This window comes from Gordonia jacobaea, from assembly GCF_001186365.1.
Lineage (GTDB): Bacteria > Actinomycetota > Actinomycetes > Mycobacteriales > Mycobacteriaceae > Gordonia > Gordonia jacobaea.
Window position 1 is genome coordinate 115343 of record NZ_LDTZ01000015.1, and the last position, 57671, is coordinate 173013.

A 57671-nucleotide genomic window follows, 5' to 3' on the forward strand; every position below is an offset into this window, starting at 1 on the left:
TCGATTCCGGTCCGGTCGGTGAGTTGCTGTCGAATGCGCTGTTCGAGGTCGAGATCGACCTGGGTAGCGAAGTCTGTCGCACCCTTCACGACGGCGCTCGGCGCGCCGAGCCCGGCGACGAACTCCCCGGAGACACCGTCGAGAATGCTGCCCGCAACCTCGAGGAGTGCGGGCAGATCCAGGCCGGAACCGGTTGTCACAGGTTACCGACCGCCGCCAAAGCGTCGGGCAGGGTGAATCGCCCCGCGTAGAGAGCCTTACCGACGATCGCACCCTCGACACCCTGGTCGGTGAGGCTCGCGATGGCGATGAGATCACCGAGAGCCGACACGCCACCCGATGCGACGACGGGCGCGTCGGTCGCCTTGGTGACCTCGGACAGCAGCTCGAGATTCGGCCCGCCGAGCGTGCCGTCCTTGCTGACGTCGGTGACGACATAACGGGCGCAGCCGTCGCCGTCGAGTCGGGCGAGGACCTCCCACAGGTCGCCGCCGTCGGTGACCCATCCCCGACCACGCAGTCGATACGAGTCACCGTCTGCGACGACGTCGAGTCCGACAGCGATGCGGTCGCCGTAGTTGGCGATCGCACGTCTGCACCACTCGGGGTTTTCGAGTGCGGCCGTACCGAGATTGACGCGGGTACAGCCCGTGGCGAGTGCGGCCTCGAGGGACTCGTCGTCGCGGATTCCGCCTGACAACTCGACCTTCACGTCGAGCTCGCCCACCACACCTGCGAGCAGTTCACGGTTGTTGCCCCGACCGAAAGCGGCGTCGAGGTCGACGAGGTGAATCCACTCGGCACCGTCGCGTTGCCATGCCAGCGCGGCGTCGCGGGGCGAGCCGTAGGCGGTTTCGGTGCCTGCCGCACCCCGGACGAGCCGAACGGCCTGTCCATCGGCAACATCGACAGCTGGTAGGAGTTCGAGGGTCTTCCCCATGACGTGAGGTCTTTCCTGTCTGTTGTTCTCGTACGGGTCTGTGTGTCTCGTACGGTCTGTTGTTCTCGGACTGGTCTTGCGGTGTTCGCGGCCGTGCGTCAGGTCAGGGGCTTGCGTTTCCCTCGTCGAGGGCGCGAACCTTGCGCTCGTAGTTACCGATGATCCGACGCGACATCCAGCCGATCGTCCCGATCATCGCGAGCACCACGAGCAGCGCAGCGACCAAGCCTGCGATCGGTGACCAGTGTGCCAGCGCCAGGATGATCGGAATGCCGATCACCAGCACGAGGACCCCGGAACCCAAGACGAGTGTCACGAACCGCCCGTAGGAGAAGTGCGGGCGCTCGGGCACACCGTCGGACCCGCTCATGCGATGCTCCCGACCCAGTTGCGCAGCAGTTCGGCGCCCGCGTCCCCCGACTTCTCCGGGTGGAACTGTGTGGCACTCAGTGCGCCGTTCTCGACCGCCGCAAGAAAGCGGCTGCCGTGCTCGGCCCACGTCAGGGCCGGTGCGGCGAGTGGCGATCCGACGTTGTCCATCTCCCACGTCTGCGCCGCGTACGAGTGCACGAAGTAGAAGCGGGTTGCCGGGTCGATTCCCTTGAACAGCGTCGAGTCGGTCGGGGCGTCGACGGTGTTCCACCCCATGTGCGGCAGCACGGGAGCGTCGAGCCGCGAGACCGTTCCCGGCCATTCGCCGCATCCGTCGGCCTCGACACCGAATTCGACGCCGCGCTCGAACAGGATCTGCATGCCGACACAGATGCCGAGCACCGGGCGTCCGCCGGCGAGGCGTCGGCCGATGATCCGGTCGCCGTGGACCGCGCGCAACCCGTCCATGCAGGCCGCGAACGCGCCGACACCCGGCACGACCAGCCCGTCGGCTTCAAGCGCAGCGGTGAAGTCGCTGGTCACGGTGACGTCGGCGCCGGTGCGCTCCAGTGCGCGCTGGGCTGAGCGCAGATTGCCCGAGCCGTAGTCGAGGACGACGATGTTCGTCGCACTCATAGAGCGCCCTTGGTGGATGGCACTCCACTGACTCTCGGATCGGCCTCGGTCGCCGCACGCAACGCGCGGGCGACCGCCTTGAATTCGGCCTCGGTGATGTGGTGCTGGTCGCGGCCGTAGAGCACGCGCACGTGCAGGGCGATACGCGCGTTGAGCGCGATGGACTCGAAGACGTGCCGGTTGATCACCGTGGAGTAGGGCACGCCGGGGTAGCCGCCGATCACCGCGGTCAACATGTGCTCGGGCTCGCCGGTGTGAACACAGTACGGTCGGCCCGACACGTCGACGACGGCGTGTGCGAGCGTCTCGTCCATCGGGATGTACGAGTCGCCGAAGCGGCGAATTCCCTTCTTGTCGCCGAGAGCCTGACCAAGTGCCTGACCGAGCACGATCGCGGTGTCTTCGATGGTGTGGTGTCCCTCGACCTCGACGTCGCCCTTCGCCTCGACGGTCAGATCGAAGCTGCCGTGTGCGCCGAAGGCGGTCAACATGTGGTCGAAGAACGGGATGCCCGTCGAGATCGCTGTGACGCCGGTGCCGTCGAGGTTGAGTTCGACGACGATCGACGACTCCTTGGTCGTCCGTTCGACGCGTGCGATACGCGGTGCCGGGGTGGTCACTGTGACTTCTCCAGATCTGTGGTGGCGAGCTTCCGGCTGACGTCGAGGAACGCGTCGTTCTCGTCAACCAATCCGATCGTGACACGGAGATGCGCGGGAATTCCTACGTCGCGGATCAACACGCCGTTGTCGAGGTAGCGCTGCCACGATGCCGGAGCGTCGGCGAAGCGTCCGAACAACACGAAGTTGGCGTCGGAATCGACAACGTCGAATCCCGCCTTCTCGAGCTCTGCGACGACGCGTTTGCGCTCGGCGATGATCTTCGCGACTCCGCCGAGCGTCTCGTCGGCGTGGCGCAGCGCCGCTCGCGCAGCGGCCTGCGTGAGCACGGACAGGTGATACGGCAGCCGCACCAGTTGCAGGGCGTCGACGATCGCGGGCGACGCCGCAAGGTAACCGAGCCGACCGCCTGCGAAGGCGAACGCCTTGCTCATCGTCCGGCTGACGACGACCTTCGTCGGGAACTCGTCGATCAACTCGACGGCGCTGCGCTGCTCGGAGAACTCCGCATACGCCTCGTCGACGATCACTATGCCCGGTGCGGCGTCGACGATCGCCCGCAACCCGTCATTCGAGATCGACGCGCCCGTCGGGTTGTTGGGAGAGGTCACGAACACGATGTCGGGGCGTCGCGCGGAGATCTCACCGACCGCATAGTCGATGTCGAGGGAGAAGTCGGCGCTGCGCTTGGCTTCGAGCCACGTGGTGTCGGTGCCGTCCGAGATGATCGGATGCATCGAGTAGCTGGGCACGAAGCCCAGCGCCGCACGGCCGAGCCCGCCGAACGCCTGCAGGAGTTGCTGCAGAATCTCGTTGGAACCGTTTGCCGCCCAGACGTTTTCGACGCCGAGGTGGGTTCCGGTGGCGGCGCTGAGGTAGGCGGCGAGGTCGCTACGCAGCGCGACAGCGTCACGGTCCGGGTAACGGTGCAGCTCGGCCGCAGCGGCGCCGACCGATTCAGCGACGTCGGCGATCAGCTCCGGAGACGGCGGGTGCGGGTTCTCGTTGGTGTTGAGAACGACAGGAACCTTCAATTGCGGTGCGCCATAAGCGCTTTTGCCGCGCAGGTTGTCGCGGAGCGGAAGATCGTCGACGGTGATCCGAGCTCCGGGAATCTGGACTCCGGGTACTTGAGCGCCTGTAGCTGCGGGCGTCACTTTGCTGCCTCGGCGACAGCCCCCGAGAACCTGCGGGTGATCGCATTGCCGTGTGCCGGAAGGTCTTCGGCCTGCGCCAAGGTGACCACCTGGGCGGAGACGTCGCGCAGCGCCGCCTCGTCGTAGTCGATGACGTGCACGCCACGCAGGAAGGTCTGTACCGAGAGACCCGACGCGAACCGAGCCGAACCCGACGTCGGCAGAACGTGATTCGATCCCGCGCAATAGTCTCCGAGGCTGACCGGCGCGAAGTCGCCGACGAAGATCGCGCCGGCGTTGTGCACGCGATCGGCGACCTGCGCGGCGTCGCGCGTCTGGATCTCGAGGTGCTCTGCCGCGTAGGCGTCGACCACGGCAAGACCGGCCTCGACGTCGTCGACGAGCACGACACCCGACTGCTTGCCGCTGAGCGCCGTGGTGACCCGTTCACGGTGTTTGGTCTCGGCGATCTGGCGGTCGAGTTCTGCGTCGACGGCGTCGGCCAGGGCGACGCTGTCGGTCACGAGCACCGACGCCGCGAGGACGTCGTGCTCGGCCTGGCTGATGAGGTCTGCGGCGACGAAGGCCGGGTTTGCCGAATCGTCGGCGAGGATGGCGATCTCGGTGGGACCGGCCTCGGCATCGATGCCGACGAGTCCGCGACACAGGCGCTTGGCTGCCGTGACGTAGATGTTGCCGGGACCGGTGATGAGGTCGACCGGGTCGAGGACCGCACCGTCGGTATCCGTACCGCCATAGGTAAGGAGCGCGACGCCTTGCGCGCCACCGACGGCCCAGACCTCGTCGACGCCGAGAAGAGCGCACGCGGCGAGGATGGTCGGGTGTGGCCAACCGCCGAAGTCCTTCTGCGGGGGCGACGCAACGACGAGCGACCCGACGCCCGCCTCCTGCGCGGGAACGACGTTCATGATGACCGACGACGGGTAGACAGCATTGCCGCCGGGTACGTACAGGCCAACACGCCTGACGGGAATCCACTTTTCGCTGACGGCTCCCCCGTCGACGACCTGTGTGCGCGACGTCGTACGACGCTGATCGGCATGGACGAGCCGAGCGCGAGTGATCGACTCACGCAGCGCATCAGCGACGGCCGGATCGAGTTTCGCCAGGGCATCCGCGATCACATCGGCGGGAACCCGAACACTCGACGGACGAACGCCGTCGAACTTCTCGCCGTACTCGAGTGCTGCCTCGACGCCGCGATCGGCGATCGCATGCACCACCGGCGTCACCGTATCCAGCACGGCGTTGACGTCGGTGCCCCCACGGGGCAACGCGCGACGCAGCTCAGCGAGCGTCGGCGAGCTACCGCGCAGGTCGGTTCGGGCGAGCATGGGTGTCTCCTGATCGGTCGGGTTGATGTGTCCAGGATATGTGGCGGCACCACCGGTTTCCGAATGCGGTCTGTCAGGACCAACGCGGCAGTAAGGCGCGGAGGCAGTCGCATAGTCATCCAGCCTCGGTGACCCGATCACGATCCGTCGAAAGTTTCTTCGATTATTCCTGGACGGTGTCGGTATTGTCGGGTAATGTAGAACACATATTCGACACGACGCGGGGCGGGGGTGGCGGCACGTGAACAGCAACAGCAATCGCAACAACAGCGAGAATGGCCGTGCACCTTTGGCTTTGGCGACTGCTGCGGTGGGATCGGCGGATGCGGTGGTGGCGGAAAAGCTGTCACGGCTTGCCGCGGTGCTGGATGAGTTGGCTGCCGTCGATGTGTCGCTGGTATCCGATGCCGCGCTGGTCGAAGCCACCGTTGAGGCAGAACGGTTGGCGTTGCGGACCGCGGGTGCGGTCACCGATCGCTTGATTGTGGAGGCCTCCGACCGCGACCTACCCCGCGCGTCGGGTTTCCGCGACATCCGCAATTTCATTGGGCAGGGTCTGCACATCGGTGACCCCGCCGCGCGGCATCGGGTGATCGCGGCGACCGGCTCGTTCACCACGATCTGCGGCGACCGACTACCACCCGCATGCCCAACGTTGGCCGGCTATGTGGCGGAGGGTCGGGTCGCGGGCGCGCACGTGCGGGCGGTGTTGGAGGTTTTGGAGGCGATCCCCGGTGAGGTGTCGGCCGAGACGAAAGCGGCGGCCGAAGCACAGATGGCCGGCTACGCGGTCCAATTCACCCCTGCCGAGATCACCAATTTGGGTTCACGATTGTTGGCGCACCTGGATCCGGATGGGACGCTGACCACCTCGAAGGACCGTAAACGTCGACGTCGCCTGTGGGTGAACCGGCAGAACGCTCAGTTGATGTCGCGGTTGACTGCCGATTTGGATCCGATCGCCCGCGCCCGGCTCGACACGGTGCTCGATGCGTGGGCTAAACCGGGCATGAACAACCCGGACGACCCGGAGTCGCCGGTCGGGCCGATCACCATGGCGAATGCTGAACAGGTCGCGGCCGCGGCGCTACGTGATGAACGCTCACCCGCGCAACGCAACCACGACGCGTTCTCCGCACTCCTGCAGCAAGTACTTGAATCAGGGATGCTCGGCAACACCCATCGCGGATTACCGATCCAGGTGATCGTCACCACCAGCCTGCAGGAACTCGAAGAGCAGGCAGGGATCGCACAGACCACGTCCGGAACACTGCTCCCGATCAGCGATGTGATCGAAATGGCCGCCTCCACCGGGGCGAGCCAGTATTTGGCGGTGTTCGGTGAGCACACCAGCATCCCGCTGTATTTGGGTCGGTCGAAGCGGATCGCGTCACTCGGACAACGACTCGCCTCCTTTGCTTCGGCGGGCGGGAAGATGTGTTCGGCACCCGGCTGCAACCAGCCCGCATCACGGGTGCAGATGCATCACGCCGCCAAAGACTGGGCCGACGGTGGGTTGACCGATATCGACCAACTCGTCCCGGCGTGCGATGTGCACAACCGGAGAGTCGGCACAAAACCCGGGCAGTTCACCACCCGCATGATCACCGAAGGCCCCGACACCGGACGTGTCGCGTGGCGGCTCAACGCCAAGCCGGGTATGCCGGAGAATCCGGAACGCATCAACCGCATCGCCGACGTCAAAGCCGACTTCCACGACTACCTCGCCGCCGAACACACCAGCAACCAAGCCGCAGCGGCGGCACGAGCAACCGGGACAAGCACAGACGCGACGGTCACCGAGATCGGCGCGCGAGCCTCCAGCAGAGTGGGCGCCGAGAACGTCACAGACACGGCCAGCGACCAGATGGTGGTCGCGGACGCAGTGGGCGCCTGGATGGTGTCGCCGTCCTCAGTGCCGGACCCGCCGAGCACGCAGGTGGCACGTCAGACGCTCACCGGCGTCGAACTCGCGCTGGCGGATAGAATGCCTTCCGCAGATCCTCGGCGCCTCGGCAGGCGGGTCGACATCCGATGGAACCTCCCCAGGCCACTCGAACTCGACCCCGACCCGCCCACAGACCCCAACCCATCAACGGGCCCGGCCCCACCAGGCGGCCCCAACCGGCTCGGCGGCGTCGACCCGCCAGACAGCCTCGGCCCACCGCTGGCCGACGCCGCCTGACCACCGCCATCCCGGGCGAACTGTCGAATCCGGTTGCGCCGCAACCCGTCTACACCCCGCCACCACACACGGTGGCGGGGCAGACGTGGTTGCCTGAGGGACAGCCCGAACGGAGTGTGCAGACGTGCAGCCCCGGCAGGCCACGGCGCCAGGTCGTGCACGGCTGCCCTCGCCAGGATCTTCCGCACCCTCGCCGGCGCCCCCGATACGCCAAGTCGAATCATGAATCATGTTCAACTGCGCGGTAACCTGTGGCGCATCATCCGACGAACCGCGACGGACAGGATTCACCGCAGATGGGCGACGCTCGCTCCGACCACCCAGTGGACGCCGACGACGTATCCGATGACCCGATTACCGACCTGGAGACAGGTTTCGCTGACCTGATGCGGCAGGGACGGATTCGACTGCGCACCCGTGCTCGTGCGGTTGACCCCCACCTCGACCCGTCGAACTATCCCCTGATCGCGATGCTCGCCAGCGCCGACGGATCTCTGCCGGTATCAACACTCGTCGCGCAGCTCGGACTCGAGAAGTCGACTGTGAGCAGACAGATCGATGCCCTCGTGCGCCTCGGCCTGGCCGAGCGACACGCCGACCCGCATGATGCGCGCGCTCGACTGGTCTCCTTGACTCCTACCGGCCGCGCACGCGTAGATCACGTAGCCGATGCGGCGGTCGCAGACTGGCGGGCACGGTTGTCCGAATGGGACCCCGAGGACATCCGGACACTCACCCGGCTGCTCAATCGTCTCCTTGTCGACGACGCGGAGTTCGAACCCGACCTGACCTGATCGGCGGCGTGCCCCGGCGCCGACATCGCGGCGCTGACATAACGGCGCAACGCCGCGTCGAGAAACTCCGCCGGAGCCGGGAATACTCAAGATAGTTGCGCGTTACAACTATCAATGGTTATAGTTGCTTCACTCAACTAGTTGGTTGCGTGACGTGTCTGCAGCCAGCAATCGGCCGGCCATTGTCGCCGCGCCCCCGACATCCCTCTCCCGCTCGGCAGACCGTGCGGGATCAGCCACCACCTCAGGAGGTTCTCCCATGTCTCTAACCGCCACGCGGGAGGTTGCTTCCGCAGCGGGCGCACCGATGACCCATCGACAAAAGCTCGAAGCACTCGTCGGTTTGCTCCTCGGGATGTTCGTCGCGTTTCTCTCGTCGACGATCGTGTCCAACGCGCTCCCCGTCATCATCACCGACCTGCATGGAACGCAGGGTCAGTACACCTGGGTCGTCACGGCGACTCTCCTCGCATCCACGGCGACCACACCCATCTGGGGCAAGCTTTCCGACCTGGTGAGCAAGAAGATCCTGGTCCAGGCGTCGTTGGCGTTGTTCACCCTCGGCTCGGTGCTCGCCGGACTCTCACAGTCGGTCGGCATGCTGATCGGTTTCCGTGTCATCCAGGGCCTCGGACTCGGTGGCCTGCAGGCGCTGGTCGTCATCGTGATCGCATCCATGTTCAGCCCACGCGAACGCGGCCGCTATCAGGGTCCGATCGCAGCCGTGATGTCGCTCGCGACGGTCGCCGGCCCGCTGATCGGTGGCGTGATCGTCGACACCAGCTGGCTCGGTTGGCGCTGGACGTTCTACGTCTGTGTTCCGCTCGCGGTGATCGCATTGCTGGTCATCCAGCGCACGCTGAATCTTCCGACGGTCCGCAAGGACGTTCGCATCGACTACCTCGGCGCGTTCCTGATCGCGGCAGGCGTGAGCACACTGCTCATCTGGGTCACCCTCGCCGGTGACAGCTTCGCTTGGCTCTCGGGAATGACGTTCGGACTCGTCGCACTCGGAATCGTCCTCATCGCAGGTGCATTGTTCGTCGAATCACGCGCCAAGGACCCGATCATCCCGCTGCGGTTGTTCCGTGACCGCACGACGACTCTCGCCACAATGGCGAGCGTTGCAGTGGGTGTCGCACTGTTCGGTGGTGCCGTGTTCCTCGGTCAGTACTTCCAGATCGCCCGCGGCTACTCCCCCACGGCGGCAGGTCTGCTCACCCTTCCGATGATCATCGGCTCGATGCTCGCCGCAACGGTCTCGGGCGCCCTGATCACACGGTTCGGTCGGTGGAAGCGCTTCCTCGTCACCGGTGCTGCCCTGATGACAGCAGGCTTCTTCCTCCTGTCGACCATCGACGCCCATACCGACATGGTCGTCATCGGAGCGTTCCTGTTCATTCTCGGACTCGGCATGGGAATGACCATGCAGAACCTCGTGATGGCTGTGCAGAACAACGTCGGACCCGATGACCTCGGTTCAGCGACGTCGACGGTGACGTTCTTCCGCTCGCTCGGAGGCGCGGCAGGCGTGTCGGTTCTCGGTGCGGTGCTGGCAACCCACGTCACCGACCTGATCACCAAGGGTCTGGTGGCAGCGGGTGTCAATCCCGCTCAGACCGGCGGGTCGGGTGCAGGGCTCTCGAACCTCAAGGATCTGCCGGGACCGATCGCCGAGATCGTCCGCGGTTCCTACGGTGACGCAATCGCGCGCGTCTTCTTCATCGCCGGTGTGATGGCCGCGATCAGCTTCGTCGCGATCGTGTTCATCAAGGAGGTCGCACTCAAGACGCAGAGCTTCGACGAACAGCGGATGGCCGCTGTTCGTGAGGAAGTCATCGACGTCACCCCCGCCGCGTCGTTCGACGTAGCTCCGGTCACCGTGGACAGCGGACGGACCAGCGACAGCCACGCTAGCGACTCGGACGTGGACGACATCGACGAGGAGTTCGCGAAACTCGTCGACGGTCCGGAAGCCACTGCGCGCTCAACGGCCGCCGTCGGCGAAACCGACGCTCAGCCCGGACGTCACGAGCGCACGGAGTAACCGTCGAAACGATGTACGCGCACTAGCGCGCACTGATTCCAGACACACTGGTTCCAGACACACTGTGGCCCACAGCCTTTTCGCTGTGGGCCACAGTGCATCTCAGAACCGTTGCACCTCAGAACTGGTGCATCTCAAAACCGTTGCCTGCACGCCGCAGCGCTCAGAGAGGAATGTCGAGTCCGAGGTCGAGCGCGGTTACCGAATGCGTCAGCGCGCCGACGGCGAGGTAGTCGACGCCCGTGCGGGCGTAGTCGGCGGCCTGGTCCAGACTCAACCCGCCGGAGGACTCGAGTTTTGTCTCCGGCGACCTGTTGTTGCGGCGGGAGACGGCCATCTGGGTTGCCCAGAGTTCGAAGTTGTCGAGCAACACGAGTTGGGGTGCGAGGTCGAGCACCTCGTCGAGTTGATCGAGCGAGTCCACCTCGACCTCGACCGGCAGGTCGGGTGCCGCCGCACGCACAGCGCGGAGCGCCGCGCTCACCGATCCCGCGGCGGCAACGTGATTGTCTTTGATCAGCGCGGCGTCACCGAGCCCCATGCGGTGATTGACGCCGCCACCTGCGCGCACCGCATACTTCTGCAGATAGCGCATGCCCGGCAACGTCTTTCGTGAGTCGCGAATCTTCGCCGACGTTCCGTCGACGGCGTCGACCCACTGAGCTGTCGCGGTGGCGATCCCGGAGAGATGGCACGCGAGGTTGAGTGCCGTGCGCTCCGCGGTCAGCAGAGCGGCGGTCGGCGCATGCACCGCCAACACCACGTCTCCCGGTGCGACTCTCGTTCCGTCGGCAACCGCAGCGGTCACCTCGTACGCACCGGCACCGACGACCTCGTCGAGGACGGCAAGTACGACGGGAAGCCCGGCGACCACGCCGAGCGCACGGCTGACGATCTGCGCGTCGACCGTCGCGCCGGCAGGCACCGTCGACGCGGTCGTGATGTCGGGGCCGTAGCGGAGATCCTCGTCGAGCGCCGTCCGAATCAACGCCCGCACCTCGTCGGTGATCGCCAGGTCGAGTTCTCCGGCTGCCTCGCGCTGGCCGATGAACGCGCTCATCGACTCATTCACCCGAACCCGGATTGCCGATCGCGATCATCCGCTCGACGCTCTTGCGTGCGCGCTCGGCGACATCGTCAGCGACGAACACCTCGTCCTTACCCTCACGCAACGCACGCAACAGCGCAGCCGGCGTGATCATCTTCATGTACGGGCACGACGCGCGATCGTTGACCGCCTGGAAGTCGATACCTGGCGCGGCCTTACGTAGCTGGTGCAGCATGCCGATCTCCGTGGCGACGAGAACCTGCTTGGCACCGGTCTGCCGAGCAGCGTCGATCATTCCGCCGGTGGAAAGGATCTTCACGCGGTTGTCGGGCACCGCTCCCTCGCCCGCCAGATAGAGCGCCGACGTCGCGCACCCGCACTCGGGGTGGATGAAGAGGTCGGCGTCGGGGTGCGAGTTGGCCTTGGCGGTCAGCTCGTCACCGTTGATACCGGCGTGGACGTGGCATTCGCCGGCCCAGATGTGAATGTTGTCGCGGCCGGTCTCCCGCTTGACGTGCGCGCCGAGGAACTGGTCGGGCAGGAAGAGGACGTCGCGATCGGGATCGATCGACGCCACCACATCCACCGCGTTCGACGACGTACAGCAGATGTCGGTGAGGCCCTTCACCTCGGCGGTCGTGTTGACGTACGAGACCACGACAGCATCGGGGTACTCGACCTTCCACGCCCGCAGATCGTCGGCGGTGATCGAGTCGGCGAGCGAACATCCCGCCCTGGCGTCGGGGATCAGGACGCGCTTGTCGGGGCTGAGGATCTTCGCGGTCTCGGCCATGAAGTGGACGCCGCAGAACACGATTTCGTCGGAGTCGACCTCCGCCGCGATCCGGGAGAGCGCGAGCGAGTCGCCGACGTGATCTGCAACATCTTGAATCGCCGGTAACTCATAGTTGTGCGCGAGTATGGTCGCATTGCGCGCACGTGCTAGTCGACGAACCTCTTCTGCCCACGCCGCGGTCGGTTCCACTCCGGTGAATCCTGTGGGACCGTCTGTCCACACCGCGTCAATCAGACCAGGTTCGGTGACTGCTACCGAACGGTCGCTGGTGATACTCATGGGTCGCTCCTTCAGCCTGCGACCGGAGAACGCGGTTCGTGCTCCGAGACAGGTTTTCGACTGTCGGTCGAAAACACCTAGATCGTAGCACCATGCCCGGTGGGTACCGTCGGTCTCCAATTCGAGTAGCGCACTACGCGTTTCTGTGGTCGCCTGCGGCAATAGCGTCGAAGAGGTCAGCGACAACACCGCCACTGCTCGACAAGAATCACAGGAGATACCCCGATGACCTCCACGATTGGCCCCCGCGCCGGCCAAGGCACCCCTCCCACAACCCCCACCCCGATGGCCATCGCGCCCTCGATCCCCACGCGCAGATCATCGTTCTCCACTCCACTCGAAGCGGTCCGACGTCGCCAGGAAGCACTCGAAAGGCTGGCCGCGCGTCGAATCGTGACTCCGCCGCCCATGGCACCTTCGACCGCTGGACGCTCAGCCGACGTCGCCCATCTACGCCCTGTGGTGTCGGCCTCGGTGAGCCCCGGCGGGCAGTCCATCCCTCACGACGCCGAATTGAGCCACCCGCGCGTACCCCTGACCACTCGGGAGATCGAGGTGCTTCGGACGTGGCTCCTCACCGACTCCAAGTCAGTGGCGGCGTCGCGGTTGATGATCTCGGTGGGCACCGTCAACACGCACCTGGCACGCATTAGGACGAAGTACGCAGACGCCGGACGTCCGGCACGCACCAAGGCGTCGCTGGTTGCTCGCGCGATCCAGGATGGCCTGATCAGCCTCGACGAACTCTGAGAGGAGCGCGTCGCGGGTTCGTGCGTCGACCGCCTCGCGGGTTTCTGCGCGGAGCGCCTCGCGGTTGCCTCGCGGAGCGAGCCCTAGAATCGACCGCATGCCTGCGCCGATTCCCGCCAGTTCCGATGGCGCCGCCTCCCCGGAATCGGTCGCACAGGAAGCCGTCACACACGACGCGGGGCGCCCGACGTCCGAGTCGGCGGGAACTGCGGGCGTCGAGGTCCTGAGCGCGGTTTTCCAGGTACGACGCCCGACGCCGGACGTCGAACCGCAACTGTGCGTACTTCTGTGGCGGCAGCACGACGATGAGCCGTTCGCGCTTCCGGGTGGCGAGGTCGCGGCAGACGAGAGCCTGTCGGAAACCGCCCGGCGTCAGCTCGCCGACACGATGGATATCCGCAAGGTCGCCCACCTCGAACAGCTTTCGGTGTTCTCGGCACCTCATCGCACACCGGGTCGGCGGACGATCGCCTCGACGTACCTCGGCCTGGTTCCCACGGATGCGCCTGCACGCCTGCCCGACACCGCGGCATGGGAGCCGGTGGATTCCCTTGGCGTCCTGGCTCACGACCACGCCGACATCATCGCCGCGGCGCGTCGACGTCTCGCCGGGAAACTCTCATACACGAATATCGCGTTCGCGTTGGCGCCGTCTCGGTTCCCGATGTCGGAGCTGTCCGAAATCTATTGTGCCGCACTGGGTTACCCCGTCGACACGACCAACCTGCTGCGAATCCTCAGCCGGCGCGGCGTTGTCGTGGCCACCGGGACCGTCGGAAAAACGGGCCGTTCGGGTGGGCGCCCGCCCGCGCTCTACGCCTTCGCCGACAACGAGTTACGCGTCACCGACGAGTTCGCGACGCTCAAACCCCCACCGTGAGCGACTGATCTGCGTCGTCGGCGACGCCGTCGCCCACACCGAGGTCGGCGTCGCTGGTGGCGAGCGCACACACCAGATAGACGAGACTGACCGTCAACGGTGCACAGATGAGGAGAATCCACGGCGCCGAGAACCCGTTGCGCGTGGCGCCGTCGAGCACGAGGTCGGGAACCACACGGAAGGTCTGCCCCATCCCGACGTCGTGCGGGTCCGGGAAGTGCAGATGCGCGACCCAGGTGCCGATAGATCCCGCGATCACAGTGCCGATCACTGCGGTCACGAACGTCACGCCATAACCGACGAGGCCTCGCCAATACCGCGCGGCGAACCATGCGAGCGCCGCCGCGACCGCACCGTAGGCGAGCATCCAGAACGCGAAAACCGCGACACCGGCGAATTCCTCACCAAGCTGTTCCGACGGCACGGCTGCGCCCTGTGCAGTCACAGTCCCGGTCATCGCCGGGGTCGTGACCGCCCACGCCACACCGAACACGGCGCCGAGCAGCAGCACGACAGCGCCGACGACGACCAGCGGTGCAGGCGAGTGCTTGCGCCGAACCGACACCGGGTTGCCGGGCGTGCCCGGATAGACCTGGGCCATCATCGTCGACCGAGTTGCGACGAATCGACGACACCGTGGCGCGAACAACGTGCATCCCACCCGTCGGGACGCACCTGCACCACCATCCGCCTGCCGCACTGACCACAGAACCGAGGCGGCTCCAATCCGAGGCGCGCTGCCTGCGGCACCGCGTCGGCCGCCTGCAGGTCGAGTTCGATGCCGGTGTACACGCCGTACCGGCACGGCTCGTCGAGCGGACCGGGGATGTCGACGGGGCTTTTGGCACCCGGATCGACGGTGGGCGTCGGAGTCATCGGCGTCCTCTCAGCTCAAAGGTCATCGAATTCGAGTATGCACGCCGAGGCAAAACGGCCCGCTCGCACGCTCCCGGCGCCGAGCTGAAACGGCCCGCTCGCACGCTCCCGGCGCCGAGCTGAAGCGGCCCGCTCGCACGCTCCCGGCGCCGGGCCTCAGATGCTGTCGTTAAGAGCCTTGATCGGCATCGAGAGGTCGTCGAGGAGGTCGAGGTCGTCCTCAGCGGGCCTGCCGAGCGTGGTCAGGTAGTTGCCGACGATGACCGCGTTGATGCCGCCCAGGATGCCCTGCTTGGCGCCGAGGTCGCCCAGCGTGATCTCGCGGCCACCTGCGAAGCGCAGGATCGTGCGCGGAAGAGCGAGGCGGAACGCCGCCACAGCCTTGAGCGCCTCGGCGGCCGGCAGCACGTCGAGGTCACCGAACGGCGTCCCCGGGCGCGGATTGAGGAAGTTGAGCGGAACCTCGTCGGGTTCGAGGGCGGCCAGGTCAGCCGCGAACTCGGCGCGCTGTTCAAGACTCTCCCCCATTCCGAGAATGCCGCCACAGCACACCTCCATGCCCGCGTCGCGAACCATGCGCAGCGTGTCCCAGCGCTCCTCCCACGTGTGGGTGGTGACCACGTTCGGGAAATGACTGCGGGCCGTCTCGAGGTTGTGGTTGTAGCGGTGAACACCCATGTCCCGCAACTGATCCACCTGCTCCTGCGTCAGCATGCCGAGGCTGCAGGCGATCTGAATGTCGACCTCATTGCGAATGGCTTCGATTCCCGCGGCCACCTGCGACAGCAGTCGCTTGTCCGGTCCGCGCACGGCCGCGACGATGCAGAACTCCGTGGCGCCGGTCTTCGCAGTCTGCTTTGCGGCCTCGACCAACGACGGGATGTCGATCCACGCGCTGCGCACCGGCGATGCGAAAAGCCCTGACTGCGAACAGAAATGGCAGTCCTCCGGGCAGCCGCCGGTCTTGAGCGAAATGATGCCCTCGACCTCGACCTCCGGTCCGCACCACCTCATCCGGACGTCGTGGGCGACCTGCAGCAGTTCGGTGACGCGCTCGTCGGGAAGCCGCAGCACCTCGAGCACCTGGTCGCGGTCGAGTGGCTCGCCGCGTTCGAGGACCTGAGCGCGCGCGACGTCGAGGATGTCGGTCGACGACGCGCCCGACGCCTGCACGGTCGCGGCGTCGAGCGTCGGATCTACGGGTGCCTGTGTCATGCGTGAACTCCTTCGATGGGCTGAACGGCCGCGATGTTGTCGGGCGCGGAACGGGAACTGAGGTCTGCGACGAAGTCGGGATCGAACCAGGTGGGCGCCGCGGCCCGGAACTGATCGGGCTCAAGCTCCCCGACACCCTCGGGTATCACGCCGACGACGGGTACCCCAGTCAGCCGGGGCAGGTCGACGCGATTGCATCGCATGGCGAGGTCTGGATCGCGCGGCCACGAGCCGATCACAAGGCCTGCGGGACGAATTCCCCTCGCCCGCAATGCTTCGACGGTCAGCTCGGCATGATTGAGCGCGCCCAGGCCGGCCTGGACGACGACGACTGCTTCGGCTCCTACCGCGTCCGCGACGTCGAGCGCGGTGAGGTCGGGTGCGAGGCGCACCAGTACCCCGCCGGCTCCCTCGACGAGGGTCAACCGATGAGTCGAAACAAGATCGGTGACCGCCCCGACGACGGTCCAGAGATCCAGTGGGGCAAGACCTGCGCGCATCGCCGCGGTCTCCGGCGCCAGCGGCTCGGGGTAGCGCGCACACTCGACCACATCGACGACACCCGCGAGGTGGGCAACGGTCGCGAGGTCACCCGGCTCCCCTGGCTCGACGCCGGTCTGCGCGGGTTTACACACCGCGACGCCACTCGCCGACTCTCCCGCAACGCACGCGAGCGCAGCGGTGACGATCGTCTTACCGACGTCGGTCGAGGTACCGGTGATCAAGAGGGCACGTCCCGGGCGGGTCACCGTTCACCCCCGCCTTCGGCCAGCGCCCCGCCGATGACCTCGGCGGCGCGGTCGACGGTCGCGTCGTCGAGATCGGCTCTGACGGTCAGTCGCAGTCTCGACGTCCCCGGCGGGACCGACGGCGGTCGGAAACACCCGACCAACACTCCGCTGTCCCGACACCGTGCTGCGGCGTCGACCGCGGGCTGCGGGTCGCCGACGATGCGCGAGATCACCGCGGCGGCCGGGACCGGCGCACCGAGGCTGCGCGCCATTCGTGTCGCGTTGTGCCGCAATCGGTCTGGTAGCTCGGGCTGTGCACGCAGGACACCGAGCGCCGCACGCGCCGCACCGACCGCTGCCGGGTTGAGTCCGGTGTCGAAGATGAAGGTGCGCGCGACGTCGATGAGGTGCTCACGGACAGCAGAAGTCGCGAGCACCACGCCCCCCTGCGCGCCGAGCGACTTGGAGCACACGGTCGTGACGACGAGGTCGCGCGCGCCGGAGAGTCCTACTTCCGCGATCAGTCCCCGACCCCCCGGCCCGCGCACTCCGAGCGCGTGCGCTTCGTCGACAAGGAGCGCCGCCGAGTGCTCGCGCGCAACGCGATAGAGCTGCGCGACCGGCGCAGGCTCGCCGTCGACCGAGTAGACGGAATCGGTGACGACCAGTGCCCGCTCCTCGGGGCGATCGCGTAGCGCCGCTGCGACGGCGGCGACATCGCCACGGTCGACGACGACGACTCGCGCACGCGACAGTCGGCATCCGTCGATGAGTGACGCGTGGGTTCCGGTGTCGGACACGATGAGGTCGCCGCGGCCGACGAGCGCGGTGATGGCTCCGACGTTGGCGAGGTAGCCGGACGAAAAGCACAGTGCCGCATCAAAACCCATGAAGTCGGCGATGTCGTCCTCGAAGTCGACGTGCAACCGCGTGGTTCCCGCGACGAGGCGCGACGCCGTAGCCCCCGCCCCGAACTCATCCAGCGCGGCATGCGCACCTGCGAGCACTGCGGGGTGCGTCGAGAGTCCGAGGTAGTCGTTGGACGCCAGGTTGAGCATCGACGCTCCGGCCTCACGAACGAATGGGACACGGTGCAGCCCAGCCGAATCGCGCGCCGCGGCGGCGTCGGTGAGCCAGTCGAGCGCCGACGCGTCGTCGACCGTCGTGCCGGCCGCCCGCAGCATGTCGACCTCGCCGAACTCGGAGCCCAGTGTGGCGTGATCCGGTGTCATCGGGCACCTCCCGCGCCGACCAACTGTGCACACGACGCCGTTGTGGCCGCGGCGATTCCGGAGCAGATCGTCTCGACGTCGGAGTCGGTGCAGACGAACGGCGGCATCGTGTAGATCAGGTTGCGGAAGGGCCGCAACCAGACTCCGGCGTCGACGGCGGCATCCGTGGCCGCGGCGATGTCGACCTCGTCGTCGAGTTCGACGACGCCGATGGCCCCGAACGTGCGGACATCACGAACCCCGGCCACGTCGGTCAGTGGCGCGAGTCCTCGCGCGAGCAGGTCGGAGATGTCGGCGACGCGGCGTCGCCACGGACCGTCGAGCAGCAGTTCGGTGGAGGCGACCGCGACCGCACAGGCGAGCGGATTGGCCATGAACGTGGGACCGTGCGCCAATCCACCGGCCTCACCCGCACTGATCGTCTCGGCGATCGCTGTGGTGCACAGCGTCGCGGCCAACGTCAGGTAGCCGCCGGTCAGCGCCTTGCCGACACACATGATGTCGGGCGAGACGCGCGCGTGGTCGGCGGCGAACAGCTCGCCGGTGCGCCCGAATCCGGTGGCGATCTCGTCGAAGATCAAGAGCAGGTCGTGCTCATCGCAGATTCGACGCAGCTCGCCGAGATAGGCGGGGTCGTGGAAGCGCATACCGCCTGCGCCCTGCACAACGGGTTCGACGATGATCGCGGCGAGTTCGTCGCGGTGTGCAACGACAGCGGCCTCTATGGAGTCGACATAGTCGGCATCGAACTCCGCGGGCGGGGCAGGCACGAACACCTGGTCGGCCAGAATTCGACGCCACATCGCGTGCATCCCGCCCTCGGGATCGCAGACGCTCATCGGGGTGAAGGTGTCGCCGTGGTACCCACCGCGCCAGGTCAGCAGTCGCGTGCGTTCCGGCTTGCCACGGCTGCGCCAATACTGCAGCGCCATCTTCACCGCGACCTCGACCGACACCGAACCCGAATCGCAGAAGAACACCTTCTGCAGGGGTCCTGGTGTGATGTCGACGAGCAACTGCGCGAGCCGCGCGGCGGGCTCGTGGGTCAATCCGCCGAACATCACGTGGCTCATCGACTCCAGTTGATCGCGCGCCGCGGCGTCGAGGACCGGGTGGCGATAACCGTGGATGGCGGCCCACCACGAGCTCATTCCGTCGATGACCGCACCGCCGTCGGCGAGTGTGAGTCGCACACCGTCGGCGCCGCGGACGACACGCGGTTGCGTCGGAGACGGCATGGCGCCGTAGGGATGCCAGATGTGTGCTGCGTCGACGCGGCTGATGTCGGCTGCATCCATGTGGTGCGTCCCTCCTCGCCGGCTTAGAGTGGTCCTGGACACCGTTCAGGTCCAAACTCCTGGACACTGTACAGGCTCCTCCTGAACGCTGTACAGGTTGCGTCACGGCCGGACGGCCTGGATACCCTGACGCGGTGAGCAACAACCGCGCCGACGTCCTGCGCGCCGCGCGCGGCATCCTGACCGACTACAGCCTCGCCGACCTCTCGATGCGCAGGCTGGCAACTGAAGTCGGTGTCCGCCCCAACGCGTTGTACTGGCACTTTCCCAACAAGCAGTCGCTGCTGGCCGCGCTGGCCGACGACATCCTCGGCGACATCGACCCGTCGGACCCCGATCAGCCGTGGGACGCCAGACTCGCCGACATCGCGATCGGGATGCGGACGGCGCTGCTCGCTGTTCCCGACAGCGCGGAGGTGGTCTCGTCGGCGTGGGCCAGCGGACTCGCGACGAGAACGGTGTCCGACGACCTGACCGACGTCGCGCTCTCCGGGGGACTGAGCCCGCGCGACGCACATGGAGTCGCCACCGCGATATGCCAGCTCATCATCGGGCTGACGATCGAGGAACAGACGCGGGCCCAGATGGAACGGCTCGGGGTCACCGGCCCGTCGGGTCGCGACTTCGCAGCAGAATTCGACGACGCGCTCGGCGTACTACTCGACGGCGCTCGACACCGGGCGCGCGCCACTCACTGACCCGACGTCGTCGCGACACCCCTCTGCGTCGTCGCGACACCCCTCTGCTCAGTGTGTCGGACCCGCTGGAATGGGTTTTTCACAGTTGCGGCGGGTAGCCTCCTACGCGGAGTACGGCGGTTGTCGTCCACCGCGCGTGTGTGTGGATAGGTCGCCACCGACTCGTCCCAGCCCCCGACACGGAAGCAAGCACGACTGACGTGGCAGCCCCAACCCAAGTGGTGACGACCCCTAACCGGAACGAGCCCGTCCCACCGCTCCCCGCGTATCGCACCGATCTCGACGGCCTCCGCGGGATCGCGATCATGCTGGTTGCCTGCTTCCACATCTGGTTCGGCAGGGTGTCCGGCGGCGTCGATGTCTTCCTCGCACTGTCGGGTTACTTCTTCATCGGATCGCTGCTGCGTCACGCGATCAACAGCCAGACGTCGCACGTCACGTTCATCGAGGCGCTCAACCCGTGGCCGCGCCTCAAACGACTGCTGCGCCGACTCCTCCCGGCGCTGTTCACGGTCCTCATCGCGGTCGCGATCCTGACCGTCGTCATCCTTCCGCAGACCCGCTGGCTCAACATCGGGCGCGAGCTGCGTGCGTCGGCGCTGTACTACCAGAACTGGTATCTGGCGCTGAACTCGCAGGACTACCTCGCGGCGAGTTCCGCGAACAGTCCGCTGCAGCACATCTGGTCGATGTCGGTGCAGGGGCAGTTCTTCGTCGGCATGCTGTTCGCCGCGGTCATCGCGGCCGGAACGATCAAGCTGCTGTCGGCGATCATCCGACCGATCGCTGAGCCGAAGACGATCCGTCTTCTCGTCGGCCTCGCACTGTTGGCGGTCGCCGCTGTCTCGTTCTACTGGGCGCACATGCGGATGGGCGTCAATCAACAGTGGAACTACTACGACACCCTCTCGCGCCTGTGGGAGCCACTCGCCGGCGGTCTGCTCGCCATCTGGTTGCCGCGCTGGCACGTTCCCCGTTGGATCCGCAACGGTGCGGCGATCATCGCTCTCGGCCTGATCATCACCTGTGGGTGGTGGATCGACGGCGTCGACTCGTACCCGGGTCCGTGGGCACTGGTGCCCGTCGGTTCGACGCTCGTCATCATCTGGGCGGGAGCCACCGCACTCGAGCGTCCTCGGTCGAGGCATGAAGCGATCGATCAGTCGCAACCGGCGGTCAACCGTGCGCTGTCCAGCCGGGTACCGGTATGGCTCGGCACCATCGCGTACTCGCTGTACCTCTGGCATTGGCCACTGCTGATCTTCTATCTGACCTGGCGCGGCAAAGACCACGCCAACGTCATCGAGGGCATCGGGCTCCTCGCCGTGTCCATCGGTCTGGCCTGGCTGACCAAGCGCTACGTCGAGGATCCGCTGCGGGGCGGCGACCGCGCGAAGCTGGCCCGCGGCGACCGACAGGGACGTTCGCGTTGGCTCAGCTACACGTCGGTGGTGACGACCGTGCTGGTCGTCTTGTCGATCGGCGTCGCGGTCGGGGTCAATGCATGGGACCGGCACGTCGCGAACACCGTCGTCAACACAGCGAATCTCGACCCGCACTCCTACCCCGGCGCCCGCGCTCTGCTCAACGGCTGGCCGGTGCCCGCGCTCGATCCCCAACCGACACCGCTGGCAGTGCTCGGCGACTTCCCGGAGACCTCGACGCAGGGCTTCATGAGTTCGTTCGAGGACCCGGAGATCCACGTCGGCGTCTACGGCGACCCGACCGCGACGAGGACGATTGCCCTCGCGGGTGGCTCGCACGCCGAGTTCTGGATCACCGCGCTCGACGAGCTGGGCAAGCGCAACCACTTCAAGGTCACGACATACCTGAAGATGGGGTGCCCGCTGTCCACCGAGCTGGTGCCCAAGCAGCGGGGTGTGCCGTATCCGCAATGCCACGACTGGGTGCAGCGCGTGATGGCGAAGGTGATCGCCGACAAACCCGACGCGGTGTTCACCAACTCGACCCGTCCACGCGACTACAAGCCGGGCGACTGGATGCCCGACGACTACAAGCCGATCTTCACGCAGTTCATGGATGCGGGCATCCCCGTTCTCGGCATGCGCGACACACCGTGGCCAATGGGGCCGACGGGCGCCCTCGACACCCCGACGTGCCTGTCCGACGGCGGAACCGCATCCGAATGCGGCTCCGATCGGGCGCGGGTGCTCTCCCCGACCGATCCCGCAGCGCCGTTCGCCGACGGCAAGCCACTGTTCCATCCGCTCGACGTGTCGAACGGCATCTGCACCCCGACGGAATGCCCGGCAGTCGTGGGAAACATCATCGTCTACAAGGATTGGCATCATCTGAGCGCGACGTACGTGCGCAGTCTGACCGACGAGCTCGAACGCCAGATGACACAGGCCCTGCCCTGGACCGGTCCCAACCACCGCTGACGCGCCAGCCGCCGTCGGCTCAGCGACCTCCTCGCGGAGTACGCCGATGCAGACCGACCGTGGGGGTGTCGTCTAACGCACACGAGTGCGGCTTTTCCCCGAGATGAAGACGGCGCCTATCGCGACTAGGGTCATGGCATGACTGCGAAAAGGTGGGCATGACCGTACCGCCGACCGACGACACGGCACCTCACGAGCCGGCACCCGGCACCGATGCCCAGAGCGTCGGACAGACAGCCGACGCGACGACGGCCACTCCCCCGCGTACATCAGAGTCGACGCCGGGATCGCTGCCGCCGGACAGCCCCGAACAGGCTGACGCGCTCGTCGCTCCCGAGCCCGAGCCCATCCCGGTCTGGCCGGGTACGCCATATCCGCTCGGCGCAACGTATGACGGTGTGGGAACCAACTTTTCGCTGTTCTCCGAGGTCGCCGAGGCCGTCGACCTGTGTCTGATCGACAGGGACGGGCACGAGCGTCGCATTCGTCTCGACGAGGTCGACGGCTACTGCTGGCATTGCTATCTGCCGAACATCGGCCCAGGCCAGTTCTACGGATATCGCGTCCACGGCCCCTACGATCCGGCGAGCGGGTTGCGCTGCGACCCGTCGAAGCTGCTGCTCGACCCGTACGGCAAGGCATTTCACGGGGATTTCGACGGCGACGAGTCGTTGTTCTCCTATCCGATGGCGTCGTCCGAGTCCGACGACGATGGTGGTGAACCGCCCGTCGTCCCCGCCGAACAGTCGTTGCGCGCCACCGCCGACCCCGACTCCGACGACTACGAGACCTCGTCGGCCACCACTGCCGGCGCGCACAACCCCACCGCGGACACCGGAGCCTCGGCGTCCGAGGAATCGGCGACCGAGACCGCCAACGGAGACGCGGGCCCGTCGACAGGCGAGGCCGACGACCCCTCAGCTGACGCCGATAACACCGTCGAAGACACCGAGACCCCCGTCGAAGACGCCGACACCACCACCGACGACGCCGAAGTCCTCATCGAAGATGCCGACACGGAGACGATCTCGCCCGCCGAGGACGTGTCGGCCGACCGGTCGCCGTCGATGCCGCAACTCGATTCACTCGGTCACACGATGTTGTCCGTGGTCATCAACCCGTACTTCGACTGGCAGCACGACCGCGCGCCACGACGCCCCTATCACCAGACGGTCATCTACGAAGCGCATGTCAAAGGCATGACCGCGACCCATCCCGACATCCCGGAGCAGTTGCGTGGCACCTATGCCGGCCTTGCCCACCCGGTGATCATCGACCACCTCAAAGAGCTTGGCATCACGGCGATCGAACTCATGCCCGTGCACCAGTTCATGCAGGACTTCGTGCTGCGCGACAAGGGTTTACGCAATTACTGGGGCTACAACACGTTTGGTTTCTTCGCGCCGCACCTCGAGTACGCGTCCAATCCGGATCAGCCCGCCAGTGCCGTCACCGAGTTCAAGGCGATGGTACGTGCGTACCACACCGCAGGCATCGAGGTGATCCTCGACGTGGTCTACAACCACACCGCCGAGGGCAACCACCTCGGTCCGACCGTCTGCTTCCGCGGCATCGACAACGGCGCCTACTACCGACTCGTCGACGGTCAGCCCGAGATGTACATGGACTACACGGGCACCGGCAACAGCCTCAATGGACGCCATCCTCACACGCTGCAGCTCATCATGGACTCGCTGCGCTACTGGGTGCTCGAGATGCACGTCGACGGTTTCCGCTTCGACCTCGCGTCGACGCTCGCCCGCGAACTGCATGACGTCGACCGCCTGTCGGCCTTTTTCGATCTGGTGCAACAGGATCCGGTGGTCAGCCAGGTGAAGCTGATCGCCGAACCGTGGGATATCGGCGAGGGCGGCTATCAGGTCGGCAACTTCCCGCCGCTGTGGACAGAGTGGAACGGCAAGTATCGCGACACCGTGCGCGACTATTGGCGCGGTGAGCCTGCGACGTTGGGAGAGTTCGCCTCTCGGCTCACCGGTTCGTCGGATCTCTACGAGTCCACGGGCCGGCGACCGTCGGCGAGTATCAACTTCGTCATCGCGCACGACGGCTTCACGTTGCGAGACCTGGTGTCGTACAACGAGAAACACAACATGGCCAACGGTGAGGACAACCGTGACGGCGAGAGCCACAACCGGTCATGGAACTGCGGCGTCGAGGGTCCCACCGACGATCCGGAGGTGAACGAGCTCCGCGCGCGCCAACAGCGCAACATCCTCGCGACGATGTTTCTGTCGCAGGGCACCCCGATGCTGGCGCACGGTGATGAGATCGGTCGTACCCAGCAGGGCAACAACAACGTGTACTGCCAGGACTCGCCGCTGGCGTGGATGGATTGGTCTCTCGCCGACAAGAATTCGGACCTTCTCGCGTTCACCCGCAAGGCCATCGACCTGCGCACCAAGCATGCGGTGTTCCGACGTCGACGCTTCTTCGCGGGCAAGCCGATCCGATGGGGGGAGGACATGCTCGACATCGTGTGGCTGACGCCCTCGGGCGAGGCGATGACGACCGCCGACTGGGACAGCGGATTCGGCAAGAGCCTCGCAGTCTTCCTCAACGGCAACGGCATCGCGGAGAAGAACGAACGCGGTGAGGTCATCTCCGACAACAGCTTCATGATCTGCTTCAACGCACACTACGAGGACATCGAGTTCACGTTGGCCTCCGAACGGCTCGGCCACGAGTGGGAGGGCGTCTTGGACACCACACATCCGCAGGGCGACTCCCACATCGAGTCGGCGCCCTGCGGCAGCACGGTCACGATCGGCGCGCGTTCACTCCTCGTCTTGCGCACACTGGCATGACGACAAGCGATCGCCAACGCCCGATCGCCACATACCGGGTACAACTGACACCGGATTTCGACTTCGCCGCCACCATCGGCATCCTGGATCACCTTGTGGCGCTGGGCATCAGCCACATCTATCTGTCACCGATCGGGACCGCCATGCCCGGGTCGACGCACGGCTACGACTGGGTTCCACCACCCCAGGTGTCTGCCACACTCGGTGGCCTCGAGGGGCTCCGCGCACTCCGGATCGCGGCGTCCGAGCATGGCCTGGGAATCATCATCGACATCGTGCCCAACCACACCGGTGTCGCCGAGGTGATGCGCAACCCGTGGTTCGCCGATCTACTCCGGCGCGGCTCCGGATCGCGGTACGCGTCGTACTTCGACGTCGACTTCTCGTCGGAGAACGGTTGCGACGGCAAGATCGCGATCCCCGTGGTCGCCTCCGACGGCGACCTGTCGCCGCTGACCGTCGACTCGCACGGCGTTCTGCGCTATTACGACCACGAATTCCCTACCGCACCAGGAACTCTCGGCGGTAGCGCACAGGATGTGCATGCGCGCCAACACTATCGGCTGGTGCCGTGGGACAGCGGACTCATCGGCTACCGCAGATTCTTCACGGTCAACGAGCTCGCGGGCCTACGCCAAGAAGACCATGAGGTCTATCGCGCAACGCACACCTGGATCAACGAACTCTTCGACGCCGAGCTCATCGACGGCCTACGCGTCGACCATCCCGACGGACTCTGGCAACCGATGGCGTACCTCGACGAGTTGCGAAGCGACATCGGTCCCGACTCACTGCTGTACATCGAGAAGATCCTGGCGGCCGACGAACAACTCGAACCGACCTTGCCCGTCGAGGGGACGACCGGATACGACCAGATGCGGATCATCGACGCGGTGTTCACCGCACCGTCGGGAGTCGTCGAACTCGACGAGATCCACCTGCGCGTCACCGGCGTACCGGGTGACTCGCATTGGCTGCACACACAGGAGCGCGAACGCAAACTGCAGACGCTGCACGACAAGTTCGGCAGCGAACACCGCAGATTGGTCCGCGCGATCACTCACTCTGATCCCGACGCCGATTCGGACGCGGTCGCCGAAGCGACCGCAGAGCTGATCGCGGCACTACCCGTGTACCGCGCCGACTATCCGTCACTGCGTCCCCTACTGATCACCACCGCGACCGAGATAGCCGCGCGCAGAGCAGATCTCGCTGCTGCCATCGATACCGTGATCAGTGCGACAACGCACGACGGTGCCGCGAGTTCTCGGCTTGCACAGACCGGCGGTGCCGTGACGGCCAAGAGTATCGAGGACAGCCTCTTCTACCGGACAGCGCGACTCGTCTCGTCGCTCGAGGTGGGTAGCGACCCCGCCGACCCGACCATGAGCCTGCAGAACTTCCACAACCACAACGCGATTCGTGCGGCGCAATGGCCATTGGCCATGACGGCGACCAGCACGCACGACACCAAACGCGGTGAGGACGTGCGCGCTCGGATCGCGTTGCTCGCCCAGGTACCCGAACGGTGGTCGCTCCTCGTCGACGAGCTCTGGTCGAATTGGCCCCCGCCGGATGACCTCACCGGCTACTTCCTCTTGCAGAACATCATCGGCGTCTGGCCGATCGGTGATCCCCCCGGCAGCGCGACCGTCAGCGACGAACTCCGACAGCGCCTGTACGACTACGCGCGCAAGGCGACGCGGGAGGCCGAACTGCACACATCGTGGACCGACGTCAACGAGGAGTTCGAGGGCCAGATCGAAGCCTGGATCGACGAGATCACCAAAGGTGCTGCAGCCGAGTTGATCTCACGTTTTGTCTCGCGGATCGCCTCGGCGTGGGAGCAAGAGGCGCTCGCACGCAAGGCGATTGCGCTTCTGTGCCCCGGCGTACCGGACATCTACCAGGGCACCGAGTGGTGGGACGACTCGCTCGTCGATCCCGACAACCGCCGCCCCGTCGACTACGACCGTTCGCTCGATCACCCCAAGGCGCGGGTCGTGCGTGCGGCACTCGCGGTACGCGCAGCACGTCCGGCAGCATTTGATCGCGATAGCGGTTACCTACCGCTCTACGCCGACGGGCCGGGCGCCGACCACGCGATCGCGTTCGGACGCGTCGTCGACGAGGTGCCCGAGGTGATCGTCGTGACGGCCCGATTCACCCACAGCCTCATCGACGACGCGGCGCTGACCTTCCTCGACCTACCCTCGGGGACCTGGCGTGATGTGTTGTCGGACAAGGTCTATCGGGGCGTCGCAGACCTCGGGGAACTGCGTGCCGCGAACCCTGTGGCCATCCTGGTACGTGCAGGCGACGGTGACACCTCTGTGGCAACCGGCGCGGCGTCGGCGACTGGGGCCGACGTCGCCGCGGTTGGCTCAGCCGCCGGGAGCAGGAGCAGGGGCGGCGGGTGATGGTGCGGCCGGCGCGGGACTCTGCGAACCGCCCTGCGTATCGGCGGCCGGACCGCTCGCTCCCTGCTGCTGCCCCAAACCGGCCTGTGCCCCACTGAGTTTGGACACCTTCCAGGAACCGTCTTCCTTCACCAGGTTGAGCCAGACGAGCATCAGCTCCTTACCGCCGCTGGGCGCGATCGTGCTCGTGCCGGACACCTCGACGAGCACGGCGGTCGACGCACGATCGGCGTCGAACGACTCGACCGACACCGACTTGACCGTCGGAGTGGCCTTGACGTTGAGATCGCGCAGCGCCTTGGAGCCGTCAGTCTGCTCACGCTCGAGATTCTGTCTGAACTCTCCGGTACTCAGCGGCCCCAGCAGGGTCTTCATGTCGCCGACGGCGTCGGAATTCATCGTGCTGACGAGTTTGACCGTGAAGACCGACGATGCCGACTTCGCATCGTCGAAGGCAGCCAACTTCTGTTGGTCGCGGTAGTAGCCCCAACCGAGCAGTCCGACACCCACGATCAGCGCGACAACCACGATCCCTGCGAGCACCTTGAGAAGTCCCGCGGTGCTGATGGTGACGGAGACCTGGCGAGAACCCTTGCGCTCCTTCTTCTCCGGCTCTGCCGCGTCGCCTGATGCACTGCCCTCGGTCTTCTGAGCGGCAGTCTCCTGAGGGGTCCCGTCGGCGGCTGCGCTGGACCTGCGAGCCGCGGCACGCGCACTCTTCGTCCGAGGAGCCTGCCGCTCGGGGACATCGTCCGACGCTGCGGCATCTACCTTCTCGGCGCGTGTCTTACCGGTGCCGACTTCTTGCGCGTCGTCGGTGTCGACCTTGTCGGTGCTGTTGTCGTCGGAGTCGATCTTGTCGACGTTGTTGTCGTCGGTGCTGTTCTTGTCGGCTGTCATGTGCTTCCAGTTCAGTGTGCTCGCCCGCCCCGGGTGCGGGCGCGATGTGCGGCTTCGCGGGTGGATTCGGCCGTGGTCGTCACGGCGGCCACACCGTCGTATCCCGGCGGTAGACCAGTCCTATCCCAGCGGTACCGTCCGTGCGTTCGGGTCGGCTCCCAGTGCCGGTCCCGCGGTGTCGTCCCCGGGAGGTCGGGGCGCGTTGGCCGAACCTCGGATCTGCTGGTTCTTGTCTTCGGTGACACAGTACAGATTGGTCGGAATCACCGTTTCGAGCACCTTGGTCGGGCGGATCGGGGTGACCGCGTAGTTGCAGTAGGGCCGCGGGAAGATCGACGCCATGACCCACCACGCACCATCGTGGAACATGTCCTGACTGATGTAGGAGGCGTCGCGGATCGACGGCAGCAGGGTCGCCAGAGCGGGTGCGCGCAGTGCGCCCTGACGCGCGATGTCTGCGACCTGTTGGACCACCCCGGTCAACGGATCTCGGATCTGACTCAGTGAGCCGCTCAGGCTGGTGAGCTGGGCGGGTCCCTTGCCGAGCAACGTGTTGAGTTCTCCGTTCGCGGCAACGGCCGAGTTCACCACTGCACTCGCGCCCGACACCGCCGTCCCCAGGTCGGGCTGGACGTTGGCGGTCGTGGCGAGGATCGTACCGGTCTGCTGGATGAGTTTCGTGGTCTCGGGCAGCACCCGACGCAGGTCGGTGAAGACCGTGCCCGCGGCGTCGAAGAACACTCGGAGTTGATTGGTCTGCCCGGCCTCCGGAGTCAGCGCGGTGTCGAGACTCGACACTGTGGCACGGAGTTTCACGGGGTCTATCTGACTGATGACATTCAACGACGACTCGAGCAACGCCGGGAACGGCGCGGTGACGTGCGTCTGATTGACCTCGATCGTGTCGCCGTCGGTGAAATAGGGACCGCTGCTGGTTGTGGGCGTGAAGTCGACGTACTGCTCGCCCGCCGCCGACAAGCCCAATGCCGATACCAGGGAATTCCGGTTGATCTTGACGTCGTCGTCGATGGTGAGGTTGGCCTGCACCGACTGCGGTTGCACCCGAAGCGACTCGACCTTCCCGATGTTGACGCCGCGGAGCGTCACACGTGAACTGTCCTGTAGTCCACCGGAAATCGGGAAGTTGACCGTGAGGTGGTAGGAGCCCTGCCAGGGGCGCCAACTCAGCGCACCGAACCCGATGTAGGCGAGGCCGACCAGCATGACGACGACCAGCCCGATGTTGCCGAGCAGACTCGAGTGCTTTCGCAACCAGGTGATCATCCGCAGCATCCCTTCGTGCCGCTCAGTTGCGCAAGAACCCGGGTCAGCGTCTGCTCGAGCGACTGCCCACCAGCCTGGAGGTCTTGCAGTTCGGGCAGTCGGCTGGCCGAATCGAACCCGAATCCCGTTGTGAGCCAGTACAACTTTGCTGAACTCGCAACAGAATTGCCTCGAATTGTCTTGGCGAACTTCGGCGTCAGCTCACCCAGATTGCGCGACACCGGCCCGAGAATCGGTGGTATGTCGCGCAATTCGGCGGTCAGGGTTCGCAAACTCCCGACCAGCGAGACGAAGCTGTCGGAATTGCTGCCGAGGAAGTCATTCGTCGCATCGGTGACGCTGTTCGTCTTGTCGAGCGTCGACAAGATCAAGTTCATCTGGTCGTCGATGGTGTCGATCGCCGGGCCGAGCTTGTTGATGGCCGCCATGATCTGCGGTCGACCCGCGGCGAGATCCGCGGTCAGTACGGAGGTGTTGCGGAACGAACGGTCGACCTCGGCGGAGTTGGCGTTCAGTCTGCTGATCGCGGTGGTGAATTCCTTGATGGCGCCCTGCAGATTGCCGGGGCTGCTCGGTCCGCCCGCCACGGCAGCGCTCAGCTCGGTGACGATCTGCTGCAACGACCCCAGCGATCCCCCGTCGACCACTGCGGCCGCGGAGACGAGGATGTCCTCGACGGTCGCCGCAGCCGACGTCGGGCCGGTGAGCACCGTGCCGTCGGCAACAGAGGGACCCGATGCGTTCGCCGGAGGCATGAGAGCGACGAAGACATCACCGAGGGGCGTCGCCTGTCGCAGTTGTGCCCCGGTACCCGCGGGGATCTGCGCGTCGCCTGCGACCTTCATCTGCACGATCGCGGTGTAGTCGCGCACCGCGATGTCGCTGACCTCACCGACGTCGGTGCCGTTCAGTTTCACCTTCGCGCGGGTCGGCAGGTTCAATGCGTTGTCGAAGTGCGCGATGAGCGTCTTGCCGTCGCCGATCCCACCGGGAGCAGGTAGCGGGAGCTGTTCGACGGTGAGGCCGGGCATCGCACTGCAGCCGCACAGTCCGACGGTCGCCGCGACGATCAGCGTGAGGATCGCCGGGACACCACGACGCGCGTCGCGGCGTCGGCGCATTCCGTGCGTCCGACCCGACGGCGTTTGACCCATCTGCGTCCGACCCATCTGCATCCGAGTCATCCGGGTCCGACGCAGCGGCCACAGATGTTCCGCGATCGCGGCGCGCGAGATGGGCGATCGCGGTCTGCCCAGCGTGATCGTGTACTGCCTCATTTGCTCATCTCCAGCAGACTCGAGAACACACCGAGGTCTGGCCCGAAATCCTTGAGCTGACCGGTTCGGCAGCCGTTCTTCTGCAGGTTGATCGACTGGCAGAATTGGTTGAGCGCCTCACCGTCGATCAGCGACTTGTCAAGGAGCACCTGCAAGCGCCACGCGCGTTGCTCCGGCGACACGGTGTTGGCCAGGTTCTGGAACAGCAGCGGCGCGACGTCGACCGTCTCGACCACCTGACGCGAGTAATCGCTCAGATTGCGCACCAGCGCGCTCAGTCTGCCCGTCGAGTCGCTGATGGTCGTCGAGTTGTTGCCGAGGAACTGCGACGTGTTGAGCAACGTCTGATTGAGATCGTCGAGTGTCGCCGTCAGCCCAGGAGCTTGTTGCCCGAGCATTGACGCCACCTGAGTGATCGACGACGAGAACTGCTTCATCTTCGGGTAATTCGCGGTCAACGCGCCGGTGAGCTTCTGCGTGTTCTTGATGATCTGCGTGAGCTGATCTCCGTTGCCTGCGAAGACGTCTGTCGCAGAACCGAGTTGGTTGATGGCCTCGCGGATACGTTCGCCGTTTCCCGACGTCGTTCCCGACGTGATGTCGACCAGATCTGCGATCGGCCCTTCGCCTGCCGTGTCGGTACTCAACGACGACACCAGACGATCGACGGCGTCGAAGAGATCACCGACAGCTACCGGACTACGCCCCTCGTTCTTGAGGACCGCGCCGTCTGTCAGTTTCGGCCCACCGGAGTACGTCGGCGTCAACTCGATATGGCGCGTGGTGACGATCGAGGTGTTCACGATCGCAGGCGTCGCGTCGACCGGGACGGGGATGTTCTTGTCGATGCTGAAGGTCACCTTGACGCGATTGCCTTCTTGCTCAACGGAAGTCACCTGTCCGACTGGCATTCCGAGGACCGCGACGTCGTTGTCCTTGTACAGGCCTGCGACGTTGGCGAAGTAGGCGGTCACCTGGATCTGCGACCCGACGGCCACCTTCCAACTGGCCGGGACCAGTGAGCACCCGGAGAGAAGCGCGACAACCAGGACGGTCAGCGCGACGATGATCGTCGGCCTGCGCCAGCGCGGATGCGTGTTCACGTGTCGACTCGTTCCCATGCTCAGCACCCATCCACCACACGCGCGGTACACAGCCAGTTGTCGGGGAAGAGACCCCATGGGAGATATCCCCTGGAATGCGGGCCGTCGGCCATGATGTTGTTCAGCACGCGCGTGGTGACCGGGAGTATCTGCAAGAGCTTGCGCAGATTCTCCTGGTTTTTCTGGAGGCCCTGGCTGATCGTGTTGAGGTTGGCCAGGATCGGCGCGAAGCTGTCGCCGTTCTCGGCGGCGACAGCTCGCGTCTGATCGGTCAGCGCCGCAACGCCGTCGAGCAGTTTGGTCACCAAGGCCTCACGCGCGACGATCTTCTGAGCGAGTTGCCCGCCCTGACCGACGATGACCGCCAATTGCGTCTGGGTGTCGTTCACCACCGTGGTGACGGTGTTCGTGTCGGCGAGCAGTTGGGTGATCTGGTCTTTGCGGTTGGTGATGATCTTCGACATCTCGACCAGCGAGTCGATCGTCGGGCGAGCAAGTGCCGGCGCGTCGGAGAGCTGCGCATTGAGCGTCGTGATGCTCTGCGCCAACGCCTTGTCGTCGACACCGGCGATCACCGGGGTGCCCACTTCGAGGGTCTTCTGCAGGTCGTAGGGCACAGCGGTCTTGGCGATCCGACCGTCGGGCGCAGGTTGCGACGAATTGCCCAGTGACACATCGACGTAGCGCTGACCGAGCAGCGTCGACATCTTGATTTCGGCCGAGCCGTTTGACGTGACATCGACCTCGCGATCGACCTTCATGGTGACCTTGACGTGGTCACGCTCGAGCGAGGTGTCGGCCACCTCTCCGACGTCGATTCCCGCGACGCGCACCTTGTCGCCCGGCCGGATACCTCCCGCCTGCGCGAAATCGGCTGTGTACGACTTCTTTCCGATGTGCGCCTGCCCGATTCCCGTGACCAGCAGAATGAGCGCCACGATCACGGCGGCGCCGATGACGCCGTACCACGTACGACGGTGCCGGCGGAAGCTCCTTCGCATGCGCCCACTCATTGGCACACCGGTGAGTGTTTGGTGCCGCCGATTTTGTTGAGGATTCCCGGCGGGAGTAGGACATTGCCGATCGAGATGTCGAGATCGCATGCGTACACGTTCAGGTACGCCCCCTCCTGCATGGCCTTCGAGAGAAGAGCGAGGAACTTGGGCAGATCGATCACGGTCTGGTCGAGCGCCGCTCCCGCTGAGATCAGCCCATTCGTCGCGTACCTGGTGTTGTTCGCGGCCGCGGCCAGGTCGGTGCGTGACCGACCGAGAACATCGGCGAATCCTGCTGCGGTGCGCCCGACCTGGTCGACGGACTTGCCCAGCGCTGCCGAGTTCGCGTTGAGTTTCTCGATGAGCGACGCGACGCTGGTCACGACCCCGGTGAGCTGACTCTTCTGTACCGAGAGGTCGCGCATCACGCCGCTGAGGTTGTCGATGATCGCTCCGATCACGACGTCGCGGTTGGCCATGTCAGAGGCAAGTTTGCTGATCTGCGCAACGGTGGTGTTCAACGACACGGTGTCGCCCTGGAACGCCTGCACCAAGCCGTTCGACAGTGCGTTGACCTGCTCGGGCTGCAGCGTGTCGAACACCGGCTGGAATCCGGCCAACAACTTCGTGACGTCGAACGAATCCTGCGATGGCTGCTGCAACGTCGATCCGGGAGACAACGGCGCTTCGGACGCGGCGTCGGTGCGCGACAGCGCGAGGTAGCGCTGTCCGACGAGGTTCTGGTATCGAATTGCCGCCTGCGTGGTGGTGAACACCGGCTGGTCCTGTTGCACCTCGAACGTCACCTTGGCGCGTCCGTGGTCGAGATCGATCGACTGGACGCGTCCGACGCGAACCCCGGCCATACGCACGTCGTCGCCGGCGAGGAGCCCCGACGTGTCGTTGAAATAGGCCGAGAAATCCCGTGTCGGGCCCGGCACGGAACGCTCGAGCGTCGAATAGATGATGTAGGTCAACAATAGCGCGACCAGCGCGAAAATGGTGAAGCCTATCAACGGCTTTCGGATCGATCCCTCAACCGCGCTCATCGTCCTCCCCCAGTGCCGTTGCCGTCGCCGTCTCGTTCGAGTGACACCGACTGCACGAGCGGGCCGAGCATCAACGTGTCAGCCGCGCGCGGCGCGCGGTCGAGTGCCGTCGTCAGCGTCCGGTTGTCAGCGCTGGTCGTGACCGCACCCGCCGACGACCGGTCGGCATTCGATCCCTGCTGGTTCGACCCCTGCTGGTTCGATGCAGGCGCGACGAGCAGCGGTCCGGAACTGGTGGGGCCGGTACCTGTTCCCGGTCCGACGCATCCCGGACCACGCGCCTGGCCGTACGGCCCACCGTTGTAGACCGGGCAGTTGGCACGTGAGTAGTGCTGCAGCGCACCGAAACTGATGCCGATGTTGACCTGCACGAGGCCGTTGAGTCCGGTGAACACAGTGACCGCCTTGGCGGCCAGTTGATTCAGCGCGGTGAGCGCCTGCGGAAGCGAGTTCGGCTCGAGTGTCACCGCGCCGATCATCGTGTCCAAATCGGGAACCAACCGCTTGGCCACGTCGCCGTTGCGCGCGAACAGGGTCTGCGCCTGGTCGAGCGTGCCCGACGCCGCGGTGAGGAGCGCGGTGAGGTCACGTTGATGTGATGCGATGGTCATCGCGGGGATGATGCTGCGGCCCAGAGTATTCAGCAATTCGGGCGCCGACTTCGCCAGTCCGAGTACCGAATCGTTGAAGTTGTCGAACCCGGAGGGCGCCCCCGTGGGGAACTGCGCGTTGATGGATTCGAAATATGTCTTGAGTTCGCCGGAGAACATCCCGAACACCGCGCCACCGCCGCGAAGTGCGTCCGCGATGGTGCCGAGCACGGCCGCCAATTGTTCGGGAGGCACAGCCGTCAGCAGCGTCTGCAGATCGTTCTGCGCGTCCTGCAGTTTGATCGTCGCAAGTGACCGGTCGGCTGGAATGGTCGCGCCGTCGGAAAGACGTTCTTGTGCTGGTTGTTCCGGGGCGACGAACTCCACCGAGTTCACGCCGAACAGATTCGACGGCACGGTCCGCGCCGTCACATTGGCCGGAATCCCTTCGGCCTGTGCGGGATCGAGGTCGATGTCGACGACCTTGATCTGTTTGCCCCCCGCCCCCGTCTCGGTGGAGAGCTGCATGGTCTTGACCTCGCCGACGATCAGGCCGTTGTACCGAACGTCCGCGCTGTCGACGAGCCCGTCGCCGATGTCCTCCATCTCGGCGTGCACCCCGACGACCGAGTCGAACGCACCCTGATATCGCATGAACAGGACGACGAACATGATGGCGAGCACGACCACGAAGATCAGTCCGCGCAGGATGTACTGGCGTAGCGACGGGTTGCGTCCGTCGGTGGCGATGTTCATCGGTCTCCCCTCATCCCGATATCCGAACGCCCGACGACATGCCCCAGAAGACGAGCGTCATGATGAGGTTCGCGAAGACGATGACGATGATCGCGAGACGGATCGCGTGGCCCGCCGCAACGCCGACTCCCTCGGGTCCGCCCGACGCGAAATACCCGTAGTAGCACTGGATGAAGGTGGTCAGCAGCACGAAGATGATCACCTTGACGAACGAGAAGAACACGTCCTGCGAGCGGATGAACGAGTCGAAATAGGAGAGGTAGTCACCTGCCCCCTTGCCGCTCTGGAGCTGGAACATGACTTGGCACGCAATGTAGTTCGCGGCCAACGACACCGAGTAGAGCGGCACGATCGCGATCACGGCCGCGAGCATGCGCGTGGTCACGAGATACGGCATCGGCCGAATCGCGATCGACTCGAGGGCGTCGATCTCCTCACTGATCCGCATCGACCCCAGCTGTGCGGTGAACCGACATCCCGACTGCGCGGTGAACGCCGTAGCGGCGAGTAGTGGTCCTATCTCGCGGGTCGTCGCGAAGGCCGAGAGTCCGCCGGTCACCGGTGCCATGCCGAGCAGATTCAGCGCGGTGTAGCCCTCGATACCGACCGTCGCGCCACCCATGACACCGAGGATGAGCATCACCCCGACGGTTCCACCGCCGACGACGATCGCCCCATTGCCCCATGCGACGTCGGAGAGCAGACGCCACACTTCTTTGCGGTAGTGGACGAAGGTCAGCGGCACCGCACCGATCGACCGCACGAGGAACGTGACGAGATGCCCCATCCGGGCGAGCGCGTCGCGGGGTGCGGTGACGACCACCTTGCCCGCGTTGAGCGGACGCAGAACCGGTGCCACATACCGTGATGCAGTCACCTCACACCACCTTTGTCGGGACGAGGAGAGCGAACATCTGCGTGAGAATGACGTTCACCGTGAACAAGAGGAGGACCGAGTTGACGACGGCGGCGTTGACCGAATTCGCCACTCCCGCAGGCCCACCCTTGGTCGACAACCCGCGGTCGCACGCGACGATTGCCACGATCGCCCCGAATATGACCGACTTGATGAGCGCGAACGAGAGGTCGGAGACAGAGGCGAACGATGCGAAGGTTCCGGTATAGCTACCGGGTGTGCCGCCCTGGAAGTACACGTTGAACACGTAGCCGGTGATGAAGCCGACGAAGCACACGAAGCCGCACAGCAGGAAACTCACGACCATCGTCGCGAGGAGTCGCGGCGAGATGAGTCGTTCGATCGGGTTGACGCCCATCACCTTCATCGCATCGATCTCGTCGCGGATCGTCCGCGAGCCGAGGTCGGCGGCGATGGCAGAGCCGACGGCGCCCGCGAGCAATAGCGACGTCACCAGCGGTGCACCCTGGCGAATCACGCCCAGACCGGTTGCCGCGCCGGAGAACGACGTTGCTCCGATCTGTCCGGCGATGTTGCTCACCTGGATCGACACGATGACGCCGATCGGGATCGCGACGAGCAGCGTCGGCAAGACGGACGTGCTGGCCATGAACGCGCACTGACGGATGAACTCCGCGAACGGAAACCGCCTCTTGGCTATGTCGACGAAGAGGGTCCGGAACACCTCGACGAAAAGACCGAGTTGCCGCCCGAACGTGTCGAACGAGGCCACGACATGCTCGCGAAACCACACGGCAGCGCCATTATGACGGGACCTGATGGTCACGCCACGGTCTGGCGCCGTACTCTCCTGCTCCGCGGTTTCACTCATGCCCGACTCTCGATGACAACCACCCCTGCCCGTGCTGTGCGCACCTCCGGTGTCGCGTATGCCGGAGATCATGCCACTGTTGGCACCGCGCCAACAAGCTGTTTATCTTTACCGAACTAACTGCGCGGTAATATACATCGCCCGACCGACGGCATGTGCGATGGGTCACATGGCGGCGAGTCGGCGCTCACGCGCCAGCGGATCTACGGTTGGGCCATGGAGACCACCCCCGGACCCCGCAGCCCTCGCGACGCAGACACCATAGCGACAGGCGCCTCGAGGTCGGAGGAAAACGTTCACAGGAGTTCGCCACAGAGACGGTTCGACCCACCCCGTCTCATCGACGATGTCGAGGTGTGGGCCCCTGCCGCGAGTTCGGTCATTCTCGTGACCGACACACCGGACGCCGACGGCAGTCCGATGACGCCCGTGACCGACGCACCGGGCTGGTGGCGGGTCGACACTGTCGGCGGCGCGGGTTCCGGTGCGGCTTCGCAATCAGGTTCGGAGCCGCAGCGCCGCTACGGCTTCAGAATTTTCCGCGACGCCGCGACTTCGGACGACTCGAGCGCCGACGCCCCGGTGCGTCCGGACCCCAGGTCTGTCCGCCAGCCCGACGGCGTGCACGGTATGTCGGCGTTGCACGTCGTGGACGAATCGATCTGGACCGACGACGAGTGGCACGGACGGTCGGTTCTCGGCGCGATCATCTACGAGCTCCACGTCGGGACGTTCACTCCCGCAGGCACACTCGACTCGGCCATCGACAAACTCGACCACCTCATCGACCTCGGCGTCGACTTCGTCGAACTCATGCCGGTCAATGCGTTCAACGGCGACGTCGGATGGGGATACGACGGCGTCGACTGGTTCGCCGTCCAGGAATCCTACGGTGGCCCCGACGCGCTCGTGCGGTTCGTCGACGCATGCCATGCGCGCGGGATCGGAGTCGTTCTCGACGTCGTCTACAACCATCTCGGGCCGTCGGGAAACTATCTGCCGGAGTACGGGCCGTACCTCAGCGACGGCGCCACCTCGTGGGGCGCCGGACTCAACCTGGCCGGACCGGACTCCGACACCGTGCGCGACTACATCGTCTCCAACGCACTGCGGTGGCTACGCGACTTCCACATCGACGCACTGCGACTCGACGCCGTCCACGCCCTCAACGATCACCGGGCGGTACACATCCTCGAGGAGCTTGCCACCGAAACAGATTCTCTCGCAGCAGAACTCGGCAGACCGCTCTCACTCATCGCCGAGAGCGACCTCAACGACCCCCGTCTGGTCACACCGCGTGATCGTGGCGGCTTCGGGCTGACGGCGCAGTGGGACGACGACATCCACCACGCGATCCACACACTCATATCCGGGGAGCGGCAAGGCTACTACGCCGACTTCGGCAGCTACGAAGCGCTGGCAAAGGTGTTGCGGGGCGGCTTCTTTCACGACGGCACCTATTCGTCGTTTCGACGTCGACACCACGGCAGGCCGATACCGACCGACGAGATCGCGGCAGCGACCCTGCTCGCCTACACCTGCAACCACGACCAGATCGGCAACCGCGCCATCGGCGACCGACCGTCGGCCTACCTCGATCCCGGCCAACTCGCCATCAAAGCGGCACTGGTGCTCCTCTCCCCGTTCACCCCCATGCTGTTCATGGGTGAGGAGTGGGCAGCCAGTACCCCGTTCCAGTTCTTCACCTCGCACCCCGAGCCCGAGCTCGGCCGCGCAACCGCCGAGGGACGCAAGGCCGAATTCGCCGAGCACGGTTGGGACAGCGCCGAGATCCCCGATCCGCAATCGCCACAGACGTTTGCCGACTCGAAGCTCGACTGGAGCGAGCCCCGCACCGGAGTCCACGCGCGGGTGCTGGAGTTCTATCGAGCACTCATCGAGCTGCGCAAGACCCGAAACGCGTTCGCCGACAAGTCATTTGCCTCACTCGACGTCGAGTACGACGAGCAGGCCGGCTGGTTCGCGATGCACCGTGGCGACCAGAGCGTTGTCGCGGTGATCGGCGCAGAGCCGACCGACGTGCCGATCCGGCTCGAACCGGCGCTGAGCTGGTCCGACGTCGACATCACCGACGACGGTCTGCACAGCCCCGGCCACAACGTGGTCGTCGGCACCAGAGTTCGGTGACGGCCACGTCAGCCCGGTTCAGGTCAGGTAGTTGTACGCCGACGAACCCGGTTCGAGCCGCTCACAGTTGAGTCGGGAATGCGACATCCGCTCCATGAGGTCGGCGAGCCCCTCTGGTGAACCGAGTTCGATGCCGACGAGCGCCGCACCTGTCTCGCGGTTGTTGCGTTTGACGTATTCGAACACCGTGATGTCGTCGTCGGGACCGAGGACTTCATCGAGGAACCTGCGCAGTGCGCCTGGCTCCTGCGGGAAGTCGACGAGGAAGTAGTGCTTGAGTCCCTTGTGGACGAGGGACCGTTCGATGATCTCGTTGTACCGCGACACGTCGTTGTTGCCGCCGGAGATCAGGCAGACGACGTCGGCGTCGGCAGGCAGTGACAGTCTCGACAGCCCGGTGACGGCCAGCGCACCCGCGGGCTCGGCGATGATCCCCTCGTTCTGGTACAGGTCGAGCATCTCCGAACAGATCGCGCCCTCGTCGACGTGGGTGATGTGAGTGGTACCCGGCGTCACGACCAGCGGATCGTCGACGGATAGCACCGGCACGTGCGAAGTTCCGCCCTGCCGCGCGACCTGCCGTCGTACCTCGGGATGGTCGGCGACGGTCGCGCCCATCGAGGCGAGTACGCGGTGACCGAGTGCGCCGATCCGCTTGACCGCAGCACCGTCGACGAACGGGTCGATCGCGTCGAGCGTGACCGGCCCTCCCGCCACGAGCGCGGCGGACAGCGATGCCGCACCGTGTGGTTCGACGCCGATGATCGCGACGTCGTCGGATTTCGACCGCAGGTAGGTGGCGATGCCCGCCAGACAACCACCTCCGCCGACCGGAAGGACGACGACGTCGGGAACCCTGCCGAGCTGCTCGACGATTTCCACCGCACTGGTGCCCTGGCCGGCTGCGGTCCGCGGGTCGTCGAATGCGTGAATCCACGCGGCACCGGTCCGGATCACATCGTCCTGCGCAGCCGCCGCGGCAGCGTCGTAGGTGTCGCCGACCGCGATGAGTTCGACGAATTCGCCTCCGTGCCAACGGATACGGTCGCGTTTCTGCTTGGGCGTCGTGGTGGGTACGTAGATGCGCCCCGGCACCTTCATCGTGCGGCAGGCATAGGCGACGCCCTGCGCGTGGTTGCCCGCACTAGCCGCGACGACGCCCGGCGCGAGCTCGTCCTCGGACAACAGCGACATGGTGTTGTACGCGCCGCGGATCTTGTAGGACCGAACGGTTTGCAGGTCTTCGCGCTTCACATGGATACGAGCGCCGTACGCCTCCGAAATACGCGGTACGGCCTCGAGCGGGGTACGAGTGACCGCGGGCGAAATTCGCTCGACAGCCGCTTCGATCGCGTCGGCGGAGAGCTGCTGATCCGACGCTGTGGGCTGCGAATTGTCGATTCCGAGGTGTTGCGTACTCACCCTCTTATGGTCTCACCTCACGAAATCCCTCGTCGCGCGACCCGACCGACGTAGCATCGGTGGCGTCCACCCATTTCGCCGCGCGTCGTCGACACGCCGTCGTCCAGCACAGTGGCGACACCCTCACCGCATCGCGGCGGACGACAAGCAGGAGGTCGGCATGCTCCGACACCGCGTTCTGACACCATCCCTTCGGACGGCAACTCTGCGGCGGACCACCGCTCTTGCCACCGCCTGCGCAGCAGCCTGCGCGACGGTGATCGTCACCGCCGTCACAGGCACCGGTACCGCGGATGCCGCGGCGCCGTGTCCGGGTGGCGCCGCACCGGCACGGCTCGTCGGCACCGTCCCCGGAGCAGCGTTGGAGGGATTGACCGTCGATTCGCGCGGACGGCTCTACACCACCGACCTCGTGAGCGGTCGGGTGTTCCGACTCGATCGGCCCGGCGCGGGTGCCGTGCCGATAGCCAAGGTCCCCTCCGGTGGCGCAGGAGCACTCGCGTGGACCCCGGACGGCACGCTCCTCGTCGGCTACGGGTCGGACCCACGCGTGTTCCTCGGCGATGCGATCCGTCCCGGCGCGATTGCACGGCTCGACGTCAACAGCCTGGCCCTGCGCCCATGGGTCGGCGGCCTCTCCGCAGCCGACGGGATGGACGTGTCGGCACGTGGAAATGTGTACGCCACCAACGACTTCGGCAATTTGGTCGGACGCATCACGCCCACCGGGGCCGTCCAGGCCAACTGGGCTTCGATTCCGAGCGCGAACGGCGCCGTTCTCAATCGTGACGACAGCTTCCTGTACGTGTCGCGCACGTTCAGCAATCCGGGAGTCAGCCGGATCTCCACCGGCAATCCCCGTGTCGTGCAGAGTCTGTTGACGCTCGGCGGGGCGGACACGCTCGCAGCACCAGACGGATTGACACTCGACGCCGCCGACCGTCCGGTGGTTCCGTTCAACGCGAGTGGTCAGATCGTGCGGATCACCTCGCCCGGACGCTACTGCGTTCTCGCGAGCGGCCTACCGCTGTCGAGCGTGGTGTCTTACGGGCGTTCCGCGAGCGGCTTCTCGGCCGGACATCTGTACCGGGCGGGCTTCGACGGCCGGATCTTCGAGATCCCGAGTGGCTACTCGGCCGGATCGGTAGCGGCGTTCCCCGGCCGTTGAGCTGACTGGCGCGTGAGGCTCGCGGCGACGATCCACACGGCGACGCCTGCTGCCGCCGACGACCACGCGGCGATCTCGGGCGAACGGGTCACGACGAGGGCGATCAACGCGACCACGGTGGCCGCCACCGCGGCGTACAGCTTGTGGACGGGCCAGCTCACGCCGGCGATGTCGACGGTGTGGCCGTGACCGGTTGCGTGTCCGCGGTGAGCTCCGTTGGACTCGATCAGGACTGTCATCGGATACCTCGCAACGATTCGGCTGGCGGTTCGTCTACCCGTTCGGGTTGGCTTTGCGTCGAGTATAGACATACCCGCGAGAAAATGTTCGGTGAGCCGAAACCTTGCGGCCCGACATGCCTGGAACCACTGGTCAGCCGGTGTTCTCGCCCTCGTCATGTCCTCGTTCTTATCCGTCAGCGTCCGTCGCGCAGGGTGTCGAAGAGTTCGTGATAGGGCCCGACAAGATACGCGGTGTCTTCTGCGGCGAGGCGATCGTCGCGGCGGGGATGCACGATGGTGTCGGTGCCCCGGACGATGGCGATGATGCGTGTGCGCGTCGGCAGGTCGGCCATGGTCATGCCGTCGAGTGGGCTGCCTGCGCGGATGAACAATCCACCGACCATGAATGAGCGCTGTCCGACGGAGAATGTCGAGATCACCTGCAGGCCCAGGGCCGCCCCGATGAACCACGGCGCCGCGAGGTCGACGGTCGATCGGACGTTCTGGAATCCGAATCGATGCGCGACAGCCGTGCCGAGCGAATGGTCGTAGACGCGCATGACGACGGGGACCCCCGGTCGGCCGTCGACGCCGCGAGACCATCGTGCGCCGAGTAGTTCGCGGAGCACGATGCCGCTCTCGATGTTCACCATGTCGTCGTGGGTCAGCACTGCCACGGCCCGCGCCCGCGCGAGACCGGCGTCGTGCAGAGTGTCGCGGAGGGTCGCATCACCGAACACGACCGGAATGTCGAGTTCTGCTGCCGCACCGAGGTAACGGTTGTCGTCGTTGCGCTCGACGACCGCGACCGGGTGACCGAGCGCTACGAGGTCGGTCGCGACCCGGATACCGAATGAGCCGAGACCCACCACGATCACATGGCCCGACATCTGGCTCGCGCGCCGTCGTCCGGCCGATGTCTCGATACGACGCGACAGGAGCAGGTCGGCGATGAACGCCATGAGGATCGCCGTCGTGGTGATACCCGCGAACATCAACACGATCGCGAAGAGACGCAGCCACGTCGGCTGTCCGACGAAGCTGAAGTCGCCGTAGCCGACGGTCGCGATGGTTTCGGTGGAGAAGTAGAGGGCGTCGACGAAGCTCATTCCCGGTCGGTGGTAGGTGAAGCGCAGCAGCACCGTGGCGCCCAGCAACAGGGCAAACGAGACACCGAGTGCACGAAACAGGTTGGGATTCACGTCGTCTCGGAACGCACGGAGTCCGCCGAGTAGACGCATCGAGACGGGGCGGTAGCGTCGACGGTGCACACGCTCGGGATCGCCGTTGACTGCGATGCTCTGGTCCGACAACTCGTCGACGGTGCCGATCATTGCGACCCAGTCTCCCGCTGTCACAGCCAGATCGCGTCCGGGACAGGGAACCACCTCCCCCGGCTCGGCGCTGTGCTCACCGCGCAGCACGGCGACGGGAGCGAGATCGCCGTAGAGCTCGCGCAACGTGGCGTCGCGGGGCGCGTAGTCGCCCGCGACGAGGAAGTCGTTGCCCGCCACGGGAATCGGGTGTGTGGTGCGGCCCAAGCACGCCTCGACCACCGACGGACCCGCGAGTTCTGCAACATCGAGCACCGCCCCCGGACCGTTGCCGAGCGCGACCGCGTCGCGTAGGACACCGCTCGACAGGTTGGTCACGACGCGCACCTCGGCGCTGAGTTGACGTGTCAGAAGGGCGATCTCGAGGTTGAGCGCGTCGTCGGAACCCGCACAGACGACGGCCGCGGCGGTCTCGACGCCGACGTCCGGCAGTTCTGCCGGGTCGTGCAACGACACGATGGTCGCTCCCGCGAGCCGTAGTTCTTCGGTGATGCGCTCGGTGAGGGCGTCATCGCCGTGCACGATGATGTGGCCGGGCATTGATGGAGCGTACCCGCGTTGCTCAGCCCAGGCAGGTCGGCCCGAGTAGCGCCTTCAGGTCGCCCATCAACGCCGAACTGGGCGTGACGCGCAACGACTCGGTCAGCTTCAGCACCGTCGACCGCTCGTCGCTGACCAGCGTGACGTGCACGTCGGCCGGGCCCGGATGTCGGGTGAGCACCTGCTTGAGTGCCTGCACGCGGTCAGGTGTGCAGGCGCGAGCCGCAAGTGTCAGTGCGACCGGTTTGGTGGCCCCCGCGGCATTGAGATCGGGAACGGCGAGGTCGTTGGCGCTGATCATCATCGAGTCGTCGCGCATGTTGACGCGCGCCTTCACCAACACGATGTTGTCGGCGACGATGTCCATCCCGTACGTCTGGAACGCGCGCGGGAAGAAGTAGACCTCGACGCCACCGACCATGTCCTCGAGCGTGACGGCCGCCCACGGCTCGCCCTTCTTGTTCACCCTGCGGGTCACCGACGAGATGATGCCACCGATGGTGATCTGCGCGCCGTCGGAGATGTTGCCCTCGAGCAACTGCGTGATCGAGGTGTCGGTCTGGGCCGCGATCGCGTGCTCGACGCCGCTGAGCGGATGCCCGGACACGTAGAGCCCCAGCATCTCTCGTTCGAGTGCGAGCTTGTGTTTGGAATCCCACTCCTGGTCGGGCACCTTGACCGCGAACACCTCGGCCATGGTGTCGTCGGCACCGCCGCCTGCGTCGCCGAAGAGGTCGAACTGTCCGATCGCTTCGGCTTTTTTGGTGCCGATGACCGACTCGACCGCCTCGACATGGATCAGGAACAGGCCCTTACGGGGATGGTCGAGCGAATCGAATGCGCCCGCCTTCACCAACGACTCGGTGACCTTCTTGTTGCACGCCGTGACATCGATCTTGTTGAGGTAGTCGGAGAAACTGGTGAACTTCCCCTTCTCATCGCGCGCGGCGAGGATCGACGACACGACACCTGACCCGACGTTGCGGATCGCGGCGAGGCCGAAGCGGATGTCGGTTCCGACTGCGGCGAAGTTGTGCTGCGACTCGTTGACGTCCGGCGGGAGCACCGTGATGCCCAGCTTGCGGCAGTCGGCGAGATAGATGGCTGCTTTGTCTTTGTCGTCGCCGACGGAGGTGAGCAGCCCGGCCATGTATTCGGCCGGGTAGTTCGCCTTGAGGTAGGCGGTCCAGAAGGAGACCAGACCGTAGCCCGCCGCGTGCGACTTGTTGAACGCGTAGCCGGCGAAGGGCAACACCGTGTCCCACAGGGCGGTGATGGCGGCCTGGGAGAAGCCGTTGTTGCGCATCCCCTCTGCGAAGCCGTCGTAGGCCTCGTCGAGGATCTCCTTTTTCTTCTTACCCATCGCGCGGCGCAGCAGGTCTGCTTGGCCGAGCGAGTAGCCCGCCACCTTCTGAGCGATCTGCATGATCTGCTCTTGGTAGACGATCAGACCGTAGGTCTCGGCCAGAATTTCCTTGAGCGGCTCTTCGAGCTCGGGATGGATCGGCTTGATCTGCTGCAGCCCATTTTTACGCTTGGCGTAGTCGGTGTGCGCGTTCACGCCCATGGGTCCCGGGCGATACAGCGCGAGCACGGCGACGATGTCCTCGAAGCCGGTGGGCTGCATCATCTTCAGCAGTTCGCGCATCGCCGCGCCGTCGAGCTGGAACACACCGAGGGTGTCGCCCTTGGCGAGCAGCTCGTAGGTCTTGGTGTCTTCGAGCGGCAGGGTGTCGAGGTCGAGATCGATGCCACGGTTGAGCTTGATGTTCTCGAGCGCGTCGCCGATGACCGTCAGGTTGCGCAGTCCGAGGAAGTCCATCTTCAACAGACCGATGGCCTCACACGACGGGTAGTCCCAGCCGGTGATGATCGCGCCGTCCTGTGCGCGCTTCCACACCGGAATCGCGTCGGTCAGCGGTTCGGACGACATGATCACCGCACACGCGTGAACGCCCGCGTTACGGATCAGACCTTCGAGGCCGATCGCGGTGTCGTAGATCTTCTTGACGTCGGGATCGGTCTCGATGAGGGTGCGAACCTCTGTGGCCTCACCGAACCGCTCATGTTCGGGGTTCGTGATACCCCACACCGGGATGTCCTTGGCCATGATCGGCGGCGGCAACGCCTTGGTGATGCGGTCGGCGATGGCAAAGCCGGGCTGGCCGAACTGAACTCGCGCGGAGTCCTTGATCGCAGCCTTGGTCTTGATCGTTCCGAATGTGATGACCTGGGCGACCTTGTCGCTGCCCCACCGGTCGGTGGCGTAGCGAACCATCTCGCCGCGCCGACGGTCGTCGAAGTCGATATCGATATCGGGCATCGACACACGCTCGGGGTTGAGGAATCGCTCGAACAGCAGTCCGTGCGGGATCGGGTCGATGTTGGTGATCCCGAGCGCCCACGCGACCAGCGAGCCCGCCGCGGAACCACGGCCGGGGCCGACGCGGATACCCACCTCGTGGGCGTGCCGGATGAGGTCGCCGACCACGAGGAAGTAGGCGGGGAAACCCATCTGGATGATGACGTCGAGTTCGTAGTTGGCGCGACGCAGGTAGTCCTCCGGCACCTCGACGCCGGGGAAACGACGCTCGGCGAGACCGTTGGCGACCTCTTTGCGCAGCCACGTCTGCTGCGATTCGCCGTCGGGGACCGGGAAGATCGGCATACGGTCGCGGTGGGTGAAGACGTCGGCGTAGGACTGCACCCGCTCGCCGATCTCGAGGGTGTTGTCACAGGCCCCCGGGATGACCGAGTCCCACTGGGCTCGCATCTCGTCGGCGGACTTCAGGTAGTAGCCGTCACCGTCGAACTTGAATCGCGTCGGGTCGGTCAGGGTCTTACCGGTCTGCACACACAGCAGCGCCTCGTGGCTCGCGGCGTGGTCTTTGGTGACGTAGTGGCAGTCGTTGGTGACGATCGGCTTGATGCCGAGTTTGCGGCCGATGTCGAGCAGGCCGTCGCGGACCCGGCGTTCGATCTCGAGTCCGTGTTCCATCAGCTCGAGGTAGAAGTTCTCCTTACCGAAGATCTCCTGCCATTTGGCGGCGGCTTCGAGGGCTTCGCGGTCATGACCGAGGCGGAGACGGGTCTGGACCTCGCCGGACGGGCACCCTGTGGTGGCGATGATTCCCTCGGCGTGTTCGGTGATGAGGTCGGCATCCATTCGGGCCCACTTGCCGAGCTGGCCCTCGATGGACGCCAGCGACGACAGCTTGAACAGGTTACGCAGACCGGTCGCGTTCTCGGCGACCATCGTCATGTGGGTGTAGGCACCCGAACCCGAGACGTCGTCGCCCTTCTGATCGCGCGTACCCCACTGGATGCGTTTGGTGTTGAAACGCGACTCCGGTGCGATGTACGCCTCGATGCCGATGATCGGCTTGATCTCGTTCTTGATCGCGGTGTTGTAGAACTCACTCGCACCGAACATGTTGCCGTGGTCGGTCATCCCGATCGCGGTCATGCCCAGGCGTTTGGCCTCCGCGAACAGGGGCGACACCTTTGCTGCACCGTCGAGCATCGAATACTCGGTGTGGTTGTGCAGGTGGACAAACGAACCGGCCACGGATGCCTCTCACCTCGAAGGAACGTTCCGAACGGAACGTCGCTGAATGTCGTGTCTTGCTATGTGCGTGATCGATACCAATCTCAGGTCGAGCCCAGCCACTGGTCGATCCCAACCACTGTAGGACTCGCCTCTGACACTCACGAACATGCCGCGCCAGGCTGTGACAGATGAGGCGAGGATCCCGGAGTGTCGCCCGCGGCGTGTCGGCGCGGGCGACGAACTCAGGTCTCGCGCAGGACGTCCAGAGCGTGCTGAAGGTCGGCCGGATAGGGGCTGACGAACTCCACCCAACGCCCGTCGGCAGGGTGGGCGAACCCGAGCGAACGAGCATGCAGCCACTGGCGCTCGAGCCCGAGTCGCGCCGCCAACACAGGGTCGGCTCCGTAGGTCAGGTCACCGCAGCACGGGTGGTGCAGCGCGGAAAAGTGCACGCGAATCTGGTGCGTCCGTCCCGTTTCGAGGTGGATGTCGAGGAGCGACGCCGCGGCGAACATCTCGAGCGTGTCGTAGTGGGTGATGCTCGGCTTGCCGTTCGCGGTGACCGCGAACTTCCAGTCGGCTCCCCGATGACGTCCGATCGCCGCGTCGATGGTCCCGGTCGGCGGATCGAGGTGACCCTGCACCAGCGCGTGGTAGCCCTTGTCGACCTCGCGGTCGCGGAACGCGCGCTTGAGCAACGTGTATCCGTGCTCCGACGCCGCGACCACCATCAACCCCGACGTGCCGACGTCGAGGCGCGACACGATGCCCTGCCGTTCGGCCGCGCCGGAGGTCGAGATCCGGAAACCCGCGGCGTCCAACGCGCCGACGACGGTTGGCCCGCTCCACCCCAGCGACGGATGGGCCGCCACGCCGACGGGCTTGTCGACGACGATGATGTCGGAGTCGTGGTAGATCACCGACAGGTCTTCGACAGGTGTCGGCTCTACTCGCAGCGGCTCGTCCGGCTCGGGAAGCAACACGTCGAGCCAACTTCCGGCCGCGAGCTTGTGCGACTTGCCGACTGCGACGCCGTCGACGGTCACATCGCCCGCGTCGGCGAGATTGGCCACGACGGTCCGCGACAAGCCGAGGATGCGGGACACCCCGGCATCGAGGCGCATGCCCGCGATCCCGTCGGGAACCGGCATGGCACGCGATTCACGCATTCTCGGCCTCGACCTTCTCGGCGCGCCGAGCGGCGAAGCCGGAGCGCGAGCCGTCGTAGTCGTATCCGAGCAGCGACAGCACGACGAGCAGCACGGCACCGCAGACAACCGAGGAATCGGCGACGTTGAACACGGGCCACCAGCCGACCGAGATGAAGTCGACGACGTGCCCGCGCAGCGGTGCGGGGTCACGGAAGATGCGATCGATCAGGTTGCCGATGGCACCGCCGAGGACCAGACCGAGGCCGAGGACCCACCACCCCGAGCGGAGTCTGCGGCTGAACCGGATGATGACCACCACGACAGCGAGCGCGATCAGCGTCAATATCCAGGTATAGCCGGATGCCATGGAGAATGCCGCGCCGCTGTTTCGCACGAGCCGAAGCGTGACCGCATCACCGATGATGTGCACCGGTCGCTGCGGGTCGAGCAGCGCGACGACCAGCGACTTGGTGAGCACGTCGAGCGCGATCACCGTCAGGGCGATGCCCGCGAGCCAAGCCAGTACCGAGGTCGAGCTGCGCAGCATTCCGCCACGGTCGTTCTCGCTGGTGTCCTCGGCGTCGGAGAGGTTGTGCGTCTGGTCGGGTCGGTCATCCACCCCACCATCATCCCTGACACGTGCAATACGCTGACTGGCGTGTCCGATCCGACCCGTCGAACTGCCGAAGAACCACCCCCTCGACGCCGCTCGGTTCGCCGCCGGGTCACGCTCGGGTCGACCGCAGCAGCACTGGCGTGCGGGCTCCTGGTGTCGGCATGCGGCACCGACTCGGGTTCCGATGCCGAGTCGGGGCAGTCGCCGGGAGCCCCATCGGGCTGCACGACCACCTCGACCTCCGGTCAACGCGACGCCAATCTGATCCCCATCCCTCCCGCAGCGGTGACCGTCACATCCACGGGCAATCAACCACAACGGGTGGTCGGCGGCGCGCCCGACCGTTCGACGCCACAGCATTCAACGTTGTCGACGACGTCGTCTGTCACAGCGGCCGACGGCACGACCGAGCAGACCGTCGACATCCCGATCACCGCGACGTTCCACTGCACCGACAACACAGATCTCGAGATGACACTCGGCGCGTCGACCTCTCCCGACCCCACGTTGAACGACCAACTGAAAGCGGCCAGGGACGCCAAGGCGGGCGTAGCGCTCGGACCCGGCGCGGCGCCTGTCTCATTACGACTGATCCCCACGAAGGATTCGGGTTCGGAAGCGAGGAGCGCGATCGAGCAGTCGCTGGTTCAGGCGTTCCAGAACTCGATTCCCCTGCCCACAGAGCCGATCGGTGTGGGTGCGACGTGGCGAACCGAGCGGACCATCACGGCTGCGACCACACTCACCCAGACGATCACCGCGACGCTCAAGGCGTGGGACGGCAACCGCGTGACCATCGACTTCACCACCGAGGAATCACCGGTCAACTCGGTGTATGCGATTCCCGGCTCCGACACCACGCTGACCATCTCCCGCTACTCCTACACCGGCTCGGGGACCCTGGTCTCCGACGTGACCCGCGGTCTGCCGCTCAGCGGCTCCGGCACATACACAGGCGCGCGCGAACTGGTCGGAGCCGACCCTGCCAACCCGCTGCTCCAGAAGATCGGCTTCTCCTACACCTGGAAGTAAAGAGCTCCTCACACACACGAGAGCCCCTGTCCCGCGCGGGACAGGGGCTCTCGTTGTGGTGCAAGCGCGCGCTCAGGCGTGCACTTGAATCCAGGCGTGCACTTGAATCACTGGGTGCACATGGCGCTCTTGATGTTGTTGCCGGACAGGATCGGGCACACCGAGTCGCTCGCGAGCTTCCAACGTCCGTCCGCGTACACGATCTGGGCGTCGAGCTTGGTCGGCGGGTTGTCGGGGAGCTTCACCTGAACCTTCACCGTGGCCTTGTTCGGTCCGGCCGGGATCACCGGCGGGAAGATCTGGTAGGTGACGTCCTTGTTGTCCTCGCGTGCCTTGACGAGCTTGTCGAAGAGCTGCGGATCCTTCTCGGAACCCTGCACGAGTTCGGTCTTCTCCGAGTTCGGCACGTTCGGATCGAGAGCCTTGTCCAGCATCGCGTTCAGTGTCGCGACGCTCGGGCGGACGTTCGGATTGGTGACCCCGGCGTCGGCACCCGACGCGCCTGCCTCAGAGGTGGCTGCGGCACTGGTCGTCGTGGCGACCGTGGGGACGTCGTCGGAATCGTCGCTGCTGCTGCACGCCGCGAGGGACGTGGCGACTGCGGCAGCCATGATGGCGGCACCTACGAACTTAGGGAACTTCAAGGATCTTCCTCACATTCAACGTCGGCGATGATCGTGTTCGGCGGTGATTCGCGAGTCGTACGCGGTTCACGGCGACCGTCACAACGGTCGCCATATCCACCCCCGTGGCCACAAACTCACACCACTATGCCAAACACATCGACTCCACCCCACGACGCGTACCCGCCGAGATCGCCAGTTGTCGCGATCTCGATGAGCATTGCGGCGTCGTACGAGCAGTGCCGACGGGTGAAACGGTTGACGGCCGACATCGGTTCCAGGGACGCTGTCTGGCATGACGCAACCCCGAATCGCGCTGATCACCACGGGCGGAACGGTCGCAGCTCGCCAGAGCGCGGACGGGGCGGTGCCGGTCTTGAGCGCGTCCGAACTGCTTGCCCAGGCAACGACGCCCTCGGCGGTCACTCCCGTCATCGAGACCAACGACCTCATGTCGGTGGACAGCTCAGCGATCACGGTGACTCAGCAGGCGCAGGTGGTGCGGGCTGTCACAGCCACGCTTGCCGATCCCGACGTGACCGGGGTCGTCGTCACCCACGGCACCGACACGATGGAAGAGACGGCATTTCTGGCCGACCTCGTCTCCGACGACCCCCGCCCCATCGTGTTCACCGGTGCGCAGTACCCCGCCGACACCCCAGAGGCCGACGGGCCCGCGAACATCGCGGCGGCCATCGAGGTGGCAGCCGATCCGGATAGTCATGGACGAGGCGTCGTGCTTGCTTTGGGCGGACGCGTGCTGCCGGTTCGGGGAGCGTTCAAGGTCTCGACCACAGCGACCGAGGCCTTCGACACCGTGCACGCCGCGCTTCCACGCCCCCTCGTCGTCGACGCGCTGCCCGAACGCCTGGCCCGCGTGGATACCTACGCGTTATATCCCGGCGTCGCCGCGGGAATCATCGCCGCAGCCGTCGCGCAGCGTGCGTCGGGAATCGTGCTCGCGGCGACGGGTTCGGGCAACACCCATCCCGACATCACCGCCGAGGTCGTCGCCGCACGACGCGCGGGGGTCGCCGTCGTCGTCACGACACGCGTTCCCTACGGCCCTGTCGTCGCGACCTATGGCGGCGGCGGTGGAGCTGTCGACCTCGAACGCGCAGGCGCGGTGGTGTCCCGCTGGTTGCGCGCGCCACAGGCACGCATGGCGCTGATCGCGCTGCTGTCCACCGGGCACGACGCCGACGACGTCGCCGACTTCTTCCGCCGTTCCGAACCTGCCGCCTGACTGTCGTGGCCTGAGGGCTCAGCGCGGTACATCGGGCCACGCGAGACTGTCGAGTGGGTCACCGCGTCGCAACGCGTCATCGTCGGCTGAGAATGTGCGCGCGATGCCGGGTCCTGTTGCCCGCGTTTCGAATCGCACGGTCACCACGCCGTGCCCGCCCCCCTGCACCCAGCCGTGCCCGAACTCGGGGTGCACCACGTCGACGCCGGTCGTCGCCCAGCTTCCGCTGTCGGAGACATCAGATTCAGCACCGCTGCCGGAGACAGCAGATCCAGCGCCGCTGTCGGAGACGGCGGAGTGGGTGGTTTCGAAGCCGTCCGAGGGTGGAACCGTGTCGATGGCGATGGCGCCTTCACGATCTGGGGCTTCAAGATCTGGCGCTTCGAGATCTGCGTCGGTGATCGGCGCGAGGTCGGCTGTCGGTGCGATATCACCGTCGCCGAACAGTGCGTACTGCTCGACGGCCGACAGACCTGAGAAGCCCACCCCGACAAGGCGAATGGGGCCGACCTCTTGCGGATCGAGGGCAAGGCGACGGGCCATCGATGTGAGGGTGTCGAGATCGGTCGTCGCGGCGGGCAGCGTCGACGACCGGGTCAGGATCGACATGTCCGATCGCTTGAGTTTCAGCACGACGGTGCGCGCACCGCGTCCGTCGGAGAGGAGTCGACGATGCGCGTCCGCCGCCGACTTGTCGATCGCGGGTCGCAGGCCGGCAAGGTCGACGATGTCGCGTGCGAAGGTCGATTCGGCGCTGATCTGTTTGGCCGCGGCGCGTTCGGTGACGGGCCGGTCGTCGTGTCCGCGCGCGAGCATGTGCAGTGCGGGTCCGACGCTGGAACCGAGTACCGAGGCGACCTCGATGTCGGACATCGCGGCGAGGTCGCCGATCGTGTCAATACCGAGGCGCGCTAACCGTTCTCCGGAGACGGGCCCGATTCCCCAGAGTTTGCGGACCGGTAGTGCGTGGAGGAAGTCGAGTTGTCTGCTCGGCGGAATGACCATGACCCCATCGGGTTTGGCCATTCCCGAGGCGATCTTCGCGATCTGCTTGCCGCTGCCGACACCGACGGAGGCGGCCAACCCCACGCCCTCGAAGATGCGGGCACGGATCTCCTGCGCGAAGGCCTCGGCGTCGGCCGCGGTGGCACCGACGAGGTCGACGGGCTCTCCGAATGCCTCGTCGAATGACAACATCTCGATGACCGGCACCGCTTCACGCACGATGCCGAAGATCCTGCTGCTCACCACGCGATACACCGAGCCGCGTGGTGGAAGCACCACCGCCGACGCTCCGACGAGGCGTCGGGCCTGGTGCATCGGCATGGCCGAGTGCGCTCCGAATCGGCGTGCGGCGTAGCTGGCGCCCGCGACGACACCGCGGCCCCCTGTCCCACCGACGAGCACGGGGCGACCGGCGAGCGTCGGCCTCGTCAGCTGCTCCACCGAGGCGAAGAAGGCGTCCATGTCCAAGTGCATCACCCACCGGGTGCTGCGTTCCCCGTCTGCGGGCGAACCGGACACTGCTGACACACATCAAGACTAAGCAGGTCGATCGGGGCTTCTTCAGGGACTTACCCGGTAGTCGCCCTGCCGACGGCGAAGACCGGGATCGACGCCGCGTGTGTGTGCAGTTGTTCGTCGGATGGGTCGGTCGTCATGCCGTCGGGCAGGAATCGGCCGACCTCCCACCCCCAGCGCTTCAGATATGCGCGGATGATCGGACCGCGATCGGCGACGTCGACCTCGGCGAGCGTCACCGTTCTATCGTTGCGGCCACGACGCAGGTGCGCGGTCCGCGCGGCTCGGGCATTGCGGACCCACTGGGTGTTGCCGCGTACCGCCACGAGGTACTCGCGACCGTCGAACGCAATGGGATTCACCGGAATCCTCTGTGGTGCACCAGATTTTCGTCCGACGATGGTCAGCGTCTGCGCACCGGCGAGGTTGACCCCGCGGTCGGCGAGCCAGCGAACGACGGAATTGAAGACGCGGTCCGAGCGGCCGGGCGTGACGTGGTGTTGCGTTGAGTGCATGGCGGCTACTCCTCTACGTCGCAGATGAACTGAGAGCACCGCTCTCGATAATCGAGTGTGCGCCCTGAGTCGAGGAAATGCAAGAGCACCGCTCTCTGATCTGGCAGACTGTCGGCATGGGAACGGGAAAGACACGGGCCGACAATCGCGCGGCGATGGAGGCCGAGATCATGCGGCTTGGCCGCGAACACCTGCGCACGCAGGGCGCTGCCGGGCTGTCACTACGGGCGATCGCTCGCGACCTCGGCGTCGTTTCCTCCGCGGTCTACCGGTACGTTCCCAGCCGCGACGAGCTGTTGACCCTACTTCTGGTGGAGGGCTACAACGACCTCGCCGACACCGTCGACGCCGCCGCTGACGCTGACAATGACGCTGACCGCACAGACGGGGCCAGCGGATCGCGGAAGCGCTTGCGGCGCATGGCCATTGCGATGCGCGCGTGGGCAGTCGCCGACCCCGCGCGGTGGGCGCTGCTGTACGGCAGTCCGGTGCCCGGGTACTCGGCACCGGCCGAGCGTACGACGCTTCCCGGAACGCGCGTGGTCGGTCGACTCGTCGTCGAGCTGGCGGCCGCGCACCGGGACGGTGACGTGCGTGCGCAGCTGCCGCCGATCTCGCCGGAGGTCGCCGCCGACATGCGACAGATCCTCGACGAGTTCGGCGTCGACATGCCCGCAGAGGTCGTCGCCGCGGCGACAACCCTCTGGGCGACCATCATCGGCGGGATCAGCCTCGACGTCTTCGGACAGTACGGCGCCGACACCTTCACACATCCTGACGCGTTGTTCACCACGCAGGTCGACGCCGTCCTGTCGCTGCTGTTCGACGACTGACTGCCGCACCGACGAACTGCTGCTCAGCCCGCCTTGTTGACGTCTGCCGTCACCCCGTCGCCGAGTTCGATCGCACCCGCAGCCGAGTCGTCTGCCGATTCGACGACGAACGACGTCGCGAGCACCTCACCGGCAATCATGTAGGCGTGGCGTCGAGCCCATTCGAGTCGCTGCTCGGGCACCACGAAGCGCACCTCGATGCGATCCGACACGTCGAGCCCGAGATTGCGACGTGCCTCCTGGAGTTCACGCACGCGATCCTTCGCCCAACCCTCCGACTCGAGGTCTTCGGTGACGTTCGTATCGAGGACGACGAGTCCGCCCCCACCGGGGAGTTCGGCCGTCGAATCCGGTTCCTCCGCAACGAGTTTCCTGCTGTACTCGCCCGGTTCGAGGTCGATGCCGTCGGCCGACACGATCTCGCTACCGTCGTCGGCGGTCCGCACGCTCCAGTTCCCCGCCTTGACCGCCTTGATGACGCGCTGCACATCCTTGCCGAGGCGTGGTCCTGCGGCGCGCGCATTGACCGCGAGCTCGTAATGACCGTATTGATCTGCGTCAGTGGACAATTCCACGGACTTGACGTTCATTTCATCGGCGATCAGATCGGTGTAGGGCGCGAGGCGATCGGCGTTGGGCGACGCGACGGTCAACTGCGGCAACGGCAGTCGCACACGGAGCTTGTTGGCCTTGCGCACGCTCGACGCCGTCGAGCACACCGCTTGCACGTCGTCCATCGCCGCAACGAGGTCGGGGTCGCCAGGCAGTTCGTCACTCGTCGGCCAGTCGGTCAGGTGCACCGACCGCTCACCGGTCAGCCCACGCCAGATGGCTTCGGTCGCCAGCGGAAGCAGCGGTGCCGCAAGGCGACTCGCAACCTCCAGCACCGTGTACAGGGTGTCGAAAGCCTCCGGGTCCTCATCCTGGCCCGCCCAGAAACGTGCCCGCGAACGGCGCACATACCAATTGGTGAGCGACTCGACGAACTCGCGGAACGCATCACACGCCCCGGAGACGTCGTAGACGTCGAGGGCCTCGGTCATGGCGTCGCGCGTGACGGCGAGCTTCGCCAGGATGTACCGGTCGAGCACGTTCGACGAGTCGGTGCGCCACGTGGCGGGCCGGTCGGCGTAGAGCTGCAGGAAGCTGTAGGCATTCCACAACGGGAGCAGCGCCTGACGCACGCCCTCGCGGATTCCCTTCTCCGTCACCACGAGATTGCCGCCACGCAGGATCGGCGACGCCATCAGGAACCACCGCATCGCATCGCTGCCATCGCGGTCGAACACCTCGTTGACGTCGGGATAGTTGCGCTTGGACTTCGACATCTTCTGGCCGTCGTCGCCGAGCACGATGCCGTGCGCCGCAACGGTTCTGAATGCCGGACGATCGAAGAGCGCAGTCGCGAGCACGTGCAGGTTGTAGAACCATCCACGGGTCTGACCGTTGTACTCGACGATGAAGTCGCCCGGATTGTGCGCAGGCTCCGAACCGTCACTCGCCCCGTCGAACCATTCCGAGTTCTCGAACGGATAGTGCACCTGGGCGTACGGCATCGAGCCCGACTCGAACCAGCAGTCGAGGACCTCGGGAACGCGACGCATCGTCGAATTTCCGGTCGGGTCATCGGGATTGGGCCGCGTCAGATCGTCGATGTAGGGGCGGTGCAAGTTGTTCGGGCGCACGCCGAAGTCGCGCTCGAGCTCATCGAGCGAGCCGTAGACGTCGGTGCGCGGGTACTCCGGGTCGTCGGAGACCCACACCGGGATCGGCGCGCCCCAGTAGCGATTACGACTGATGTTCCAGTCGCGTGCACCCTCGAGCCACTTGCCGAACTGGCCGTCGCGGATGTGTGCCGGCGACCAGGTGATCTGCTTGTTCAGCTCGATCATGCGGTCCTTGATCGGGTCGACCGCGACGAACCACGACGGAACGGCCATGTAGATCAACGGCTTTCCCGACCGCCACGAGTGCGGGTAGGAGTGTTCGATGGTCTCGTGCCGGACAACGCGCCCCTCGTGCCCGTCCGACGCAGCGAGAACGTGTGACCCGCCGGCCTTGAGGTCCTTGATGATCGGAGCGTTGGCGTCGAACACCATGAGGCCCTCATACGGCGGCACCTGCGAGGTGAATCGGCCACCGGCGTCGAGTGGTTGCACGACCTCGATGCCGTTGGCGGTCGAGAGCTCCATGTCCTCCTCACCGAAAGCCGGTGCGAGATGGACGATTCCGGTGCCGCTGTCGGTGGTGACGTAATCACCGAGCAAGACGCGGTGCGCGTTGGGATGCCCGACGAAGAAGTCGAACGGCGGTGTGTAGGCCAAACCCTCCAGGTCGCTGCCCTGATACGTGCCCAGCACCTCCGGGTCGACGATCTCCTTGGCGTAGCTGCCGAGCAAAGGCTCGGCAAGCAGATACTCACGACCGTCCGCCGCGCGCACATGCACGTAGGAGACATCGGGGTTGACGGCGATCGCGAGGTTCGACGGCAATGTCCAGGGTGTCGTCGTCCAG

Annotated in this window: 49 protein-coding genes (2 of these 49 running past the window's edge); 14 read left to right on the plus strand and 35 right to left on the minus strand. The window is 65.7% G+C overall.

Translation table 11 applies throughout. From position 1 onward, the window contains the following. The 7 genes from ABW18_RS06475 to hisD all read right to left on the minus strand — a co-directional run. Window positions 1–200, minus strand: the 5' portion of a protein-coding gene (locus ABW18_RS06475; protein ID WP_049698195.1) for an inositol monophosphatase family protein. The gene continues 667 nt to the left of window position 1, outside the view; 200 of the gene's 867 nt are visible here — the first part of the coding sequence; its start codon is at window positions 198–200; the stop codon falls past the left edge of the window. Next, window positions 197–940: a bifunctional 1-(5-phosphoribosyl)-5-((5-phosphoribosylamino)methylideneamino)imidazole-4-carboxamide isomerase/phosphoribosylanthranilate isomerase PriA gene (gene priA, locus ABW18_RS06480; RefSeq protein WP_049698196.1), complete on the minus strand. Its 744-nt coding sequence runs from the start codon at window positions 938–940 to the stop codon at window positions 197–199. The genes ABW18_RS06475 and priA overlap by 4 nt, the downstream gene beginning before the upstream one ends. 103 nt (window positions 941–1043) lie before the next feature. Continuing rightward, the gene (locus ABW18_RS06485) at window positions 1044–1310 is read right to left on the minus strand and encodes a hypothetical protein (RefSeq protein WP_049698197.1); all 267 of its coding nucleotides are present in this window, start codon (window positions 1308–1310) and stop codon (window positions 1044–1046) included. Next, a complete protein-coding gene (gene hisH, locus ABW18_RS06490; RefSeq protein ID WP_049698198.1) occupies window positions 1307–1948 on the minus strand; it encodes an imidazole glycerol phosphate synthase subunit HisH in 642 nt (213 codons plus the stop codon). The genes ABW18_RS06485 and hisH overlap by 4 nt, the downstream gene beginning before the upstream one ends. Beyond that, window positions 1945–2568 carry an imidazoleglycerol-phosphate dehydratase HisB gene (gene hisB, locus ABW18_RS06495; protein ID WP_005208453.1) on the minus strand — a complete coding sequence of 208 codons (624 nt, stop codon included), beginning with the start codon at window positions 2566–2568 and terminating at the stop codon, window positions 1945–1947. The genes hisH and hisB overlap by 4 nt, the downstream gene beginning before the upstream one ends. Continuing rightward, window positions 2565–3725 carry a histidinol-phosphate transaminase gene (locus ABW18_RS06500; RefSeq protein WP_049698199.1) on the minus strand — a complete coding sequence of 387 codons (1161 nt, stop codon included), beginning with the start codon at window positions 3723–3725 and terminating at the stop codon, window positions 2565–2567. Before ABW18_RS06500 ends, hisB begins: the two co-directional genes overlap by 4 nt. After that, window positions 3722–5059: a histidinol dehydrogenase gene (gene hisD / locus ABW18_RS06505; protein ID WP_049698200.1), complete on the minus strand. Its 1338-nt coding sequence runs from the start codon at window positions 5057–5059 to the stop codon at window positions 3722–3724. Before hisD ends, ABW18_RS06500 begins: the two co-directional genes overlap by 4 nt. A 241-nt stretch (window positions 5060–5300) precedes the next feature. Between hisD and ABW18_RS06510 the strand changes: the two genes are divergently transcribed. The 3 genes from ABW18_RS06510 (at window position 5301) to ABW18_RS06520 (ending at window position 10085) form a co-directional block, all read left to right on the plus strand. Continuing rightward, the gene (locus ABW18_RS06510; protein WP_082943102.1) at window positions 5301–7244 is read left to right on the plus strand and encodes an HNH endonuclease signature motif containing protein; all 1944 of its coding nucleotides are present in this window, start codon (window positions 5301–5303) and stop codon (window positions 7242–7244) included. 296 nt (window positions 7245–7540) lie between these two features. After that, complete coding sequence (locus tag ABW18_RS06515; protein WP_049698562.1) at window positions 7541–8038, plus strand: MarR family winged helix-turn-helix transcriptional regulator; 498 nt, start codon at window positions 7541–7543, stop codon at window positions 8036–8038. A gap of 307 nt (window positions 8039–8345) precedes the next feature. Next, window positions 8346–10085 carry an MDR family MFS transporter gene (locus ABW18_RS06520; RefSeq protein ID WP_049698201.1) on the plus strand — a complete coding sequence of 580 codons (1740 nt, stop codon included), beginning with the start codon at window positions 8346–8348 and terminating at the stop codon, window positions 10083–10085. Window positions 10086–10248: 163 nt separating this feature from the next. Here ABW18_RS06520 and nadC read toward each other — a convergent pair whose 3' ends face one another. Together nadC and nadA are read right to left on the minus strand one after the other, a co-directional pair. Beyond that, entirely contained in the window at window positions 10249–11145 is an 897-nt protein-coding gene (gene nadC, locus ABW18_RS06525) for a carboxylating nicotinate-nucleotide diphosphorylase (RefSeq protein ID WP_049698563.1), read from the minus strand. 4 nt (window positions 11146–11149) lie between these two features. Beyond that, a complete protein-coding gene (nadA, locus tag ABW18_RS06530; protein ID WP_049698564.1) occupies window positions 11150–12208 on the minus strand; it encodes a quinolinate synthase NadA in 1059 nt (352 codons plus the stop codon). Between the two features lie 225 nt (window positions 12209–12433). On the opposite strand from nadA, the gene ABW18_RS06535 reads away from it, so the two are divergent. Together ABW18_RS06535 and ABW18_RS06540 are read left to right on the plus strand one after the other, a co-directional pair. Then, window positions 12434–12958, plus strand: a complete 525-nt coding sequence (locus ABW18_RS06535; protein ID WP_049698202.1) for a response regulator transcription factor — start codon at window positions 12434–12436, stop codon at window positions 12956–12958. A gap of 97 nt (window positions 12959–13055) precedes the next feature. Then, window positions 13056–13838 carry an NUDIX hydrolase gene (locus ABW18_RS06540; protein ID WP_049698203.1) on the plus strand — a complete coding sequence of 261 codons (783 nt, stop codon included), beginning with the start codon at window positions 13056–13058 and terminating at the stop codon, window positions 13836–13838. Here the strand turns inward: ABW18_RS06540 and ABW18_RS06545 are convergent. The 6 genes from ABW18_RS06545 to ABW18_RS06570 all read right to left on the minus strand — a co-directional run bounded on the left by ABW18_RS06545 (window position 13822) and on the right by ABW18_RS06570 (window position 19190). Beyond that, window positions 13822–14442 (minus strand): DUF2567 domain-containing protein, encoded by a 621-nt coding sequence (locus tag ABW18_RS06545; RefSeq protein ID WP_235434300.1) that lies wholly within the window; start codon window positions 14440–14442, stop codon window positions 13822–13824. The genes ABW18_RS06540 and ABW18_RS06545 overlap by 17 nt on opposite strands. Beyond that, window positions 14439–14714 carry a biotin synthase auxiliary protein BsaP gene (bsaP, locus tag ABW18_RS06550; protein ID WP_049698205.1) on the minus strand — a complete coding sequence of 92 codons (276 nt, stop codon included), beginning with the start codon at window positions 14712–14714 and terminating at the stop codon, window positions 14439–14441. Before bsaP ends, ABW18_RS06545 begins: the two co-directional genes overlap by 4 nt. Before the next feature lie 156 nt (window positions 14715–14870). Beyond that, window positions 14871–15929 carry a biotin synthase BioB gene (gene bioB, locus ABW18_RS06555; RefSeq protein ID WP_049698206.1) on the minus strand — a complete coding sequence of 353 codons (1059 nt, stop codon included), beginning with the start codon at window positions 15927–15929 and terminating at the stop codon, window positions 14871–14873. Further along, a complete protein-coding gene (gene bioD, locus ABW18_RS06560; protein WP_049698207.1) occupies window positions 15926–16678 on the minus strand; it encodes a dethiobiotin synthase in 753 nt (250 codons plus the stop codon). The genes bioB and bioD overlap by 4 nt, the downstream gene beginning before the upstream one ends. Further along, window positions 16675–17844 carry an 8-amino-7-oxononanoate synthase gene (locus ABW18_RS06565; RefSeq protein ID WP_049698565.1) on the minus strand — a complete coding sequence of 390 codons (1170 nt, stop codon included), beginning with the start codon at window positions 17842–17844 and terminating at the stop codon, window positions 16675–16677. The genes bioD and ABW18_RS06565 overlap by 4 nt, the downstream gene beginning before the upstream one ends. Before the next feature lie 44 nt (window positions 17845–17888). Then, window positions 17889–19190 carry an adenosylmethionine--8-amino-7-oxononanoate transaminase gene (locus ABW18_RS06570; protein ID WP_049698208.1) on the minus strand — a complete coding sequence of 434 codons (1302 nt, stop codon included), beginning with the start codon at window positions 19188–19190 and terminating at the stop codon, window positions 17889–17891. Between the two features lie 134 nt (window positions 19191–19324). Between ABW18_RS06570 and ABW18_RS06575 the strand changes: the two genes are divergently transcribed. The 4 genes from ABW18_RS06575 (at window position 19325) to treY (ending at window position 27535) form a co-directional block, all read left to right on the plus strand. Next, window positions 19325–19888, plus strand: a complete 564-nt coding sequence (locus ABW18_RS06575; RefSeq protein WP_049698209.1) for a TetR family transcriptional regulator — start codon at window positions 19325–19327, stop codon at window positions 19886–19888. Window positions 19889–20088: 200 nt separating this feature from the next. After that, window positions 20089–22290 (plus strand): acyltransferase family protein, encoded by a 2202-nt coding sequence (locus ABW18_RS06580; RefSeq protein ID WP_049698210.1) that lies wholly within the window; start codon window positions 20089–20091, stop codon window positions 22288–22290. 158 nt (window positions 22291–22448) lie between these two features. Next, on the plus strand, window positions 22449–25115 hold the full coding sequence (glgX, locus tag ABW18_RS06585; RefSeq protein WP_049698211.1) for a glycogen debranching protein GlgX: 2667 nt from the start codon (window positions 22449–22451) through the stop codon (window positions 25113–25115). Continuing rightward, window positions 25112–27535 carry a malto-oligosyltrehalose synthase gene (gene treY / locus ABW18_RS06590; RefSeq protein ID WP_049698212.1) on the plus strand — a complete coding sequence of 808 codons (2424 nt, stop codon included), beginning with the start codon at window positions 25112–25114 and terminating at the stop codon, window positions 27533–27535. Before glgX ends, treY begins: the two co-directional genes overlap by 4 nt. Here the strand turns inward: treY and ABW18_RS06595 are convergent. The 9 genes from ABW18_RS06595 to ABW18_RS06635 all read right to left on the minus strand — a co-directional run bounded on the left by ABW18_RS06595 (window position 27500) and on the right by ABW18_RS06635 (window position 37237). After that, a complete protein-coding gene (locus tag ABW18_RS06595; RefSeq protein ID WP_049698213.1) occupies window positions 27500–28435 on the minus strand; it encodes a hypothetical protein in 936 nt (311 codons plus the stop codon). The two genes, treY and ABW18_RS06595, sit on opposite strands and share 36 nt — an antisense overlap. Window positions 28436–28555: 120 nt before the next feature. After that, complete coding sequence (locus ABW18_RS06600; protein ID WP_049698214.1) at window positions 28556–29728, minus strand: MlaD family protein; 1173 nt, start codon at window positions 29726–29728, stop codon at window positions 28556–28558. Next, window positions 29716–30888 carry an MlaD family protein gene (locus ABW18_RS06605; protein ID WP_414651968.1) on the minus strand — a complete coding sequence of 391 codons (1173 nt, stop codon included), beginning with the start codon at window positions 30886–30888 and terminating at the stop codon, window positions 29716–29718. The genes ABW18_RS06600 and ABW18_RS06605 overlap by 13 nt, the downstream gene beginning before the upstream one ends. A 104-nt stretch (window positions 30889–30992) precedes the next feature. Further along, window positions 30993–32126, minus strand: a complete 1134-nt coding sequence (locus tag ABW18_RS06610) for an MCE family protein (protein ID WP_082938076.1) — start codon at window positions 32124–32126, stop codon at window positions 30993–30995. Continuing rightward, window positions 32120–33100: an MCE family protein gene (locus tag ABW18_RS06615; protein WP_049698568.1), complete on the minus strand. Its 981-nt coding sequence runs from the start codon at window positions 33098–33100 to the stop codon at window positions 32120–32122. Before ABW18_RS06615 ends, ABW18_RS06610 begins: the two co-directional genes overlap by 7 nt. An 8-nt stretch (window positions 33101–33108) precedes the next feature. Then, window positions 33109–34143 carry an MCE family protein gene (locus ABW18_RS06620; RefSeq protein WP_049698215.1) on the minus strand — a complete coding sequence of 345 codons (1035 nt, stop codon included), beginning with the start codon at window positions 34141–34143 and terminating at the stop codon, window positions 33109–33111. After that, complete coding sequence (locus tag ABW18_RS06625; protein WP_049698216.1) at window positions 34140–35489, minus strand: MlaD family protein; 1350 nt, start codon at window positions 35487–35489, stop codon at window positions 34140–34142. Before ABW18_RS06625 ends, ABW18_RS06620 begins: the two co-directional genes overlap by 4 nt. A gap of 10 nt (window positions 35490–35499) precedes the next feature. After that, entirely contained in the window at window positions 35500–36366 is an 867-nt protein-coding gene (locus tag ABW18_RS06630) for an MlaE family ABC transporter permease (RefSeq protein WP_049698217.1), read from the minus strand. 1 nt (window position 36367) lies between these two features. Beyond that, on the minus strand, window positions 36368–37237 hold the full coding sequence (locus ABW18_RS06635) for an MlaE family ABC transporter permease (protein ID WP_152930027.1): 870 nt from the start codon (window positions 37235–37237) through the stop codon (window positions 36368–36370). Between the two features lie 216 nt (window positions 37238–37453). Here ABW18_RS06635 and treZ point away from each other — a divergent pair, with 216 nt between their 5' ends. Beyond that, on the plus strand, window positions 37454–39385 hold the full coding sequence (gene treZ, locus ABW18_RS06640) for a malto-oligosyltrehalose trehalohydrolase (protein ID WP_083444343.1): 1932 nt from the start codon (window positions 37454–37456) through the stop codon (window positions 39383–39385). A gap of 18 nt (window positions 39386–39403) precedes the next feature. Here treZ and ilvA read toward each other — a convergent pair whose 3' ends face one another. Beyond that, window positions 39404–40807, minus strand: coding sequence for a threonine ammonia-lyase IlvA (gene ilvA / locus ABW18_RS06645; protein ID WP_082938075.1), 1404 nt, complete (start codon window positions 40805–40807; stop codon window positions 39404–39406). Window positions 40808–40967: 160 nt separating this feature from the next. Here ilvA and ABW18_RS06650 point away from each other — a divergent pair, with 160 nt between their 5' ends. Further along, on the plus strand, window positions 40968–41975 hold the full coding sequence (locus ABW18_RS06650; protein ID WP_049698219.1) for an SMP-30/gluconolactonase/LRE family protein: 1008 nt from the start codon (window positions 40968–40970) through the stop codon (window positions 41973–41975). On the opposite strand, the gene ABW18_RS06655 is transcribed toward ABW18_RS06650, so the two are convergent. The 5 genes from ABW18_RS06655 to lspA all read right to left on the minus strand — a co-directional run bounded on the left by ABW18_RS06655 (window position 41936) and on the right by lspA (window position 49390). Next, window positions 41936–42214, minus strand: a complete 279-nt coding sequence (locus ABW18_RS06655; RefSeq protein WP_049698220.1) for a hypothetical protein — start codon at window positions 42212–42214, stop codon at window positions 41936–41938. The genes ABW18_RS06650 and ABW18_RS06655 overlap by 40 nt on opposite strands. A gap of 176 nt (window positions 42215–42390) precedes the next feature. Beyond that, complete coding sequence (locus ABW18_RS06660) at window positions 42391–44070, minus strand: NAD-binding protein (RefSeq protein ID WP_049698221.1); 1680 nt, start codon at window positions 44068–44070, stop codon at window positions 42391–42393. Between the two features lie 22 nt (window positions 44071–44092). Beyond that, a complete protein-coding gene (gene dnaE, locus ABW18_RS06665) occupies window positions 44093–47638 on the minus strand; it encodes a DNA polymerase III subunit alpha (RefSeq protein ID WP_082938074.1) in 3546 nt (1181 codons plus the stop codon). Between the two features lie 224 nt (window positions 47639–47862). After that, entirely contained in the window at window positions 47863–48789 is a 927-nt protein-coding gene (locus ABW18_RS06670; RefSeq protein ID WP_049698222.1) for an RluA family pseudouridine synthase, read from the minus strand. Further along, window positions 48782–49390 (minus strand): signal peptidase II, encoded by a 609-nt coding sequence (gene lspA / locus ABW18_RS06675; RefSeq protein ID WP_049698223.1) that lies wholly within the window; start codon window positions 49388–49390, stop codon window positions 48782–48784. The genes ABW18_RS06670 and lspA overlap by 8 nt, the downstream gene beginning before the upstream one ends. 39 nt (window positions 49391–49429) lie before the next feature. On the opposite strand from lspA, the gene ABW18_RS06680 reads away from it, so the two are divergent. After that, the gene (locus ABW18_RS06680; RefSeq protein WP_197494585.1) at window positions 49430–50419 is read left to right on the plus strand and encodes a hypothetical protein; all 990 of its coding nucleotides are present in this window, start codon (window positions 49430–49432) and stop codon (window positions 50417–50419) included. Window positions 50420–50526: 107 nt separating this feature from the next. Here ABW18_RS06680 and ABW18_RS06685 read toward each other — a convergent pair whose 3' ends face one another. Both ABW18_RS06685 and ABW18_RS23360 read right to left on the minus strand, forming a co-directional pair. Continuing rightward, complete coding sequence (locus ABW18_RS06685) at window positions 50527–51063, minus strand: WKL family lipoprotein (protein ID WP_049698224.1); 537 nt, start codon at window positions 51061–51063, stop codon at window positions 50527–50529. A gap of 116 nt (window positions 51064–51179) precedes the next feature. Next, window positions 51180–51314, minus strand: a complete 135-nt coding sequence (locus tag ABW18_RS23360; RefSeq protein ID WP_268760660.1) for a hypothetical protein — start codon at window positions 51312–51314, stop codon at window positions 51180–51182. Between the two features lie 23 nt (window positions 51315–51337). Here ABW18_RS23360 and ABW18_RS06690 point away from each other — a divergent pair, with 23 nt between their 5' ends. Next, complete coding sequence (locus ABW18_RS06690; protein WP_049698225.1) at window positions 51338–52288, plus strand: asparaginase; 951 nt, start codon at window positions 51338–51340, stop codon at window positions 52286–52288. Between the two features lie 18 nt (window positions 52289–52306). Here ABW18_RS06690 and ABW18_RS06695 read toward each other — a convergent pair whose 3' ends face one another. Together ABW18_RS06695 and ABW18_RS06700 are read right to left on the minus strand one after the other, a co-directional pair. Beyond that, window positions 52307–53767, minus strand: a complete 1461-nt coding sequence (locus ABW18_RS06695) for a DNA polymerase IV (protein WP_235434327.1) — start codon at window positions 53765–53767, stop codon at window positions 52307–52309. A gap of 95 nt (window positions 53768–53862) precedes the next feature. Next, window positions 53863–54324, minus strand: a complete 462-nt coding sequence (locus ABW18_RS06700; protein WP_049698226.1) for a nitroreductase/quinone reductase family protein — start codon at window positions 54322–54324, stop codon at window positions 53863–53865. A 116-nt stretch (window positions 54325–54440) separates the two neighbouring features. Between ABW18_RS06700 and ABW18_RS06705 the strand changes: the two genes are divergently transcribed. Then, window positions 54441–55157 carry a TetR/AcrR family transcriptional regulator gene (locus ABW18_RS06705; RefSeq protein ID WP_083444344.1) on the plus strand — a complete coding sequence of 239 codons (717 nt, stop codon included), beginning with the start codon at window positions 54441–54443 and terminating at the stop codon, window positions 55155–55157. A gap of 23 nt (window positions 55158–55180) precedes the next feature. On the opposite strand, the gene ileS is transcribed toward ABW18_RS06705, so the two are convergent. After that, window positions 55181–57671, minus strand: the 3' portion of a protein-coding gene (gene ileS / locus ABW18_RS06710; RefSeq protein WP_049698574.1) for an isoleucine--tRNA ligase. The gene runs 698 nt beyond the window's last position; only the last 2491 of its 3189 coding nucleotides appear in the window; its start codon lies off the right edge, out of view; the stop codon is at window positions 55181–55183.

Excerpts from the sequence above, each read along its gene's own strand:
- ABW18_RS06485 (WP_049698197.1), bottom strand. The coding sequence starts at position 1,310 with ATGAGCGGGTCCGACGGTGTGCCCGAGCGCCCGCACTTCTCCTACGGG.
- hisD (WP_049698200.1), bottom strand. The coding sequence starts at position 5,059 with ATGCTCGCCCGAACCGACCTGCGCGGTAGCTCGCCGACGCTCGCTGAG.
- ABW18_RS06695 (WP_235434327.1), bottom strand. The coding sequence starts at position 53,767 with ATGCACTTGGACATGGACGCCTTCTTCGCCTCGGTGGAGCAGCTGACG.
- ABW18_RS06705 (WP_083444344.1), top strand. The coding sequence starts at position 54,441 with ATGGGAACGGGAAAGACACGGGCCGACAATCGCGCGGCGATGGAGGCC.
- ABW18_RS06635 (WP_152930027.1), bottom strand. The coding sequence starts at position 37,237 with ATGAGTGAAACCGCGGAGCAGGAGAGTACGGCGCCAGACCGTGGCGTG.
- ABW18_RS06670 (WP_049698222.1), bottom strand. The coding sequence starts at position 48,789 with ATGCGTGAATCGCGTGCCATGCCGGTTCCCGACGGGATCGCGGGCATG.
- ABW18_RS06535 (WP_049698202.1), top strand. The coding sequence starts at position 12,434 with ATGACCTCCACGATTGGCCCCCGCGCCGGCCAAGGCACCCCTCCCACA.
- hisH (WP_049698198.1), bottom strand. The coding sequence starts at position 1,948 with ATGAGTGCGACGAACATCGTCGTCCTCGACTACGGCTCGGGCAATCTG.
- priA (WP_049698196.1), bottom strand. The coding sequence starts at position 940 with ATGGGGAAGACCCTCGAACTCCTACCAGCTGTCGATGTTGCCGATGGA.
- ABW18_RS06625 (WP_049698216.1), bottom strand. The coding sequence starts at position 35,489 with ATGAACATCGCCACCGACGGACGCAACCCGTCGCTACGCCAGTACATC.
- ABW18_RS06700 (WP_049698226.1), bottom strand. The coding sequence starts at position 54,324 with ATGCACTCAACGCAACACCACGTCACGCCCGGCCGCTCGGACCGCGTC.
- ABW18_RS06545 (WP_235434300.1), bottom strand. The coding sequence starts at position 14,442 with ATGATGGCCCAGGTCTATCCGGGCACGCCCGGCAACCCGGTGTCGGTT.
- ABW18_RS23360 (WP_268760660.1), bottom strand. The coding sequence starts at position 51,314 with ATGTCGGCCGTCAACCGTTTCACCCGTCGGCACTGCTCGTACGACGCC.
- treZ (WP_083444343.1), top strand. The coding sequence starts at position 37,454 with ATGGAGACCACCCCCGGACCCCGCAGCCCTCGCGACGCAGACACCATA.
- ABW18_RS06650 (WP_049698219.1), top strand. The coding sequence starts at position 40,968 with ATGCTCCGACACCGCGTTCTGACACCATCCCTTCGGACGGCAACTCTG.
- ABW18_RS06540 (WP_049698203.1), top strand. The coding sequence starts at position 13,056 with ATGCCTGCGCCGATTCCCGCCAGTTCCGATGGCGCCGCCTCCCCGGAA.
- ABW18_RS06565 (WP_049698565.1), bottom strand. The coding sequence starts at position 17,844 with ATGCTGCGGGCGGCCGGCACGACGGTCGACGACGCGTCGGCGCTCGAC.
- nadA (WP_049698564.1), bottom strand. The coding sequence starts at position 12,208 with ATGAGTATCACCAGCGACCGTTCGGTAGCAGTCACCGAACCTGGTCTG.
- ABW18_RS06655 (WP_049698220.1), bottom strand. The coding sequence starts at position 42,214 with ATGACAGTCCTGATCGAGTCCAACGGAGCTCACCGCGGACACGCAACC.
- nadC (WP_049698563.1), bottom strand. The coding sequence starts at position 11,145 with ATGAGCGCGTTCATCGGCCAGCGCGAGGCAGCCGGAGAACTCGACCTG.
- ABW18_RS06690 (WP_049698225.1), top strand. The coding sequence starts at position 51,338 with ATGACGCAACCCCGAATCGCGCTGATCACCACGGGCGGAACGGTCGCA.
- ABW18_RS06515 (WP_049698562.1), top strand. The coding sequence starts at position 7,541 with ATGGGCGACGCTCGCTCCGACCACCCAGTGGACGCCGACGACGTATCC.
- ABW18_RS06520 (WP_049698201.1), top strand. The coding sequence starts at position 8,346 with ATGACCCATCGACAAAAGCTCGAAGCACTCGTCGGTTTGCTCCTCGGG.
- bioB (WP_049698206.1), bottom strand. The coding sequence starts at position 15,929 with ATGACACAGGCACCCGTAGATCCGACGCTCGACGCCGCGACCGTGCAG.
- ABW18_RS06605 (WP_414651968.1), bottom strand. The coding sequence starts at position 30,888 with ATGGGTCGGACGCAGATGGGTCAAACGCCGTCGGGTCGGACGCACGGA.
- ABW18_RS06600 (WP_049698214.1), bottom strand. The coding sequence starts at position 29,728 with ATGCTGCGGATGATCACCTGGTTGCGAAAGCACTCGAGTCTGCTCGGC.
- bsaP (WP_049698205.1), bottom strand. The coding sequence starts at position 14,714 with ATGACTCCGACGCCCACCGTCGATCCGGGTGCCAAAAGCCCCGTCGAC.
- ABW18_RS06570 (WP_049698208.1), bottom strand. The coding sequence starts at position 19,190 with ATGGATGCAGCCGACATCAGCCGCGTCGACGCAGCACACATCTGGCAT.
- treY (WP_049698212.1), top strand. The coding sequence starts at position 25,112 with ATGACGACAAGCGATCGCCAACGCCCGATCGCCACATACCGGGTACAA.
- ABW18_RS06615 (WP_049698568.1), bottom strand. The coding sequence starts at position 33,100 with ATGCGAAGGAGCTTCCGCCGGCACCGTCGTACGTGGTACGGCGTCATC.
- ABW18_RS06595 (WP_049698213.1), bottom strand. The coding sequence starts at position 28,435 with ATGACAGCCGACAAGAACAGCACCGACGACAACAACGTCGACAAGATC.
- glgX (WP_049698211.1), top strand. The coding sequence starts at position 22,449 with ATGACCGTACCGCCGACCGACGACACGGCACCTCACGAGCCGGCACCC.
- ABW18_RS06660 (WP_049698221.1), bottom strand. The coding sequence starts at position 44,070 with ATGCCCGGCCACATCATCGTGCACGGCGATGACGCCCTCACCGAGCGC.
- ABW18_RS06620 (WP_049698215.1), bottom strand. The coding sequence starts at position 34,143 with ATGAGCGCGGTTGAGGGATCGATCCGAAAGCCGTTGATAGGCTTCACC.